Annotated in this window: 22 protein-coding genes and 1 pseudogene (1 of these 23 running past the window's edge); 16 read left to right on the top strand and 7 right to left on the bottom strand. The window is 74.0% G+C overall.

Annotation, left to right across the window (positions count from 1 at the left end; all coding sequences use genetic code 11):
- The 3 genes from ACZ5OX_RS27150 to ACZ5OX_RS27140 all read right to left on the bottom strand — a co-directional run.
- Positions 1-1240: the start of an SDR family NAD(P)-dependent oxidoreductase gene (locus ACZ5OX_RS27150; RefSeq protein WP_465633706.1), read on the bottom strand. It extends 15356 nt beyond the left edge of the window; 1240 of the gene's 16596 nt are visible here — the first part of the coding sequence; its start codon is at positions 1238-1240; its stop codon lies off the left edge, out of view.
- A 182-nt stretch (positions 1241-1422) separates the two neighbouring features.
- Positions 1423-2127: an SDR family oxidoreductase gene (locus ACZ5OX_RS27145; RefSeq protein ID WP_392882958.1), complete on the bottom strand. Its 705-nt coding sequence runs from the start codon at positions 2125-2127 to the stop codon at positions 1423-1425.
- An 81-nt stretch (positions 2128-2208) separates the two neighbouring features.
- Positions 2209-3258, bottom strand: coding sequence for a ketoacyl-ACP synthase III family protein (locus ACZ5OX_RS27140; RefSeq protein WP_465633705.1), 1050 nt, complete (start codon positions 3256-3258; stop codon positions 2209-2211).
- Between the two features lie 271 nt (positions 3259-3529).
- On the opposite strand from ACZ5OX_RS27140, the gene ACZ5OX_RS27135 reads away from it, so the two are divergent.
- The 8 genes from ACZ5OX_RS27135 to ACZ5OX_RS27100 all read left to right on the top strand — a co-directional run bounded on the left by ACZ5OX_RS27135 (position 3530) and on the right by ACZ5OX_RS27100 (position 10890).
- Positions 3530-3802: an acyl carrier protein gene (locus ACZ5OX_RS27135; protein ID WP_449793396.1), complete on the top strand. Its 273-nt coding sequence runs from the start codon at positions 3530-3532 to the stop codon at positions 3800-3802.
- Positions 3795-5018 carry a beta-ketoacyl-[acyl-carrier-protein] synthase family protein gene (locus tag ACZ5OX_RS27130; protein ID WP_465633703.1) on the top strand — a complete coding sequence of 408 codons (1224 nt, stop codon included), beginning with the start codon at positions 3795-3797 and terminating at the stop codon, positions 5016-5018. Before ACZ5OX_RS27135 ends, ACZ5OX_RS27130 begins: the two co-directional genes overlap by 8 nt.
- On the top strand, positions 5015-6181 hold the full coding sequence (locus tag ACZ5OX_RS27125) for a beta-ketoacyl synthase N-terminal-like domain-containing protein (protein WP_465633702.1): 1167 nt from the start codon (positions 5015-5017) through the stop codon (positions 6179-6181). The genes ACZ5OX_RS27130 and ACZ5OX_RS27125 overlap by 4 nt, the downstream gene beginning before the upstream one ends.
- 44 nt (positions 6182-6225) lie before the next feature.
- The gene (locus ACZ5OX_RS27120) at positions 6226-7206 is read left to right on the top strand and encodes an AfsA-related hotdog domain-containing protein (protein WP_465633701.1); all 981 of its coding nucleotides are present in this window, start codon (positions 6226-6228) and stop codon (positions 7204-7206) included.
- Between the two features lie 35 nt (positions 7207-7241).
- The gene (locus ACZ5OX_RS27115) at positions 7242-7910 is read left to right on the top strand and encodes an HAD family hydrolase (protein WP_392882972.1); all 669 of its coding nucleotides are present in this window, start codon (positions 7242-7244) and stop codon (positions 7908-7910) included.
- A 36-nt stretch (positions 7911-7946) separates the two neighbouring features.
- Positions 7947-9149 carry a cytochrome P450 gene (locus ACZ5OX_RS27110; protein ID WP_449793392.1) on the top strand — a complete coding sequence of 401 codons (1203 nt, stop codon included), beginning with the start codon at positions 7947-7949 and terminating at the stop codon, positions 9147-9149.
- 246 nt (positions 9150-9395) lie between these two features.
- Entirely contained in the window at positions 9396-10151 is a 756-nt protein-coding gene (locus ACZ5OX_RS27105) for an AfsR/SARP family transcriptional regulator (protein WP_465633841.1), read from the top strand.
- Between the two features lie 28 nt (positions 10152-10179).
- Positions 10180-10890 (top strand): 4'-phosphopantetheinyl transferase family protein, encoded by a 711-nt coding sequence (locus ACZ5OX_RS27100; RefSeq protein ID WP_465633699.1) that lies wholly within the window; start codon positions 10180-10182, stop codon positions 10888-10890.
- A 94-nt stretch (positions 10891-10984) separates the two neighbouring features.
- On the opposite strand, the pseudogene ACZ5OX_RS27095 reads toward ACZ5OX_RS27100, so the two are convergent.
- Positions 10985-11149: pseudogene (locus ACZ5OX_RS27095) on the bottom strand (ArsR/SmtB family transcription factor); the annotation flags it as partial.
- Between the two features lie 179 nt (positions 11150-11328).
- On the opposite strand from ACZ5OX_RS27095, the gene ACZ5OX_RS27090 reads away from it, so the two are divergent.
- From ACZ5OX_RS27090 to ACZ5OX_RS27075, 4 genes are all read left to right on the top strand, one after another.
- On the top strand, positions 11329-12909 hold the full coding sequence (locus ACZ5OX_RS27090) for an MFS transporter (protein WP_465633698.1): 1581 nt from the start codon (positions 11329-11331) through the stop codon (positions 12907-12909).
- 180 nt (positions 12910-13089) lie between these two features.
- Entirely contained in the window at positions 13090-14994 is a 1905-nt protein-coding gene (locus ACZ5OX_RS27085) for a 2-oxoacid:acceptor oxidoreductase subunit alpha (protein ID WP_465633697.1), read from the top strand.
- Complete coding sequence (locus tag ACZ5OX_RS27080) at positions 14991-16052, top strand: 2-oxoacid:ferredoxin oxidoreductase subunit beta (protein ID WP_465633695.1); 1062 nt, start codon at positions 14991-14993, stop codon at positions 16050-16052. Before ACZ5OX_RS27085 ends, ACZ5OX_RS27080 begins: the two co-directional genes overlap by 4 nt.
- A gap of 86 nt (positions 16053-16138) precedes the next feature.
- Positions 16139-17041 carry a UbiA family prenyltransferase gene (locus tag ACZ5OX_RS27075; RefSeq protein WP_465633694.1) on the top strand — a complete coding sequence of 301 codons (903 nt, stop codon included), beginning with the start codon at positions 16139-16141 and terminating at the stop codon, positions 17039-17041.
- A 14-nt stretch (positions 17042-17055) separates the two neighbouring features.
- Here the strand turns inward: ACZ5OX_RS27075 and ACZ5OX_RS27070 are convergent, their stop codons facing one another.
- The 3 genes from ACZ5OX_RS27070 to ACZ5OX_RS27060 form a co-directional block, all read right to left on the bottom strand.
- A complete protein-coding gene (locus ACZ5OX_RS27070; RefSeq protein ID WP_449793512.1) occupies positions 17056-17700 on the bottom strand; it encodes a response regulator in 645 nt (214 codons plus the stop codon).
- Positions 17697-18791 carry a sensor histidine kinase gene (locus ACZ5OX_RS27065; protein WP_465633693.1) on the bottom strand — a complete coding sequence of 365 codons (1095 nt, stop codon included), beginning with the start codon at positions 18789-18791 and terminating at the stop codon, positions 17697-17699. The genes ACZ5OX_RS27070 and ACZ5OX_RS27065 overlap by 4 nt, the downstream gene beginning before the upstream one ends.
- Before the next feature lie 236 nt (positions 18792-19027).
- Positions 19028-19804, bottom strand: a complete 777-nt coding sequence (locus ACZ5OX_RS27060) for an MBL fold metallo-hydrolase (protein ID WP_465633692.1) — start codon at positions 19802-19804, stop codon at positions 19028-19030.
- Positions 19805-20762: 958 nt separating this feature from the next.
- Here ACZ5OX_RS27060 and ACZ5OX_RS27055 point away from each other — a divergent pair.
- The 4 genes from ACZ5OX_RS27055 to ACZ5OX_RS27040 all read left to right on the top strand — a co-directional run.
- On the top strand, positions 20763-29231 hold the full coding sequence (locus ACZ5OX_RS27055) for a type I polyketide synthase (protein ID WP_465633690.1): 8469 nt from the start codon (positions 20763-20765) through the stop codon (positions 29229-29231).
- A 47-nt stretch (positions 29232-29278) separates the two neighbouring features.
- The gene (locus ACZ5OX_RS27050; RefSeq protein ID WP_465633689.1) at positions 29279-38833 is read left to right on the top strand and encodes a type I polyketide synthase; all 9555 of its coding nucleotides are present in this window, start codon (positions 29279-29281) and stop codon (positions 38831-38833) included.
- Between the two features lie 48 nt (positions 38834-38881).
- A complete protein-coding gene (locus ACZ5OX_RS27045) occupies positions 38882-43786 on the top strand; it encodes a type I polyketide synthase (protein WP_465633688.1) in 4905 nt (1634 codons plus the stop codon).
- Between the two features lie 59 nt (positions 43787-43845).
- Positions 43846-57671: type I polyketide synthase (locus ACZ5OX_RS27040; RefSeq protein WP_465633686.1), on the top strand; the 13826-nt coding region annotated here is incomplete at its 3' end.

Below are 57671 nucleotides of genomic sequence, written 5' to 3'. Positions count from 1 at the left end.
TCAGCTCGTCCAGCGGGATGTCCGGGTTGGGCTTGCGGTAGTTGAGGCTCGGCGGGACGAGTCCGTGCCGGATGCTCAGGGCGACCTTGAGGAAGCCGGCGATGCCGGCCGCGCCGTCGAGGTGACCGAGGTTGGTCTTGACCGACCCCACCCGCAGCGGGCCGCGGGCCCCTTCGTCGTGGGCCGCCCGGCGCGCGCGGCCCACGACGGCGCCCAGGGCGGCCGCCTCCACCGGGTCGCCCGCCCGGGTGCCGGTGCCGTGCAGCTCCACGTACTGGACGTCGGCCGGGTCGACCCCGGAGCGGCGGTAGGCCCGCCGGATCACGGCCTCCTGGGCCCGCGCGTCGGGCGCGGTCAGGCTGCCGGAGCCGCCGCCGTCGTTGTTCACCGCGCTGCCCCGGATCACGCAGAGGACGGGCGAGCCCTGGGCGAGCGCGTCGTCGAGCCGCTGCAGCACCACCAGGCCGCCGCCCTCGCCGCGGACGTAGCCGTTGGCGCGGGCGTCGAAGGTGTAGCAGCGGCCGTCCGGGGAGAGGCCGCCGAGCTTGGCGGCGGTGACCGCGTTCTCCACCGCGAGGTCCAGGTTCACCCCGCCGGCCAGGGCGAGCGTGCTCTCGCCGCGGCGCAGGCTCTCGCAGGCCAGGTGCAGGGCGACCAGGGAGGAGGACTGGGCGGTGTCCACCACCAGGCTCGGCCCGGCCAGCCCCAGGGCGTGGGAGAGCCGGTTGGCGATCACCCCGCGCTGCAGGCCCGCCGCCCAGTGCCGGGTGGTGGCGCCGGCGCCGTCGCGGTGCAGCAGGGCCGCGTAGTCGTCCCAGATCGCGCCGACGAAGACGCCGGTCGCGCTGCCGGCCAGCCGCTCGGGCAGCAGGCGGGCGTTCTCCAGCGCCTCCCAGCCGAGTTCCAGCATCAGGCGCTGCTGCGGGTCCATCGCGGCGGCCTCGCGCGGGCCGATGCCGAAGAACTCGGCGTCGAAGCCGGTGACGGTGGGCCAGTCCAGGAAGCCGCCGTGCCGCAGGTCCGCCCGCCCGGGGGCGTCGAGGTCGCCGTCGCCGTACCAGGCCTCGGCGTCCCAGCGCTCGGGCGGGGTCGGGCCGACGGCGCTGCGGCCCTCGCTCAGCAGCCGCCAGTACGCCTCGGGGGAGGACGCTCCGGGGAACCGGCAGGCCAGGCCGATCACCGCGACGGGGACGTCCGGCTCCTCGTCGCGGGCTGGTCCGGCGGCGGGCGGCTGGTCCATCGGTTCCGACTCCCTTGTGCCGTGTGGGGACGGCCGGTTCCGGGGAGCCGACCGGTGGGGCTGGTCGCACGAAGAATTGCCCGGTCCGGGCGGAGCGGGGGCATCGACACCGGGGCAGGCGGGTGCCTGACCCGGTCGGTGCCCGGACCGGGAGTTCGAGAGGGCGGGCCGAGGCCGTGGCGTCAGATGCCCATGCCGATGCCGCCGCCGACCGGGAGGACCGCGCCGGTGATGTAGCTGGCCTCCTCGCTGGCGAGGAAGCGCACGGCGGCGGCCACCTCGCGGTCGGTGCCGGGGCGGCCCAGCGGGGTCATCTTCATGGTGTCGCGCATCCGCCGGTCGGACAGCGACTTGGTCATGTCGGTCTCGATGATGCCCGGGGCCACCAGGTTGACGGTGATGCCCCGCGACCCCAACTCCCAGGCCAGCGACCGGGCGAAGCCCAGCAGCGCGGTCTTGGTGGCCGCGTAGTTGGTCTGGCCGGGCGAGCCGAGGAAGCCGAGCGCGGAGGAGAGCAGCACGATCCGGCCGCGCCGCTCGGCGAGCATGGTCGAGGCCGCGGCGCGCACCGTGCGGAACACGCCCCGCAGGTTGACGTCCAGCACCTCGTCGAAGGCCTTGTCGTCCATCCGCAGCAGCAGGGTGTCCCGGGTGATGCCGGCGTTGGCGACCAGCACCTCGACCGGGCCCTGCTCGCGGGCGACGGTCTCCAGCGCCTCCTCCACCGAGGCCTGGTCGGTGACCTCGCAGCGCACCCCGAGGAAGCCCTCCGGGACGTCACCGCCCCGGTGGCCGACCGCGACCCGGTCGCCGTCCGCCGCCATCGCACGGGCCACCGCCAGACCGATGCCGCGGTTGGCCCCGGTGATGAAGACTGATCGAGACATGGTTCGTGGGTCGCCTTTCGTGAGGTGGTCGTTCGGTGCGGCCCGCCGAACCGGCGGCGGGCGTGCGGCGCACTGGCGCGGTCAGCGCTCCGGGGCCTGGACCAGCAGGCAGGACCAGGTGAAGCCGGCGCCCGCGCTGAACACCAGGGCGGCCTCGCCGGGGGCGAGCACGTCCGCCTCCAGCAGGTCCGCGAGGCCGGCCACCGCGTCGCCCGCGCCCAGGTGGCCGGTGGCGCGGCCGAAGTCCAGCGGCTCGGCGGAGGTCTCCTCCGCGAGGATGGTGAGCCAGGAGTCCTGGAGGGTCTTGCGGCCGAAGCGGGGCAGGACCGCGTAGCGCAGCCGGGGGTCGCCAGGGTGCATGCCGGCGCCCTCCAGGGCGTCGGTGATGATCATGCGGATGCTGCGCCGGTTGACCTCGACGAACCGCTCGTTGCCGTGTTCCCGCAGGTAGGCGCGCTTGGTGATCCGCATGTCGACCCGGTCGCGCACGCCGCGCGAGACGGGGGCGAAGGGGTCGACGCCCCGGTGCATCGCCTCCAGCTCGGCGGCGGCGGTGCTCGCCGTCGAGCGCAGCAGCAGCCCGTCGTCGGCCTCCGCGCCGGGGCCGCTCAGCACGACCGCGGTGCCGCCGTCACCGTAGGCCACGCCGTAGTCGCTGGCCCAGCGGTCGAAGCCGGGCGCGGTGAAGCGGTCGGCGGTGGTGACCAGGGCGCGTCGGGGGGTGTCCCCGGCGCCGGCCGAGGTCAGGTAGGTCGAGGCGAGCTGGATGGCGGTGCTTCCACCGTTGCACACCTGCTGGATGCCGATGGGCAGGGCCCGGTCGGCGCCGATCCGGTGCGCGATGTAGTGGGCGGGCGACCACAGGTCGTGCCCCTGGTAGTACATGCTCGCGTGGAAGGTCAGGTCGAGTTCCTTGGGCGCGATGCCGACCGTGTCCATGGCCTTGCGGGCGGCGGCGACCGCCATGTCGGGTGCCGTCTCCTCGACGGCGGCGGGGACGTCCTCGTGACCGAGGTCCCGGGCGTGCCGGGGCGTCAGCCGGCCCTCCTGGACCGCGCACTCGACGCGGTCGCGTTCCTCGGGGAGCCACAGTGCCGCGGCCGTAATGGTCACCGGTTCCGCCAGCCTCATCCCCGACCTCCTTCCGGAATTCGCTCTGCGGGTACTTCCCGGCCGAGTCTGCGGCGCGCAGATAGAAACCGGTTAAAAAAACGGCACCGACGTCCGGTCGAACGGCCCGAATGTGTCGATTTGGGTCATGTCACCTTAGACACATGGCCGCCTGCAACTATCGACGGGTTGCCGCCCCCCCGGTCGCTGGATTCGAATTGCGGGGAACTCGCCGACCTGCCGGGAAAGATCTCCGGAGGGTCGGACGTGACCAATTGAGGGGAAGAGGAATATGGGCAACAGCCAGCTTCCGGGCGAAATTCGGGAGAAGATCCGCGAAATCGTCGCCGAGGTGCTCGAAGCGGACATTGCCGACCTCACCGACGAGCAGAGCTTCGTCGACGACCTCGAGGCCGACTCGCTCCTGGTGATCGAGATCATCTCGCGCTTCGAGCGCGACCTGCACATCAAGATCCCCAAGGACGACCTGTCCGAGCTGGACACCCTGCCCGAGGCCTACGAGCTCGTCGCCAAGCACTACGTGGGCGAGGCCGTAGGTGCGTAACAGGGCGTCCCGGCGGGTCGTCGTCACCGGGCTCGGGGCCGTCAGCGGCCTCGGGCTCGGGGCCGGGGAACTGATCGAGGGCATCCGGCACGGCCGCAGCGGCATCGGTCCGATCGAGCAGTTCGACCCGACCGGCTTCGAGCACACCCTGGCCGGTGAGGTCCGCGGCTTCGACCCGTCGGACCACCTGCGCCGCACCACCCCCGAGCGCTGGGGACGCAGCGGCCAACTCGCCGCCGCCGCAGGGAGGATGGCCGTCGAGGACGCCGGCCTGGACACCGCGGCCGGGCTCCCGGACGGGGGCGTCAGCTGCTTCGGCACCACCAACGGCGAGTCCCAGGCGGTCGAGCACGCGGTGGCCCGCTGGGTCGCCGACGGGCCCGCCGCCCTGCGGCCGGAGCAGATCGCCCGCACCGAGCCGGGCAACATCGCCGGCGCGGTCTCCGCCGAGCTGGGCCTCACCGGCGAGTCGCTCACCTTCGGCACGGCGTGCGCCGCCGGCAACTACGCCATCGGCTACGCCTACGACCTGATCCGCTCCGGCGAGGCCGACTTCGCCGTCTGCGGCGGCGCGGACGCCTCCAACCGGGCCACCCACGCGGGCTTCCACGCGCTCGGCGCCCTCGCCGAGACCGTGCCGCGCCCCTTCGACGAGCACCGCGACGGCATCGTCACCGCCGAGGGCGGCGCGGCGCTCGTCCTGGAGCCCCTCGACGAGGCGCTGCGCCGCGGCGCGCGGATCTACGCCGAGGTGCTCGGCTACGGCATGACCTGCGATGCCAAGCACATGACCAACCCCAACGCCGCGACCATCGCCGAGTGCGTGCGGATCGCGCACGCCAACGCCGGGGTCGAGCCGGGGGACGTCGACTACATCTGTGCGCACGGCACCGGAACCCGGGCCAACGACGTCACCGAGGTGAGCGCCGTGCGCGAGGTGTTCGGGGAGACCCTGCCCCCGATCAGCTCCGTCAAGTCGATGCTCGGGCACACCATGGGCGCGGCCGCGGCCTTCGGCGCGCTGGTGTCCTGCGCCGCCCTGCACGAGGGGTTCCTGCCGCCGAGCGCGACGCTGCGCACGGTGGACCCCGAACTCGGCGAGGTGGACGTCGTTCCCGGCACCGCCCGGGCCGCCGCCCCCCGCGTCGTGCAGAACCACGGCTTCGCCTTCGGCGGCAACAACGCGGTCCTCCTGCTAGGGAAGGTCGAGGCATGACCGGAACCACTCTGCTCGAAGCGGCGCCGTCCGCCCGCCCGGCCGACGAGCGGGAGCACACCGAGCCGTCCGTCCTGCCGATCGACATCCTCGGCCACGCCGTGTTCAGCGCCGCCGGCCACGGGGCGGCCCCGATCGCCGCCGCGCTGGCCCGGCCGGAGCCGCCGGCCGGCGCGCCCGGCGAGGACTGGCCGGAGCTGGCCGTGCGGCCGGTGGCGGACTTCGACCCGCAGGCCGTCCTCGGCCGCAAGGGGCTGTCCCGGCTGTCCCGCACCGACCAGCTGGTCATGGCGGCCTGCGTGCTCGCCGCGGACGGGACCGTCGCCGGGTCGACGGCCCGTACCGGCATCGTGCTGGGCACCACCGTGGGCAGCTCCGGCGCCCAGGAGGTGTTCTTCCGCGACACCTTCGTGCAGGAGCGCCCGTACCTGGTCAACCCGTCGGCCTTCCCCGGCACGCTGATGAACTCGGCGGCCGGCAAGACCGCGATCCGGCTCGGGTTCACCGGGATCAACGCGACCGTCTCCGGCGGCCCGCTGGCCGCCCTGCACGCCCTGCGCTACGCCCGGACCGCGCTGGTCAACGGCCACGCGGACCGGCTGCTCGCGGGCGGCGTGGAGGAGCTGTCCGCGGCCGCCGCCTGGTCCTGGCGGCAGAGCGGCGCGCTGCGCCCGGAGTCGGCCCTCGGCGAGGGCTGCGGCGTCTTCGTGCTGGAGCGCGAGGGGGCGCGGGGCGAGGACCGCGGCGTCCTCGGGCAGCTGCTGGCCTGCGAGAGCGGCCACGCCGACCCGGTCGTCGACGGCCCGCTCGGCGTGGCCGCCCGGCTCGCCGCCGTGGTGCGCCGCGCGCTGCGGCGCAGCGGACTGCCGGCCGACGAGCCGGTGGCCGTGGCCCCGGGCGCGGCGGCCCGGCGCGGCTGGTCCGCGGTCGAGCGGCGCGCCCTGTGCGAGGCCCTCGGCGCCGTCCCGGCGGAGCGGATCGTCCGCACCGACACCGCGCTCGGCGAGACGTACGGGGCCTCCGTCGCCCTGCAGCTGGCGGCCGTCCTGGGCCGCTGGCAGGCGGGGCAGGCCGCACCGGGGGAGCGGGCGGCCGTGCTCACCGCGGTCGGCCCTGACGGGTCCGTCGGCGCCGCGGTGATCGCCCGGCCCGACCCGCGCTGAACTCCCGTCCGCGCATGTCCACCGCACCGATCTGGAGAACTCTCATGGAAAGCACGTCTCTGCTCGACCCCTCGGACCGGACCGAGGAGGCCCCGGCCCCGCTGGCGTACGAGCAGACCGTCCCCCGCAGCCTGGTGCACCGCTGGTCGCTCTCCGAGGTGTTCCTGACCGGATCGCGTGCGGTGGACGGGCGGCGGTTCCAGGCCGCCGCCCAACTGCCGCTGTCCCACGGGTACTTCAGGGACCACCCGGGCCGTCTCGACCACCACGACGTGCTGCTCGTGCTGGAGGCGTGCCGACAGTCCGTCACCGCCGCGGCCCACCTCCACCAGGGCGTCCCGGCCGCCACCACCTTCATGGTGACCGCCTGGACCCTGGAGATCACCGACCCGGACGCGCTGGCGTGCGGAACCCGCCCGGGCGAGCTGGCCATCGACGGCGACGTCACCGGCCGGCACGAGCGCGGCGGGCGGCTGCGCCGGCTGGAGTTCGCGATGGACCTCAGCCTGGACGGCAAGCCGCTCGGGCACCTCACCATGGACGTCCGCTCGACCGCGACCGACCAGTACCACAACCTGCGCTACATGCAGCGCGGCAGCGAGGTGCCGACCGCCTTCGGCCTGTCCGCCGACCCGATCGGCGAGCCGGTCGACCCGGCCGCGGTGCGCCGCCTCGACCCGGTGAACGCCGTCCTCGACGACGTCCGCCGCGAGGACGGCGGGCTGTCCGCGGTGCTCAGCCCGCGCACCTTCCGCAACCGCAGCATGTACGACCACCCGTACGACCACGTCCCGGCGATGGTCTTCAGCGAGGCCGCCCGCCAGTGCGCGCTGCTCCTGGCCGACGGCGCGGAGGGCGCCGGCCGGGTGCTGCGACTGGACGGCTCGTTCGACCGCTTCGCCGAACTGGACCAGACCGTTCGGCTCACCGCCGCGCCGGATCCGGACCGCGGCGCCACCTCCTACCTGTTGCGGGCGGTGCAGGGCGAGCAGGCCGTGGCATCCGTCTCCGTCACGCTCGCCTGACCCGTTCACACCACCTCCTTTCGGAAGGCATCACCATGTCCCACCTGTCCATGGTCTGGTTCGACTTCGGCGGCGTCCTGTCCCCGCCGCTGGAGCGCATCTACGAGGCGTACGAGGTCAAGACCGGCATCAGCCCCCGCCAGCTCAAGGCCGCGATCAAGGGCGTCGCCGACGAGATGGGCCTGCCCACCATGGCGCCCGTCGAGGTCGGCGTGATCAGCGAGCCCGAGTGGGGCCGCCGGCTGGCCCGGGTGCTGGCCGAGCAGAACCCCGGCATCGACCTGTCCCGGGCCGAGCTGGAGACCTTCGGCCGGCAGTGGTTCGACGGCATCAAGGCCAACCCGGTCATGGTCCGGGCGTACCGGTACATCCAGGACAACGGCGTGCGCGTCGGCGTCCTGTCCAACAACGTCACCGAGTGGGGCCCGTACTGGAAGGCGATCATCGCCCCGGTCGGCGAGGTCGACGTCCTGATCGACTCCTCCGAGGTCGGCCACCGCAAGCCCGACCCGGAGATCTTCGAGATCGCCGCCAAGACCGCCGACGTCTCGCCCGCCGAGTGCCTGCTCATCGACGACGTCGAGGAGAACCTCGCCGCCGCCCGCGCCCAGGGCTGGAAGACGGTGCTCTACCAGAACGACGAGCAGACCCTCGCCGACCTGCACGCCGCGACCGGCCTCGCCGGTCTGACCGACCTGCTCTGAGCCCGCCCGGCCGGACACCCCGGAGGAGCCACCACCATGACCACCTCAGTCGACGCGTCCGTCTCGGTCACGGACATCCCGGGCCTGGACCCGACGCCGCTGTACACGCCGGTGCCCGAGCGCTCGGCCGGCGGCCTGCCGCAGATCGCGCTGCCCAGCGGCCACCACGCCGTGCACCTCACCCGCTACGCGGACGTGCACAAGGCGCTGACCGACCCGACCTACGGCCGGACCGAGACCAACGTCGAGGGCGGCCCGACCTTCTTCCCCACCACCCTGCCGCCCGAGATGCTGATCAACCTGGACGGCCAGGACCACTCCCGGCTGCGCCGGTTCGTCACCGCGGACTACAGCGCCAACGCGGTCGCCAAGCTGCGCCCGTACCTGGACGAGGCGATCACCCGCAGCTTCGCCGAGCTGCGCGCCCAGGAGCGGCCCGACCTGTACACCGCCGTCCTGGACCGGGTGCCGATCGAGCTGACCTGCCACTTCCTCGGCATCCCGGTGGAGGACGTGGCGTACTTCCGCCCGCACTCCCGCACCATCCAGATGGCGCTGCACGACGACGTGCCGCAGCTGGTGGAGGACTTCTTCACCGCGTACAACTACGTCGCCGACATGGTCGCCGGCAAGCGCCCCTACGTCCCGGGCGGCCTGATCGAGAAGTTCATCCAGGGCCGCGACGAGACCGAGCCGCCGCTGGAGGACAAGGAGCTCGTCGGCATCATCTTCACCGCCGTGGTGTCGGTGGACCAGAACGTGCTCTCGGTCCTGGCCAAGGCCGCCCACGTGCTGCTCAGCGCGCCGAGCCTGTGGCAGCGGGCCGTCGCCGATCCCGAGGTCATGCCGCAGCTGGTCGAGGAGATCATCCGACTGGTCCCGCTGGGCCGGATGTCCACCTTCCCGCGGGTCGCCCACCGGGAGGTGGTGACCTCCGAGGGAACCATCCACGTCGGCGACCTCGTCTACGCGGACGCCTTCCTCGGCAACCGTGACCCCGAGGTGTACGAGAACCCGCTGGTCATCGACCCGGACCGGAAGGGCAAGCGCCACCTGCAGTTCGGCTACGGCATGCACCACTGCCTCGGTGCGGCGCTGGCCCGCCTGGAGATCGCCGAGATCCTCGGCCGTCTGGTGCGCGAGTTCCCGACCCTGACGCTGGACGGCGACCCGGCCGACCTGGTCTGGGACGAGGGCGCGCTGCTGCGCCGTCCGACCGGGCTGCCGGTGCGCTGGTAGCCGCACGGTGCCGCGGGGGAAGCCCTCCCGCGAGGACGCACCCGGGCCCCGTCTGCTGGCAGGCGGGGCCCGGGTGCGTCACGTGTGTCACCCGGCATGTTCCTTTGGACGTACCCGGGGTGGCACCTGAGGAGCAGATCCATTGAGTCCCCCGGTGCGGGACCGATATTTTCTTGAAGCGTCGGCCGGGGGGCAGACGAGATCCCGCCATCGCGCGGGAACCACGGGGGATACATGTCGGACGTGATGCGTGTCGATGTGCTGGGCACACTGGAATTCCGTTTCACCGACCGGGTCTTCGCGCTTCGAGGGCCCAAACTGCGAAAAGTACTGGCCCTACTCGCACTGCGGGCGAACGAGGACGTGAACATCGACGTGATGGCGCATGAACTGTGGGGGGAGAATCAGCCCGCCACCGCCGTCATGACCGTCCGCACCCACATTTACCACCTGCGGAAGTGGTTCGCGGCCGTCCCGGTCGCGGAGGAATGCAAACCGCAGATCGCCAGCCAGCCGTACGGCTACCGGCTGGAGATATCCGAGGAGCACGTCGACGCCACGGAGTTCCGGCTCCGCTGCGCCTACGGGTCCAAGCTGCTGGACGCCGGCCGGGTGGACGCGGCCGCCGAGACCTTCGGCCAGGCGCTGGCACTGTGGCGCGGCCCGGTGCTCACCGATGTGCGGCACGGCGCCGTGATCGAGCAACTCGCCTCGGAACTGGGCGGGTTGCGCGAGCGGGCGATCGAGCAGCGGCTGGAGGCGGACCTCGACCGCGGGCGCCACCGGGACGTCGTCGAGGAGCTGCGGCTGCTGGTCGCGGCCCAGCCGTTCAACGAGTGGCGGCACGCCCAGCTCATCCGCGCCCTGCACGCCTCCGGCCGCCGGGTCGAGGCGCTCGGGGCCTACCAGTCGCTGCGCACCCTGCTCAACCGCGAGCTGGGCGTCGAGCCCTCCGGGGACGTCCAGCGGCTGCGCACCGAGATCCTCCGGGGCGTCGCATGAGATCCGGCCAGGAAGGACGTGACATCCCGTGATCGAGGAACTGCTGTCGGGGCCGGTCGTCGGCGCCGAATCGTTCGACACCGCGCAGGAGGCGGCCCTCTTCCCCGAGGAGGAGAGGTGGGCCGCCCCGATGGCCACCGCCCGGCGGGCCGGGTTCACCACGAGCCGCGACTGCGCCCGGCAGGCGATGGTCCGGCTCGGGCTGCCGCCGGCCCCGATCCTGCGCGGCCGCTCGGGCGAGCCGCTCTGGCCGAGCGGGCTCACCGGCAGCATGACCCGCACCCGCGGCTACCACGCCGCGGCCGTCGCCCCCTCCCTGGACATCCTGGCGATCGGCGTCGACGCGGAGCCGAACCAGCGGTTGGGCAACAGCGACGCGCTGCCGCTGCTGTCGCTCGCCACGGAGCGGGCGTGGGTCGGCACCCTGTTCGAGCGGCGGCCCGAAGTCAGCTGGGACCGGCTGCTGTTCAGCGCCAAGGAGTCCGTCTACAAGGCGTGCTTCCCGCTGGTCGGGCCGTTGGGCTTCGACGACGTGCTGATCACGGTCGACCCCCGGGACGGCACCTTCCGGGCCCGGGTCAGGCTTCCGGGGCCGGCTGGGCGGGACTCCCGCTCGACCCTGCTGACGGGCCGCTGGCTCGCCCGCGACGGCCTGATCGTGACCGCGATGGTGCTGCGGCGTCCGAGTCGTCGGCGGCGTCGTGCTCCGGATCTGGCCCGGGTGGCGGGTTTTGGCTGATCAGGTCCAGCAGCCCGGGGAAACGCGACTCCAGGTCCTCCCGTCGCAGGTGCGCCTTCCTGCTGTTGCCCCGGTTGATCTGCAGGACCAGCCCGGACTCGCGCAGGATTCGGAAGTGGTGGCTGAGCGTGGACTTCGAGACCCCGAGGTCGAAGGACAGACAGGTGCGCTCGGTGCCGTCCGGCAACCCCACGAACTCCTGGATGACCTTGTACCGCAAGGGATCTGACAGAGCGTTCAGGATTGTCGGAAGCTCCATCTCGTCTCGGCTCGGGTGACCCTCCGCGTCGACCATTCTCCTCCGCCTCCCTGTCGCTCGTGGCCTCAACTCGTAGGCCAGGTTTGACTTGCATCATACCTCCGCTCCGTGCAAGCCTTAGGTTCTATAAGAACCGAACCTAAGGTTCGGAGCCCTCCGGAACGGGAGCTTCCCCAACCATGGCTGCACAGACCGAATCCCCCCTCGTCGGGGAAGACGCCGGATCCCAGGCGTCAGGGCGCCAGCGGCAGACGCTGATCCTGGTCGCCGTCCTTCTGGCCGTCTTCGTCGTCCCCACGTCCATCTCCGGCACCGGTGTGGCGCTGCCGTACATCGGCTCCGACCTGGACGCCGACCTGGTGCCCCTCCAGTGGGTCGTCAACGCCTTCAACGTGGCGTTCGCCTGCTTCACCCTCGCCTGGGGTTCCATCGCCGACATCATCGGCCGCGTCCGCGCCTTCGCCCTCGGCGCCACGATCTACGCGGTCGCCTCGCTGGTCAGCGTCTTCGCCGGCAACGTGATCCTGCTGGACGCCGCCCGCGCCCTGGCCGGCATCGGTGGCGCCGCGATCTTCTCCTGCGGTGCGGCGATGCTCTCCACCGTCTTCGAGGGCCCCGCCCGTGGCCGGGCGTTCGCGCTCTTCGGCACCGTCGCCGGCATCGGCGTCTCCTTCGGCCCGTCGCTGTCCGGCGCGCTGATCGAGAACGCCGGCTGGCGCTGGGTGTTCGCCGTGCACGTGATCGTGCTGGCCCTGGTCCTGCTCGCCGTCCCGACCATGAGCCGCGCCGTCCAGGAGACCCGCACCGAGGGTGCGCGCATCGACGTCGTCGGCTCCGCCCTGTTCATCCTCGCCATGCTGCTGCTCACCACCGGCATCGCGCAGGGTTCGCAGTGGGGCTGGGCCAGCCCGGGCGTGCTCGGCCTGTTCGCCGGCACGATCGTCGCCCTCGCGGTCTTCGCCGCGGTGGAGAAGCGCAAGGACCACCCGATGCTCGACCTGAGCATCGTCACCAACCGCCGCTTCATGGCGCTCTGCCTGGTGCCGGTGGCCGGCTCCTTCGGCTTCGTCACCATGCTGACCTACCTGCCCAGCTACCTCACCGCCGCCGGTGGCTACTCCAGCGGCTCGGCCGGTGCGATCATGCTGATGCTCACCGTCCCGATGCTGATCCTCCCGCTGGTGGCCGCCAAGCTCGTCGCCAAGGGCGTCTCCGCGATGGGCATCATCTACCTGAGCCTGGTCTTCCTGGTGGTCGGCGCCGCCGGCCTGGAGCTCTACAAGCCCGACGTCAACCTCGGCCTGGTCGCCCTGCCGATGCTGATCGTGGGCGCCGGCTACGCCCTCGCCGCCGGCCTCGTCGACGGCAAGGCCCTGGAGCTCGTCGCCCCGGAGCGCGCCGGCATGGCCGCCGGTTTCCTCAACACCATGCGCCTCGGCAGCGAGGCCATCGCCGTGGCGATCTACGGCTCGCTGCTCGCCACCGTCATCAGCGGCAAGACCCAGGACAGCATCGCCAGCTACGCCGGCGCCGGTGACGCGACCACCGTCGCCGGGACCGTCGCGAGCGGCAACATCTCCGGCCCGGCCGGCGACGTGGCCGAGGCGCAGCGCGGCAGCTTCACCGACCTCCTGGTCAACGCCTACGACGGCGCCTTCCACACCGTCCTGTGGGTGCTCGGTGGCATCTGCCTGGTGCTGCTCGTGCTCATCGCGCTGCTGCTGAGCGGCCGCAAGACCGAGCAGGCGAACGCCAACTGACCCCGCGGCCGCTTCCGGAGCGGCCCGCGGCCCCCGACCCGGTCGGGAGGCGCCTACACCCCCGGGGCGCCTCCCGACCGGTCCCAGGGCCGGTCGTCGAACCCGCTTCGAGGCCCGACCACCGGGCCGGGGCACCCGTCGGATCCGTCCGACCCCCATCCGCTACGTCTGGAGAACAGCATGACTGGCACCGTGCAGCAGGCCTCGGCCGCTGCTTCGAGCGGGCCCAAGCCGATCCGCAGACTCGATCGGGTGATCATTCGTTTCGCCGGTGATTCCGGTGACGGTATGCAGCTGACCGGTGACCGTTTCACGTCGGAGACGGCGTCGTTCGGTAACGACCTGTCGACGTTGCCGAACTTCCCGGCGGAGATCCGGGCGCCTGCCGGGACTCTTCCGGGGGTGTCGTCGTTCCAGTTGCACTTCGCGGACCATGACATCCTGACGCCGGGTGACGCGCCGAACGTGCTGGTCGCGATGAACCCGGCGGCGTTGAAGGCGAACCTGCCGGACCTGCCGCGTGGCGCGGAGATCATCGTCAACACCGACGAGTTCACCAAGCGCGCGCTGGCGAAGGTCGGTTACGCGGCGGATCCGTTGGGCGACGGTTCGCTGGAGGGTTTCCACCTGCACAAGGTGCCGTTGACGACGCTGACGCTGGAGGCGCTGAAGGACAGCGGTCTGGCGCGCAAGGACGCGGAGCGGGCGAAGAACATGTTCGCCCTGGGCCTGCTGTCCTGGATGTACCACCGGCCCACCCACGGCACGGAGTCGTTCCTGCGGGCGAAGTTCGCGAAGAAGCCGCAGATCGCCGAAGCGAACATCAGCGCTTTCCGGGCGGGCTGGAACTTCGGCGAGACGACCGAGTCGTTCGCGGTGTCCTACGAGGTGCCGCCGGCGAGGCTGCCGGCCGGGCGCTACCGCAACATCTCCGGCAACCTCGCCCTGTCCTACGGGCTGGTCGCCGCCGCGCGGCGCTCGGGGCTGCCGCTGTATCTGGGCTCGTACCCGATCACTCCGGCGTCGGACATCCTGCACGAGCTGAGCCGGCACAAGAACTTCGGGGTGCGCACGTTCCAGGCGGAGGACGAGATCGCCGGCATCGGCGCCGCGCTCGGGGCCGCGTTCGGCGGCGCGCTGGGGGTGACGACGACGTCGGGGCCGGGTGTGGCGCTGAAGTCGGAGACGATCGGCCTGGCGGTGTCGCTGGAACTGCCGCTGCTGGTGGTGGACATCCAGCGCGGCGGCCCGTCCACCGGGTTGCCGACGAAGACGGAGCAGGCGGACCTGCTGCAGGCGATGTTCGGACGCAACGGTGAGGCACCGGTGCCGATCGTCGCCCCGGCCACACCCGCGGAGTGCTTCGACGCCGCGCTGGAAGCGGCCCGGATCGCGGTCACCTACCGCACCCCGGTCTTCCTCCTGTCCGACGGCTACCTCGCCAACGGCTCCGAGCCCTGGCGGATCCCGGACGTCGACGAACTCCCCGAGATCGACCCACGCTTCGCGACCGGGCCCAACCGTGAGGACGGCGCGTTCTGGCCCTACCTACGTGACCCCCACACCCTGGCCCGCCCCTGGGCCGTGCCCGGAACACCCGGCCTGGAACACCGCATCGGCGGCATCGAGAAACAGGACGGCACCGGCAACATCTCCTACGACCCCGCGAACCACGACTTCATGGTCCGCACCCGCCAGGCCAAGATCGACGGCATCACCGTCAAACCGGTCGAGGTCGACGACCCCAGCGGCGACGCGCGGGTCCTGGTCCTGGGCTGGGGCTCCACCTACGGACCGATCACCGCCGCGGTGCGCCGGGTTCGCGCCGACGGCGGCGAAATCGCCCAGGCCCACCTGCGCAACCTCAACCCCTTCCCCGCCAACCTCGGCACCGTCCTGCGCAGCTACGAGAAAGTCATCGTGCCCGAGATGAACCTCGGACAACTGGCCCTGCTGCTCCGCGCGAAGTACCTGGTCGACGCCGAGTCCTACAACCAGGTCCGCGGACTGCCCTTCAAGGCCGCCCAACTCGCGGACGTCCTGTGGGCCGCGATCGGCACCCTGGACGAGGAGGACCACCAGTGACCGACCATGCCTTCCCCTCCCTGCGCCTGGTCCCCAAGACCGAACAGCCGCAGAGCGCCCGGGACTTCAAGACCGACCAGGAAGTACGCTGGTGCCCCGGCTGCGGCGACTACGCCATCCTGGCGGCGGTGCAGTCCTTCATGCCCGAACTGGGCATCCGCCGCGAGAACACCGTGTTCGTGTCCGGCATCGGCTGCTCCTCACGCTTCCCGTACTACATGAACACCTACGGCGTGCACTCCATCCACGGCCGCGCGCCGGCGATCGCCACCGGACTGGCCACCTCACGCCAGGACCTCAGCGTCTGGGTGGTCACCGGCGACGGCGACGCCCTGTCCATCGGCGGCAATCACCTCATCCACGCGCTGCGCAGGAACGTGAATCTGAAGATCCTGTTGTTCAACAACCGGATCTACGGTCTTACCAAGGGTCAGTACTCGCCGACGAGTGAGCTGGGCAAGGTCACGAAGTCGACGCCGATGGGCTCGTTGGACGCGCCGTTCAACCCGTTGTCGTTGGCGATCGGTGCCGAGGCCACGTTCGTCGCCCGCACGATCGACTCGGACCGTCAGCACCTGCAGTCGGTGTTGCGGGAGGCCGCGTTGCACGAGGGCACCGCGCTGGTGGAGATCTACCAGAACTGCAACATCTTCAACGACGGCGCGTTCGAGGTGCTGAAGGATCCGGGCAGTCGGGACGAGGCGCTGATCCGCCTGGAACACGGCCGGCCGATCCGTTTCGGCACGGACCTGGCCAACGGCGTCTTCCGCGGCCGTGACGGCGAGCTGTTCACCGCCCCCGTCACGGCCGACAACGAGGCGCAGGTGCTGGTTCACGACGCGCACGCCGCGAACCCGGCCACGGCGTTCGCGCTGTCCCGGATCGCGGACGCGGACACCCTCCACCACACCCCGATCGGTGTCCTGCGCAGTGTCCAGCGGCCGGTCTACGACGAGTTGATGGCCGAACAGCTGGCCACCGCCACCACCCGGGGCGGCCCCGGTGACCTGGCCACACTCCTCACCGGCAACGACACCTGGACGGTGCAGGCTTCCTGATGAGACAAGCGACCAGGACGTACGAGCCGGTGACCGGCGCGGGTGAGGGCTCGGCCCCTCACCCCCACGACGCCGGGCTTGGTGTCATGACCGCGGAACCGCTCACGGCGGCTCCCCCCACCCGGTCCCCCCTGTCGGCGGCCCGGCACTGCCTGGTCGAGTCCCGACCGGTGGTGCAGATCGTCTTCCTGATGCGGTTCCTGGTGGGCGCCGTCTGCGGGGCGGTCGGCGGCGACGGCTGGTCGGCCGGCGGGGTGCTGCTCGGCGGGGTGGCCATGACCTGCGCGGTCATGGCGGCCTACCTGCTGAACGGCGTGATGGACATCGCCGAGGACCGGGCGAACGGCTCGCGGCGCCCGATCGCCCGCGGCGCCCTGCGCCTGCGGACGGCGGCCGCCGGGGTGCGGTTCCTGTCCGGCGCCGCCCTGGTGCTGTCGGTGTTCGTGCCGGGAGAGTTCTGGTTCATCGTGCTCTCCCTCTTCCTGGGTTACGCCTACTCGGTGCCGCCGCTGGCCGCCAAGCGGCGCACCGCGACCAGTGCCGCCGCGGTGATCGCGATGGGGGCCTCCAGCTACCTGGCCGGCGCGGTCTCCGCCGGCGGCGGCGGGATCTCGGAGGGGCCCCTGCTGTTCTGCGGGCTGCTGGCCCTGTGGATGGGCTTCGTGGGTGCCGTCACCAAGGACCTCGGCGACATCGCCGGCGACCGGGAGGCGGGCCGCCGCACCATCGCGGTGGTGTACGGCGAGCGGACGGCCAGGCTGTTCGCCGCGGTCTCGGCCATCGCCCTGGGGACGGCCGGGCTGCTGCTCGGGCTCCGCACCGAACTGCTGCTGGCGGGCGCGGTGCCGCTGGCCTCCGGGGCCGGCTGGGTCGCGGTGCGCTGCCTGTGGCCGGACAAGGAGCGGGCCCGCGGCCCGTACCGGGCGTTCATGGTCACCCAGTACGCGGCGAACGCGGGCCTGGCCCTCGGTCTGCTCGTCGGGAAGTGATCGCGATCCGCTGCTCACCGACCGATCAGTCGCGCGGACTGGGCCTTGTTGACGGCGTCGAGCCGGGTGGTCGCTTCCAGCTTGGTGAAGATGTTCCGCAGGTGCCGCTTGACCGTGCCCTCGGTGATGCCGAGCCGGCGCCCGATCTGCCGGTTGCTCATGGCCTCGGCCACGCAGGTGAGCACCTCCAGCTCGCGCGAGGTGAGGACGTTCTGCGGCTCGGGCCGCTCCGCCGGGCGCGGTGGTCGGGCGGTGGGCCGCTGCGGGGTGAACAGGATGGTGCCCCCGGCGACGGCGCTGCGCACCGCGGCGAGCAGTACCTCCCGGGTGGCCGACTTGTGGAGGTAGCCGAAGGCTCCCTCGGAGAGCAGGGAGTGGACGAGCTCGTCGTCGTCGTGCATGGTCAGGACGACGATGCGGGAGTCCGGGACGGCGGTCTTGAGCTGCCGTACGGTCTCGATCGGGCCCGGCCCGGGCATCTCCAGGTCGAGCAGGATGACGTCAGGCTGCAGTTGGACCGCCTGGTGGACGGCCATCGGGCCGTCGCCCGCCTCGCCGACCACGGTGATGTCGGGCTCCCTGGTCAGCAGGTTGCACAGGGCGGTGCGGAGCAGGACGTGGTCGTCGGCCGCGAGGACGCGGACCTGGGAATCGCTCATGAGACGTATTCACCGGAGCAGTCGACCGCCGGCAACGGTATTCGGAACTGGATCCGGGTGCCCTTTCCGTTGATGTTGGCGACCGACAGGGTGCCGCCCATGGCGGTGGTCCGCTCGCGCATGGAGACCATGCCGTTGCCGCTCTGGAACTTGGACGCGGACAGGTCGATGCCCTTGCCGTTGTCGGTGACCCGGGTCTCGAGCACGCCGTCGCCGAGGTTCACCTCGACCTGGATGCTGGTGGCACCCGAGTGCTGGTAGGCGTTGCGCAGGCACTCCCGGATGATCAGGAAGACCTCGTCGTGTTGGAGCGCGGTCATCTCGGTGGTGCCGCCCTCGACGTGGATGTCCACCACGGTGTCGGCCGGGCAGGACAGTTCGACGTAGTCGAGCAGCCGCTTGTGGAAGCTGGTGCGGCTGCGCGGTGCGCGCAGGCCGTTCACCAGCTCCCGGACGAACCCGAAGGTGTCCTGGAGCGCGGTCTTGGCCTCCTCGATCCGGGCGGAACCCGGTCCGGCATCGCCGGCCTCGGTCTCGGCCTCGTGGAGTTCGAGCAGACGCATGGCCAGGCCGAGGCTGCTGCCGATCCGGTCGTGGATCTCCCGGGCGAGCCGGGCCCGTTCGGCGGAGTTGATCCGGTTGACCCCGCGCATCAGGAAGGCGTCGTAGCCGATCAGCGCCGCCTGCACCCGGCTGTGGACGCTCTGGTGCAGGGCTCTCACCGCACGCCGCATCCGGACGAGTGCCACGTCGTCCGGCAGGCAGGCCATCATGTCCGGTAGTGCGTCGAGGACGATGTCGGTGAGGATCTGGGCGGCCCGGAGTGACTCCATGGCGGGGATGTGCTGGAGCGCCCGACGGGCGCCGAGCTCCAACGAGGAGAACTCCGCGTCGAATTGCTCGGGGAGTTCGGCACGGGGGCCGTGGATGGCTCTGATGCAGTCGGCCATGATCTCGCGGGCCTGCTGCTCGCACTCCGGCCACACCGTCTCCTCGAGGACCAGGAGACTGCCCGCGGAGCGCAGCGCCTCCGCGTAGGCCGAGATGGCCGAATCGACGACCTTCTCCAGCCCGCAGGGATCGGGTGTCAATACTTTGGCAACCACTCTGTTTCCCCCCATTCATCCATGGCCGACGTTCCCAGTGGCCCGGTCACGACCGTCCATGCAGCGTCGATCATATGCACAATGACGTCGCTGTCTGTCAACTGGATGTTACGGATAAGGGCGACGGCGAACCGGGGGCGTCCGGCTGGATCGTAGGCGAACCACATCTGGGGGGAACGGGTGCTTCCAGAGAGTGGTGTCGTGATGGCATTCCGTGGCCGTCACCCCTCGAGGTCGAGTGCCTCCCAGCGCCGGCGCGAACCGTCCGTGACCACCCGGCCGAACAGGACGTCGGCGAAGTGACCGCCGAAGCCCAGCGTGTCCGGGGCGGACAGCTCCCGGAGGATCCGCAGCCGGGAGTCCACCGAGACGTCCCGGGCGGAGTCCACCAGCACCCGCCACTCCGGCCGCTCCACCTGCACGGCACTGTGCAGGGCGTCACCGATGACGACGAGCCGCCGCCCGCCGGACGAGATGATGTACGAGGTGTGGCCGAGCGTGTGGCCGGGGGTGTTCCAGGCCGTGACGCCCGGGAAGATCTCCTGGCCGTCCGTCGCGCCGACCGCGTTCTCCTGGAGGTGCCGCGCGGCGGCGGCCGACGGCGCGCCGTGCCAGCCGCGCCACTCCGTCAACGAGGTGACGAACCGGGCGGAGCCGAAGAGCAGCCCCGATCCGTTGGCGTTCGGGGCGAAGGCCCAGCCCACGTGGTCCTCGTGGAGATGGGTGAAGGCCACGGTGTCGACGGCCTCGGGCGCCAGACCGTGCGCGGCCAGGCCCGCCGGCAGCCGCCCGCCCTCCTCCGCGCCGAGGAAGGGGTAGCTGTCGGCCGGTGACGTGCGGCGCGGCCCGTAGCCGGTGTCGATCAGCAGCGCCCGGCCCCGGTGCTCGACCAGCAGGCTGCCGACGGACGCGACCAGGTAGCCGCCCTCGTCGAGGTGGTCGGAGTGTCGCTGCCAGTCGCCGCCGCCGGTCTCGGGGAACCAGGCGCGCGGAATCAACTGGACGAATCCGTCCGGAAGGTAGGTCAGCCGGTGATCACCGAATTCCAGGGTACGGGTGGGGGAGATTCGGCGGAGCCGCTCGCCCCTCTCCGCTGCCGTCGGGGATTGGGCTGGCTGCTGCGGGTACGGCACGTCTTCGACCACGTGGATCACGGTAGACGGGTTGCTCCCCATCTTTCAACGTTCGCCGACTGCGGCGACGGTCACACGCCGATGGTGAACTGTCGGCCGTCCGACGGTTTTTGGCCATCCGGTGGGGGAAATGGGCGGCTTCGGTCGGTTCGTGCGGCTGATTCGACGGGTGTTCAATCCCGGCTGAAGGCGGTGCTGATGGCGTCGAGGCGGCTCCTGGATTTCAACAAAAAGCGTTCATGTGACATTAGTTGATGGACGGTCTGATCGAGAAGGATTGCCCGGTGGCACGCGTCGGCAGGGTCGGCGACGGGTTTGACCAGCGATTGACCCGAGGCCGTGGAGCGTCAGGAGGCGATGCCCGGACTTTACCGGCGCCCCGCCGGACCTTACCGGGGACGGCGCGGCGCCGCAGGCCGATCCGCGGGGCGGGCGGGGCGAGCAAGAGGCGAACAGGGGTCGATGGCGGGCCGCACCGGTCGCCGCCGGGGTCGAGGAGCGGCCCGCGCCGCGCCGGGCGAGGGACCCCGGCGGCGGGGCCGCGGCTGGGGGCGCGGCCGGTCGGGGCCGCGGTCGGGGTGGGGGACGTAGGGGGACTGCTAGGGGTTGGTGCGGATTCGGGGCGGCCGTAGCGTGCCGGTGATCGCGTGTGCCGGGGCTCGGGGCCGGCCGGCGGTCGAACCGGTGGCCCGCGGGCGCCGCAATCCTTCACCGAACCAGGAGGTCCGGCGCGATGACAACCGCAGCAGGTGTGAGTCGCGTGGTACCCGGCCGCGGGGCTCGCCCGGCCGGCGGTCCGGCGACCGGTGAAACGGGTGCGCCGGTGGAGGATGCCGTCGCCGTTGTCGGGGTGGCCTGCCGGCTCCCCGGGGCGGACGGACCCGACGCGTTCTGGGCGATGCTGAGGGAGGGCCGCAGCGCCGTCGCCGAGGCGACGGTCGAGCGCTGGGGCCGCGACCTCGGCGAGCACGCCGCCCGGCACGGAGCGTTCCTGGACCGGGTCGACCTCTTCGACGCCGGCCTGTTCGGCGTCTCGCCGCGCGAGGCCGCGGCCATGGACCCGCAGCAGCGGCTCGCCCTGGAACTCGGCTGGGAGGCCCTGGAGGACGCCGGGACCGCCCCCGACCGGCTGTCCGGCACGGCCACCGGCGTCTTCCTCGGCACCATGAACGCCGACTACGCGCTGCTCGCCGACCGCCTCGGCCCGGACGCCATCGGCCGGCACACCCTGACCGGCTCGCAGCGCTCCATCATGGCCAACCGGCTGTCCTACACCCTCGGCCTGCGGGGCCCCAGCCTGTGCGTCGACACCGGCCAGTCCTCCTCACTGGTGGCCGTGCACCTGGCCGCGGAGAGCCTGCGCCGGGGCGAGAGCGAGCTCGCGCTGGCCGGCGGCGTACAGCTCAACCTGGTGCCCGAGACGGCCCTGGTGGCCGAGGGCTTCGGCGGGCTCTCCCCGGACGGCCGCTGCTTCACCCTCGACGCCCGCGCCAACGGCTACGTCCGCGGCGAGGGCGGCGCCCTGGTCGTGCTCAAGCCGCTCGACCGCGCGCTGGCCGACGGCGACCGCGTCTACGCCGTCATCCGCGGCGGCGCCGTCAACAACGACGGCGCCACGCCCGGGCTGACCACGCCCGACCCGGCCTCGCAGCGCGAGGTCGTCGAACTGGCCTGGCGGCGGGCGGGGATCCCCACCGACGGCGTCCAGTACGTCGAACTCCACGGCACCGGCACCAGCGTCGGCGACCCCGTCGAGGCCACCGCGCTCGGCGCGGCCCTGGCCGCCGGGCGCGTCGACCGGCCGCTGCAGGTCGGCTCGGCCAAGACCAACGTCGGACACCTGGAGGGCGCCGCCGGAGCCGTCGGCCTGCTCAAGGCCGTCCTCAGCATCCACCACCGGGAACTGGTCGCCGGCCTCAACCACGAAACCCCCAACCCGGCCCTCGACCTGGCCGCCCTCGGCCTGAGCGTGCGGCGGCACACCGGCCCGTGGCCCGAGGCCGACCGCCCGCTGCTGGCCGGCGTGAGTTCCTTCGGCGTGGGCGGCACCAACTGCCACCTGGCGCTGTCCGAGACGCCCCGGCCGACCACCCCGGGCGGCGAGCACCCCGCGCCGGCCGGGCGGCAGCTCGCCTGGCCGGTGCACGGCCACGGCGAACCGGGCCTTCGGGCCCAGGCGCGGCGCCTGCACACCCACCTGGCGGAGCACCCGGACCTCGACCCGGCCGACGTCGCGCACACCCTCGCGGTCGGGCGGGCGGCGCTGCGCCACCGCGCCGTCGTGGTGGGCGCCGACCGGACCGGGCTGCTGGCCGGGCTGGCGGCGGTGGCCGCCGGCGAGGAGGCCGGCGGGGTCGTCCGGGGCGCGGCCGAGGCCGGGAAGCTGGCGTTCCTGTTCACCGGACAGGGAGACCAGCGGCTCGGCATGGGCCGGGAGCTGTACGAGGCCTTCCCGGTGTTCGCGGACGCCTTCGACGCGGTCTGCGCGCGGGTCGAACTGCCGCTGCGCGAAGCGGTGTTCGGGTCGGACGCGGAGCTGCTGGGGCGGACCGAGTACGGGCAGCCCGCGCTGTTCGCGCTCCAGGTGGCGCTGTTCCGGCTGTACGAGAGCTGGGGCGTGCGGCCGGACTTCCTGGCCGGGCACTCGCTCGGCGAGCTGGCGGCCGCGCACGTCGCGGGCGTGTTGTCGCTGGACGACGCCACCACCCTGGCGGCGGCGCGCGGACGGCTGACCCAGGAGCTGGCGGCGGGCGGTGCGATGGTGGCGGTCAAGGCCGCCGAGGCGGACGTCCTGCCGCTGCTGACCGACAACGTCAGCGTCGCCGTGATCAACGGCCCGACGTCGGTGGTGATTTCCGGCGACGAGTCCGAAGCCCTGGCCGTCGCCGGGAAGTTCGAGAAGTGGAAGCGGCTCAACATCCCGTTCTCGTCCCACTCGCCGCTGGTGGACGGGATGTTGGAGGAGTACCGCCGGGTCGCCCAGGGGCTGACGTACACCGCGCCGCGGATCCCGGTGGTGTCCACCGTGACGGGAACGGTCGTGGCGGCCGAGGAACTGTGCTCGCCCGAGTACTGGGTGCGGAACGTCCGCCAGTCCGTGCGCTTCCTCGACGCGATGCGCACCCTGGAGGCCCAGGGTGCCACCGCCTACCTGGAGTTGGGACCCGACGGCGTGCTCTCCGCCGCCGGCCCCGACTGCCTGACCGGCGCGGGCGGCGTGTTCGCGCCCTCTCTGCGGGAGGGACGGGACGAGCTCCGCACGGCGATGGGTGCCGCGGCGACCGCGTACGTCAACGGGGCCCCGGTGGACTGGGCGGCCCTCGGCGGCGGCCGCCGGGTGCCGCTGCCGACGTACGCCTTCCAGCGGGAGAGCTACTGGCTGTCCGGGGCGCAGGCCGCTCCGGGCGCGCTCGGCCAGGCCGTTCCGGGGGCGCCCGGCCAGGCCGGCCCGGCGGAGGCCCGGCAGGAGACGGCGGGCGCGGAGGACCGCCTGAGCATCTGGCGGGACCGCGTCGCGGGCACCTCCGAGTCCGAACGCGAGCGGCTGCTGGCCGAGTTGGTGCAGCGCCAGGTGGCCGTGGTGCTCGACTACCCGGGCGCCGGGGCGGTCGACGTCACCGCGTCCTTCAAGCAGCTCGGCTTCGACTCGCTGACCGCCGTGGAGCTGCGCACCCGGCTGGCCGCCGCCACCGGGCTCGACCTGCCCGCCAGCCTGCTCTTCGACTACCCGCGGCCCGCCGTCCTGGCGCGTGAGCTGGTGGACCGGCTCCTCGGCACCACGGAGGGGGCGGCGGCCGACGAGACCCCGGCCGGCGGACCGGAGCCGATCGCGATCGTCGGCATGGCCTGCCGCTACCCGGGCGGGGTCGCCTCGCCCGAGGACCTGTGGCGCCTGGTGACGGACGGCGCGGACGCCGTCGGTGGCTTCCCGGCCGACCGCGGCTGGGACCTCGCCTCGCTCTACGACCCCGATCCGGCCAACCCCGGCACCTCCTACACCCGCCAGGGCGGATTCCTGGACGGCGTCGGCGAGTTCGACGCCGGGTTCTTCGGGATCTCGCCGCGTGAGGCCCTCGCGATGGACCCGCAGCAGCGGCTGCTGCTGGAGACCTCCTGGGAGGCCTGCGAGCGCGCCGGCATCGACCCGTCGACGCTCCGGGGCAGCCGGACCGGCGTCTACGTCGGCGCGATGTCGCACGACTACGGGCCGCGGCTGCACGAGGGCGCCGACGGCCTCGACGGATACCTGCTGACCGGCACCACGGCGAGCGTGATGTCGGGCCGCGTCTCCTACACCCTCGGTCTTGAGGGCCCCGCGGTCACCGTGGACACCGCGTGCTCCTCCTCGCTCGTCGCCCTCCACCTGGCCGTCCGGGCGCTGCAGCGCGGCGAGTGCGGCACGGCGCTGGCCGGCGGCGTGGCGGTGATGTCCACCCCGGGCATGTTCGTGGAGTTCAGCCGCCAGCGCGGGCTCTCCGAGGACGGTCGCTGCAAGCCGTTCGCGGCCGCGGCGGACGGCACGGGCTGGGGCGAGGGCGCGGGCATGCTCGTACTGGAGCGCCTGTCGGACGCCGAGCGCCTCGGGCACCCGGTGCTCGCGGTGGTGCGCGGCAGCGCGATCAACCAGGACGGTGCCAGCAACGGCCTGACCGCCCCCAACGGGCCGTCGCAGCAGCGGGTGATCCGCGCGGCGCTGGCCGACGCCGGGCTGACGGCGGGCGATGTGGACGCGGTGGAGGCGCACGGGACGGGTACCCGGTTGGGTGACCCGATCGAGGCGCAGGCGCTGCTGGCGGCGTACGGGCAGGAGCGCGGCGGGGACCCGCTGTGGCTCGGTTCGTTGAAGTCGAACATCGGGCACACCCAGGCGGCGGCCGGTGTCGGTGGCGTGATCAAGATGGTGATGGCGATGCGGGCGGGCGTGCTGCCGAAGACCCTGCACGTGGACGAGCCCTCGCCGTTCGTGGACTGGTCGGCGGGCGCGGTCGAGCTGCTGACCGAGTCGCGGGGCTGGCCGGCGGGCGGACGGCCCCGTCGGGCCGCCGTGTCCTCCTTCGGGGTCAGCGGGACCAACGCCCATGTGGTGCTGGAGCAGGCGCCGGAGTCCGAGGCTTCCGCAGCGCCGACGGCCGACGGCGTGGTGCCGTGGGTGCTGTCGGCCCGGAGTGAGGCCGCGCTGCGGGAGCAGGCGCGGCGGCTCCGCGGGCGGATGTCCACGACGGAGGCCGACCCGGCCGACATCGGATACTCCCTCGCCGCCACCCGGACCGCGTTCGAGCACCGGGCCGTGGTGATCGGCGACGGGCGGGACGAGCTGCTGGCGGCGCTCGACGCCGTCGCCCGGGGCGAGGCCGCCGCCGGTGCGGTGTCCGGGCGGGTGCGTTCGGGGCGTCCGGTGTTCGTGTTCCCGGGGCAGGGCTCGCAGTGGCTGGGCATGGCGCAGGGGCTGCTGGCGGATGAGCCGGTGTTCCGTTCGCGGATGGAGGAGTGCGCCAAGGCGCTGTCCCTGTACGTGGATTGGGATCTTCTCGACGTCGTCGCGGGTGAGGACGGCGGGTGGATGGAGCGGGTGGACGTGGTCCAGCCGGTGCTGTTCGCCGTGATGGTCTCGCTCGCCGAGCTGTGGCGTTCGTACGGTGTGGAGCCGTCGGTGGTGGTGGGGCACTCGCAGGGCGAGATTGCCGCTGCTGCGGTGTCGGGTGCGCTGTCGCTGGAGGACGCGGCGCTGGTGGTGGCGCTGCGCAGCCAGGCGATCATCGAGCTCTCCGGGCTGGGTGGGATGGTGTCCGTCCCGCTGCCGGTAGATGAGGTTCGTGAGCTGCTGTCCGGCCGGGATGGAATCTCGATCGCTGCGGTCAACGGCCCCAGCTCGGTGGTCGTTTCGGGCGATGCCGGTGCCCTGGACGAGCTGATGGAGCACTGCGCCGGGCAGGAGATCCGGGCGCGTCGGATCGCGGTGGACTACGCCTCGCACTCGGCGCACGTCGAGCGCATCGAGGCCCGTCTCGCGGAGCTGCTGGCCCCGGTCGCCCCGCGCGTGCCGGAGGTGCCGTTCCACTCGACGGTCACCGGTGAACTGATCGACAGCGCTTCGCTGGACGGCGCGTACTGGTACCGCAACCTGCGCCAGACGGTGGAGTTCGGCAAGATCATCGAGGCCCTGCTGGCCTCGGGCCACTCGCAGTTCGTCGAGGTGAGCGCCCACCCGGTGCTGACCGTCGGCATCCAGGAGGCCGTCGACGCCGCCAACGCCGAGGCCACGGTCCAGGGCACCCTGCGCCGCGACCACGGCGGCCGGGAGCGCTTCCTGACCGCCCTCGCCGAGGCCTGGTCCAACGGCGCCACCGTCGACTGGACCACCCAGTTCCCCACGGCCCACCGCATCGACCTGCCCACCTACCCCTTCCAGCGCGACCGCTACTGGCTCGCCCCCGCCAAGCCGGGCGCCGGAGCCGTGAGCGAAGCGGGCCTGGCCCCCGCCGACCACCCGCTGCTGGGCGCTGCGGTGGCGCTGGCCGACCGCGACGGGCACGTCTTCACGGGCCGCCTGTCGGTGCAGACCCAGCCGTGGCTGGCCGATCACGCGGTGGCCGGCACGGTGATCCTGCCGGGTACGGCGTTCGTCGAGCTGGCCGTCCGCGCGGGTGACCAGGCCGGTTGTGACGTGCTGGAGGAGCTGACCCTGGAGGCGCCGCTGGTGCTGCCCTCCCAGGGTGGCGTGGCGGTGCAGGTGGTGGTCGGTTCGCCCGACGCCGACGGCCGCCGCGAGGTGGAGGTCTACTCCCGCCCCGACGACGCGCAGGGCACGGACGAGCCGTGGACCCGCCACGCCACCGGCACCCTCGGTCGGGCCCGCCAGGCCGCGGCCGGCTTCGCGGAGACCGAGTGGCCGCCCCGCGACGGCGTCGCGATCGACGTGGACGCCCTCTACGAGCGGCTGGACGCCGCCGGGTTCACCTACGGTCCGGCGTTCCGGGGCCTGCGGGCCGCCTGGCAGCGCGGGGACGAGATCTTCGCCGAGGTCGCCCTCGCATCGGAACAGCAGTCCGAGGCGGGCGGGTTCGGGTTGCACCCCGCGCTGCTCGACGCGGCCCTGCACGCCGCCGGGTTCGCGGTGCTGATCCAGGACGACGGCCCGGGCCGGCTGCCGTTCTCCTGGCGCGGTGTCCGGCTGCACTCGGTCGGTGCGTCCGTGCTGCGAGTGCGGCTGACCCTGGCCGGGCCCGAGGAACTGTCGCTGGCCGTCGCCGACGCGGCCGGGGCCCCGGTGCTCGACGCCCGGTCGCTGATGCTTCGTCAGATGCAGCCTGTGGCAGGGGAGAGCGAGTCCGGAAGCCTGTATCGGGTGGAGTGGTCGGCCCTCCCGTCCGGCTCCCCGGCCGAGCCCGCCTCCGCCGGCTGTGCCGTGCTCGGCGCCGACGGGCTCGGCGTCCGCAGCGCACTGGAGGCCGCGGGCCTGTCCGTGGCGCACTACCCGGAGCTTTCGGCGCTCACCGCAGAGGCGGGGGCCGGCCGCGCCGTGCCCGCCACGCTGTACGTGCCGATGACGGCCGGCGGCGAGGGCGGGGACGACCTGGCCGACGAGGCCCACCGTGCCACGCTGCGGGCACTGGATGTCCTCCAACACGTACTGGCGAACGGCGAGTTCGAGCGGACCACCGTCGTCGTGGTGACCCGCGGCGCGATCGCGGCGGGTGCCGGCGAGACGGTGTCGGACCTCTCGCACGCGCCGGTCTGGGGCCTGCTGCGCACCGCGCAGTCGGAGAGCCCCGGCCGCTTCGTCCTGGTGGACCTCGACGACGCCGACCGCTCGCGGCTGCTGCTGGCCGCCGCGGTGGCCACCGGTGAGGCCCAACTCGCCCTGCGGTCCGGGGAGATCCGCGTGCCCCGGCTCGCCCGCGCGCTGCCCGCCGGCGAGGCTGAGGCGTACGCCGCAGCTGTCCCGCGCCTCGACCCGAACGGCACCGTCCTGATCACCGGCGCGACCGGCGCCCTCGGCGGGCTGCTCGCCCGTCACCTGGTCGCCGCGCACGGCGCCCGCCACCTGCTGCTGCTCAGCCGCAGCGGCCGGGCGGCGGCGGGCGCGGCCGAGCTGGAGGCCGGGCTCCGGGAGCTGGGCGCCGAGGTGGAGCTGGTGGCCTGCGACGCGGCCGACCGCGCCGCGCTCGCCGCCCTGCTGGACACCGTCCCCGCCGACCACCCGCTCACCGCCGTCGTCCACACCGCCGGTGTGCTCGACGACGGTGTGATCCCCGCGCTCACGCCGCAGCGGGTCGCGGCCGTCCTGCGGCCCAAGGTCGACGCGGCGCTGGCCCTGCACGAGCTGACCGCCCACCTCGACCTGGACGCCTTCGTCTTCTTCTCCTCCGTCGCCGCCACCCTCGGCAACGGCGGCCAGGGCAGTTACGCCGCGGCCAACGCCCTGCTGGACGCCCTGGCCCACCGGCGGCAGGCGGACGGTCTGGCCGCCACCTCGCTGGCCTGGGGATTCTGGGCGCTCCGCAGCGGCATGACCGGCCACCTCGAAGGCGTCGACGTGGCCCGGATGGAGCGGTTCGGCCTGGGGGCCCTGCCCTCGGAGGCCGGGCTCGCCCTGTTCGACGCCGCGCTCGCGGGCGGGGCGGCGGCGTACGTTCCGGCCCGGCTGGAACTCGCCCCGATCCGCGGCAGGGCCCGCGCGCTCGGTGAGGTGCCGACGATGTTCCGCGGCCTGGTCCGGGTGCCGGAGCGCCGTGCCGCGGCCGCCGCCGACGGCGCGTCCGACGTCCGGTCCTTCGCCGACCGCCTGGCGGCGGCCCCGGCCGAGGAGCGGGCCGGGCTGGTGCTGGACCTGGTCCGGGCGCAGACCGCCGCCGTCCTCGGCCACGCCTCCCGCGAGGCCGTCGACGGGGGCAACGCGTTCAAGGAGCTCGGCTTCGACTCGCTGACCGCGGTCGAGCTGCGCAACCGGCTCAACGCCGCGACCGGGCTGCGGATGCCGGCCACCCTGATCTTCGACTACCCGACACCCACGGCCCTGGCCGGCTTCGTCCGGCGCGAACTCGCCCCTCGGGACGAGCCGGAGGAGGACCGCTCGCTGCTCGCGGAGCTCGACCGGCTGCGGTTCGCGATGTCCACGGCCGAACCGGACGAGCTCGAACGGGACCGGGTGACCGCGCGGTTGGAGTCGCTGCTGGCCGAGTGGACCGGCGGCGGGCGAGACGAGCGCGGCGGTTCCGACGAGGTCGACCTCGGGGCGGCCAGCGACGACGAGATGTTCGCCCTCCTCGACAACGAGCTCGGGCTTTCCTGAAGTGATCACGACCAGTTCCCGGCCTGATACGGCGGAGGTGATGGGCCATGTCCACTGAGGATCGGCTTCGCGACTATCTCAAGCGCGCCACGAACGACCTGATGAAGGCCAAGCAGCGGCTGCGCGAGGTGGAGGAGCGGGACAACGAGCCCGTGGCGATCGTCGGCATGGCCTGCCGCTACCCGGGCGGGGTCGCCTCGCCCGAGGACCTGTGGCGCCTGGTGGCCGACGGCGCGGACGCCGTCGGCGCCTTCCCCACCGACCGCGGCTGGGACCTCGACGCGCTCTACCACCCGGACCCGGACCACCCCGGCACCTTCTACGCGCGGGAAGCCGGATTCCTGCGCGACGCCACCGAGTTCGACGCGGGCTTCTTCGGCATCTCCCCGCGCGAGGCATCGGCGACGGACCCGCAGCAGCGGCTGCTGCTGGAGACCTCCTGGGAGGCCTTCGAGCGGGCGGGCATCGACCCGGCGACGGTGCGCGGTACCAAGGTGGGCGTGTTCACCGGCGTCATGTACCACGACTACGGCTCGCGCCTGTCACAGGTGCCCGCCGACGTCGAGGGCTACCTGGGCAACGGCAGCGCCGGCAGCGTGGCGTCCGGCCGCGTCGCCTTCTCCCTCGGGTTGGAGGGCCCGGCCGTCTCCGTCGACACCGCCTGCTCGTCCTCCCTGGTCGCCCTGCACCTCGCGGTGCAGTCGCTGCGGCAGGGCGAGTGCTCGCTGGCCCTCGCCGGCGGCGTGGCCGTCATGTCGACCCCGGCGACGTTCATCGAGTTCAGCCGCCAGCGCGGGCTCTCGGCGGACGGCCGCTGCAAGTCCTTCGCGGCCGCCGCCGACGGCACCGGCTGGGCCGAGGGCGCGGGCGTGCTGCTGGTGGAGAAGCTGTCGGACGCCCGGCGCCTCGGGCACCCGGTGCTCGCGGTGGTGCGCGGCAGCGCGATCAACCAGGACGGTGCCAGCAACGGCCTGACCGCCCCCAACGGCCCCGCGCAGCAGCGCGTCATCCGCCAGGCCCTGGAGAACGCCCGACTGTCGGCCGGTGAGGTCGACGTCGTGGAGGCGCACGGGACGGGTACCCGGTTGGGTGACCCGATCGAGGCGCAGGCGCTGCTGGCGACGTACGGGCAGGAGCGCGGCGGGGACCCGCTGTGGCTCGGTTCGTTGAAGTCGAACATCGGGCACACCCAGGCGGCGGCCGGTGTCGGTGGCGTGATCAAGATGGTCATGGCGATGCGGGCGGGCGTGCTGCCGAAGACCCTGCACGTGGACGAGCCCTCGCCGTTCGTGGACTGGTCGGCGGGCGCGGTCGAGCTGCTGACCGAGGCGCGGGGCTGGCCGGCGGGCGAGCGCCCGCGCCGGGCCGCCGTGTCCTCCTTCGGGGTCAGCGGGACCAACGCCCATGTGGTGCTGGAGCAGGCGCCGGAGTCCGAGGCTTCCGCGGCGGCCGATGAGGTGTCGCCGGCTGCCGGTGGTGTGGTGCCGTGGGTGCTGTCGGCCCGGAGTGAGGCGGCGCTGCGGGAGCAGGCGCGGCGGCTGCTGGCGGCGGTCGCGGAGGAGCGGCCGGCGGATGTCGGTTTCTCGCTGGTGTCCTCGCGGGCGGTGTTCGAGCACCGGGCCGTGGTGGTCGGCGAGGGCCGGGAGGCGCTGCTGGCGGGCCTGGGCGCGCTGGCGGACGGCCTGCCGGGCGCGGGCGTGGTCTCCGGGCGGGTGCGTTCGGGGCGCCCGGTGTTCGTGTTCCCGGGTCAGGGTTCGCAGTGGCTGGGCATGGCCCAGGGGCTGCTGGCGGATGAGCCGGTGTTCCGTTCCCGGATGGAGGAGTGCGCCAAGGCGCTTGCTCCGCATGTGGATTGGGAGCTGCTGGAGGTCGTCTCGGGTGAGGACGGCGGGTGGATGGAGCGGGTGGACGTGGTCCAGCCGGTGCTGTTCGCCGTGATGGTCTCCTTGGCGGCCCTCTGGCGTGCGAACGGTGTGGAGCCGTCGGTGGTGGTGGGGCACTCGCAGGGCGAGATCGCCGCCGCTGCCGTCTCCGGTGCGCTGTCGCTGGAGGACGCGGCGCTGGTGGTGGCGCTGCGCAGCCAGGCGATCATCGAACTGTCCGGTCTGGGCGGGATGGTGTCCGTGCCGCTGCCCGCCGAGCAGGTGCGTGAACTCCTTTCGGGCCGTGAGGGCTTGTCCGTCGCGGCGGTCAACGGCCCCAGCTCGGTGGTGGTTTCCGGTGACGCCGGTGCCCTGGACGAGCTGATGGAGTACTGCGCCGGGCAGGAGATCCGGGCGCGTCGGATCGCGGTGGACTACGCGTCGCACTCGGCGCACGTCGAGCGCATCGAGGCCCGTCTCGCGGAGTTGCTGGCCCCGGTCGCCCCGCGCGTTCCGGAGGTGCCGTTCCACTCCACCGTCACCGGTGAACTGATCGACTCGGCTGCGCTGGACGCCGGTTACTGGTACCGCAACCTCCGCCAGACGGTCGAGTTCGCCAACACGGTGGAGTCCCTCCTCGCGTCGGGTCACTCGCAGTTCGTCGAGGTGAGCGCCCACCCGGTGCTGACCGTCGGCATCCAGGAGGCCGTCGACGCCGCCGGTGCCGAGGCCACTGTCCAGGGCACCCTGCGCCGTGACCGCGGCGGCCGGGAGCGTTTCCTGACCGCCCTCGCCGAGGCCTGGTCCAACGGCGCCACCGTCGACTGGGCCGCCCAGTTCGAGGACACCGCAAGCCGCATTGACCTGCCGACCTACGCCTTCCAGTGCGACCGCTACTGGCTGGAGCCCGAGGCTGCCGCCGACACGCCGGCCGCCGTGGTCGACGCCGTCGAGGCCGGCTTCTGGGAGACCGTCGAGCGCGAGAGCCTCGACGAGCTGACCGCCACCCTTGCCCTGGACGCGCACGCCCCGCTGAGCACCGTGCTGCCCGCACTGGCCTCGTGGCGGCGCCGTCAGCGCGAGCGTTCGGCGCTGGACGCCTGGCGCTACCGGATCACCTGGCGCCCGGTCGGCCACTCCCCGGCCGGCCCCGCCGCCGCGACGCTCGCGGGCACCTGGCTGGTCGCCGTCCCGGAGACGGCCGACGAGGTCCTGGCCCGGGCTGTCGAGGAGGCGCTCACCGCGTGCGGCGCCGAGGTGGTCGCCCTGCCGTGGCGGGCGGCCGAGGACCGGGGTTCGCTGGCGTCGCGGCTGCGGGTCGTCGCCGCCGAACACGCTGATGTGGCAGGCGTGTTGGCGCTTCCCTTCGCCTCCGCTACGGCAGTGGGCGCGGAGGACGTTCCGGTGGCCGTGGTCGCGGCCACCGTTCTGGTCCAGGCGCTGGGCGACGCCGAGCTGGCCGCCCCGCTGTGGCTGGCCACCCGGGGCGCCGTCACCGTCGGCCGGGCGGATGCCGTCGAGGCTCCGGAGCAGGCGCTGCTCTGGGGCCTGGGACGGGTGGTCGCCCTGGAGCACCCGGACCGCTGGGGCGGCCTGGTGGACCTGCCCGCCGCGCCGGACGGGCGGGCGCTGGCCCGACTGGCCGGTGTGCTGGCCGGTGCGCCCGGGGAGGACCAGGTGGCGCTGCGTCCGGAGGGCGTGTTCGCCCGCCGGCTGGTGCGTCCGCGCTCCGACGCGGCCTCCGCCGAGCCCTGGCAGCCGCGCGGAACGATTCTCGTCACCGGCGGCACCGGGGCCCTCGGCGGGCACGTCGCCCGCTGGCTGGCCGCGAACGGCGCCGAGCGTCTGGTGCTGGTCGGCCGTCGGGGCCTGGAGGCGCCCGGCGCGGCCGAACTGGCCGCCGAACTGGCCGAGTCGGGTGTGGCGGTCGACCTCGCGGCGTGCGACGTGGCCGACGCCGAGGCGCTCGCCGCCCTGCTGGACACCGTCCCGGCCGACCAGCCGCTCACTGCCGTCGTGCACACCGCCGGCGTGCTGGAGGACGGGGTGGCGGACGCGCTGACGCCCGAGCGGTTCGCGGCCGTGCTGCGGCCCAAGCTCACCGCCGCGCGCCGGCTGCACGAGCTGACCGCCCACCTCGACCTGGACGCCTTCGTCCTCTTCTCCTCCTTCGCCGGCACCGTCGGCAACCCCGGTCAGGCCAACTACGCCGCCGCCAACGCCTACCTGGACGCGCTCGCCGAGCAGCGCCGGGCCGTCGGCCTGCCGGCCACCGCCGTCGCCTGGGGCCACTGGGCCGGCGGCGGGCTGGCCGACTCGGCCGCCCGGGACGCCCGGCTGCGCCGGGACGGGCTGGTCGCGATGGCGCCGGAGGCCGCCGTCGCCGCGATGGCCGCCGCGGTGGGACGGCCGGACGCGCTCACCGTGATCGCCGACGTGGAGTGGGAGCGCTTCGCCCGCAACTTCTGCGCCACCCGCCCGAGCCCGCTGCTGGCCGAACTGCCCGAGGTCCAGCGGGCGGTGGCCACCGCCGACCGGCCGGCGGACGGCGCGGAACGGACGGGCCTGGCCGAGCGGTTGGCCGCCCTGCCGGCCTCCGACCGGGAGCGCCACCTGCTGACGCTGGTGCGCGGCCAGGTCGCCGGGGTGCTCGGCCACGCCTCGCCGGAGGCCGTCGACCCGGTGCGCGCCTTCCGCGAGCTGGGCTTCGACTCGCTGACCGCCGTCGAGCTGCGCAACCGGCTCGCCGCCGTCACCGGCCTCACGCTGCCCGCCACCCTGGTGTTCGACCACCCGACGCCGTCCGCGCTGACCTCCCTGCTGCTCGGCCTGCTGGTCGGCGACCGGGAGGCCGACGCGGCCCCGGTGGCCGTACGGGCGGGTGCGACCACCCGGGTCGCCGACGAGGAGCCGATCGCGATCGTCGCGATGAGCTGCCGCTTCCCCGGCGGGGTCAGCAGCCCCGAGGAGCTGTGGGAGCTGCTCGCCGGCGGACGGGACGCGATGACGGGCTTCCCGGCCAACCGCGGCTGGGACCTCGACGCGCTCTACCACCCGGACCCGGACCGCAAGGGCACCTGCTACGCCCGTGAGGGCGGATTCCTGCACGAGGCGGGCGAGTTCGACGCCGCCTTCTTCGGCATCTCCCCGCGTGAGGCGCTAGCGATGGACCCGCAGCAGCGCCTGCTGCTGGAGACCTCCTGGGAGTTGTTCGAGCGTGCCGGCATCGATCCGGCCGCACTCAGGGGCAGCCAGGCGGGCGTGTTCGTCGGCACCAACGGCCAGGACTACGTGCCGCGCCTGCACGAGGGCCCGCAGGGCGTCGAGGGCTACCTGCTGACCGGCAGCGCCGCCGCCGTGGTCTGCGGGCGGATCGCCTACACCTTCGGCCTTGAGGGCCCGGCGGTCACCGTCGACACGGCCTGCTCGGCCTCCCTGGTCGCCCTGCACCTGGCCGCCCAGGCGCTGCGCAACGGCGAGTGCACGATGGCGCTGGCCGGCGGTGCCACCGTGATGTCCCAGCCGGGTTCCTTCATCGAGTTCAGCCGCCAGCGCGGCCTGGCCGCCGACGGCCGCTGCAAGGCGTTCGCCGCCGCGGCCGACGGGACGGGCTGGGGCGAGGGCGTCGGCCTGGTGCTGCTGGAGCGCCTCTCCGACGCCGAGCGCAACGGACACCGGGTCCTGGCCGTGGTGCGCGGCAGCGCCGTCAACCAGGACGGTGCCAGCAACGGCCTGACCGCCCCCAACGGTCCTTCCCAGCAGCGCGTCATCCGCCAGGCCCTGGCGGCCGCCCGGCTGTCGGCCGACGAGGTCGACGCCGTCGAGGCGCACGGCACCGGCACCACCCTCGGCGACCCGATCGAGGCCCAGGCCCTGCTCGCCACCTACGGCCAGGAGCGCACCGGCGAGCCGCTGTGGCTCGGCTCGGTGAAGTCCAACCTCGGCCACACCCAGGCCGCCGCCGGCATCGCGGGCGTCATCAAGATGGTCATGGCGATGCGGGAGGGCGTCCTGCCCAAGACCCTGCACGTGGACGAGCCGACCCCGCACGTCGACTGGACCTCCGGCGCCGTCGAACTGGTCACCGAGGCCCGCGCCTGGCCCGAGACCGGGCGCCCGCGCCGCTCGGGCGTCTCCTCCTTCGGCATCGGCGGCACCAACGCCCACGTCATCCTGGAGGCCGCGCCGCCCGTCGAGGAACAGCCGGTCGCACCGGTGACCGGACCGTTGCCGCTGGTGCTGTCCGGCCACTCGGGACCGGCCCTGCGCGACCAGGCCCGCCGGCTGCGGACCTGGCTCTCCCGCGAGTCCGACCCGGACCTCACCGCGCTGGCCATCGCACTGGCCGGCGAGCGCGCGGCCCTGGGCCACCGTGCCGTGCTGACGGCCTCCGACGTGACGGAGCTGGCGGCCGGGCTGGAGGCCCTCGCCGACCGGGAGGGCGCGGCCGGCCTGGCCATCGGCGCCGTGCGCGAACCCGGCCGCACCGCCTTCCTGTTCACCGGACAGGGCAGCCAACGGCCGGGCATGGGACGCGGGTTGTACGAGGCCAACCCGGTCTTCGCGGACGCCTTCGACGCGGTCTGCGCACGGGTCGAACTGCCGCTGCGCGACGCCGTGTTCGGCGATGACGCGGAGCTGCTGGACCGCACCGAGTACGCCCAGCCGGCGCTGTTCGCCGTCGAGGTGGCGCTGTTCCGCCTGTTCGAGAGCTGGGGGCTGCGCCCGGACGTCCTGGTCGGCCACTCGATCGGGGAGATCGCCGCCGCCCACGTCGCGGGAGTCCTGTCGCTGGACGACGCCGTCACCCTGGTCGCGGCCCGCGGCCGGCTGATGCAGGCGCTGCCCGAGGGCGGCGCGATGGTCGCGGTGGAGGCCACCGAGGAGGAGGTCCTGCCGCTGCTCACCGAGAACGTGAGCATCGCGGCGATCAACGGCCCGACCTCCGTGGTGGTCTCCGGCGACGAGTCCGGCGTCCTCGCGATTGCCGGCCGGTTCGCCGGGCAGGGCCGCCGGACCAAGCGGCTGAGCGTCTCGCACGCGTTCCACTCCCCGCTGATGGACGGCATGCTGGACGACTTCCGCCGGGTGGCGGAGGGCCTGACGTACGCGGCGCCGCGGATCACCGTGGTCTCCGACGTCACCGGTGCGGTCGCCACCGCCGAGGAGCTGTGCTCGCCCGAGTACTGGGTGCGCCACGTCCGCGAGGCCGTCCGCTTCCTCGACGGCATGCGGACCCTGGAAGCCGACGGCGTCACCACGTTCGTCGAACTCGGCCCCGACGCCGTGCTCACCGCCCTGGGCCGCGACTGCCTCGACGAGCGGACCGACGCCCTGCTGGTGCCGGCGCTGCGCCGGGACCGCGACGAGGCCGGCGCGGTGCTGTCCGCCCTCGCCGAACTCCACGTGCACGGGCACACGCCGCACTGGCAGGCCGTGCTCGGCGCCCCGCCCGTCCGCCGCCTCGACCTGCCCACCTACGCCTTCCAGCACGACTGGTACTGGCTCGACACCGACCCGGCGACCGCCCCCGCCGCCCCGGCCGCCGACGACCGGCACCCGGCCGGGACCGCCCGGGAGGCCGGCTTCTGGGCCGCCGTCGAGGACCAGGACCTGACCGCCCTCGCGGAGACCCTGCGGCTGCCCGACCCGGCGCCGCTCGGCGCGATCCTCCCGGAGCTCTCCTCCTGGCGGCGCCGCGCCCGGGAGCTGTCCGCCGTCGACGCCTGGTGCCACCGCTTCACCTGGCAGCAGCTGCCCGAACCCGCCCCGGCCGGTGCCGTCGGCGGCTGGCTGCTCGTCGTCCCCGAGCCGCAGGCCGGCCACGCGCTCGTCACCGGGGCCGTCGACGCCCTCACCGAGGCCGGCGCCGACGTGTTCACCCTCGAACTCGACACCGGCGACGCGGACCGCACCGTCCTGGCCAAGCGCCTGGCCGAACTCCTCGCCGACGGGACCGAGGTGACCGGCGTGCTGTCGCTCGCCGCCCTCGACGAGCGGCCCCACCCGGACCAGGAGGAACTCTCCACCGGCCTGGCCCTCACCCTGGCCCTGACCCAGGCACTCGGCGACGCACAGGTCCACGCACCGCTGTGGGCGGTCACCAGCGGTGCCGTCACCGTCGCCGCGACCGACCGACCGGACCACCCCGGGCAGGCCCAGGTCTGGGGCTTCGGACGGGTCGCCGCCCTGGAGCACCCGCTGCGCTGGGGCGGACTGGTCGACCTGCCCGCCACCCTGGCGGACCGCCGCACCCGCTCCCGCCTGCTCGGCGTGCTCACCGGCGGTTCGGGCGAGGACCAGGTGGCGGTGCGCCCCGGCGGGCTCTACGGACGCCGCCTGACCCCGGCCGAGCCCACCGGCCAGGCCGAACCCACCGGTTCGCACGGCGCCGGCTGGGTCGCCGGTGCCACCGTACTGATCACCGGCGGCACCGGCGCCGTCGGCGCCGAGGTGGCCCGCCACCTGGCGCGCGGCGGCGCCGCCCACCTCGTGCTGGCCGGCCGCCGGGGCGCCGACGCCCCGGGCGCCCCGCAGCTGCGGGACGAGCTGGTCGCCCTCGGCGCCCAGGTCACCCTCGCCGCCCGCGACCTCGCCGACCGCACGGCCGTGGCCGACCTGCTGGACCGGCACGCCGTCACCGCGGTCGTGCACGCCGCCGGCGTCGTCGACGACGGCACCGTCGAGCTGCTGACCCCGGAGCGCTTCGCCACCGTGCTGCGCCCCAAGGCGGTCGCCGCCCGGCACCTCGACGAGCTCACCCGCTCGCGCGACCTCGACGCCTTCGTCCTGTTCTCCGCCTTCGCCGGCGCCGTCGGCAACCCCGGGCAGAGCAACTACGCGGCCGCCAACGCCTATCTGGACGCGCTCGCCGAACAGCGCCGCGCCGACGGCCTGCCCGCCACCTCGCTGGTGTGGGGCGTCTGGGGCTGCGGCATGGCCGCCGAGGGCGACGTCACGGAGCAGTTGGAGCGGGCCGGGCTGCGGGTGATGGCCCCCGAGTCCGCGGCCGGCGCCGTCGACCGGGCCCTCCCGCCCGGCCAGGCGGTGCTCGCCGTCGCCGACGTCGACTGGCCGCGGTTCGTCGGCCGGCGCACCGCGCAGCGGCCGAGCCGGCTCTTCGACGAGCTGCCGGCCGTCCGGGGCGAGCGCGCCGGGCACACCGGGGCCCCGGCCGCCGGGGCCGAGCCCACCGCCGGCCTGGCCGAAAGGATCGCCACCGCGCCCGCGGCCGAGCGGGAACGCCTGCTGCTGGCCCTGGCCCGCGAGTCGGTGGCCGAGGTCCTGGGCCACCGCGGCACCGCCGCCGTCCACCCCGACCGGGCCTTCAAGGAGCTGGGCTTCACCTCGCTCGCCGCCGTCGAGCTGCGCAACCGGCTGGACGTCGCGACCGGGCTGCGGCTGCCCGCCTCCCTGGTCTTCGACCACCCCACTCCCGCCGCCCTGGCGGAGTACCTGCGCGTCCGGCTGGTCCCGGACGCGGCCCCGCAAGCCCCGGCCGTCCTCGCCGAACTCGACCGGCTGGAAGCCGCGTTGGCGGCGGCGACGGAGGGCGGACTGCTCGCCGTCCTGCCCGACGAAGCCGACCGGGACGCCGTCGGGAACCGGCTCAGGACACTGCTCTCCACCTGGACCGGGGCCCTGGGGGCCGACGAGCCGGAGACGGTCGCCGACCAACTCGACGCCGCCTCCGACGACGAGATCTTCGACTTCATCGACCGGAAGTTCGGGGCCTCATGACCAGCAACGCACGCGCACTCCAGACGACTCCGGCAGGTGGACTTCCCGATGGCGAATGAAGACAAGCTCCGCGAGTACCTCAAGCGGGTCACGGTCGAGCTGAGCGAGGCCCACGAGCGCCTGCGCGAGGCGGACGAGCGGGAGTCCGAGCCCATCGCGATCGTCGCCATGAGCTGCCGCTACGCGGGCGGGATCGACACCCCCGAGCAGCTGTGGGACCTGGTCGCGGACGAACGGGACGCCATCGCCGGCTTCCCGGCCGACCGCGGCTGGGACCTCGACGCGCTCTACCACCCGGACCCGGACCACCCCGGCACCAGCCACGTCCGCGAGGGCGCGTTCCTGGACGCCGCGGGCGGGTTCGACGCGGGCTTCTTCGGGATCTCGCCGCGCGAGGCCCTCGCGATGGACCCGCAGCAGCGGCTGCTGCTGGAGACCTCCTGGGAGGCCTTCGAACGCGCGGGCATCCCCCCGTCCTCGGTGCGCGGCACCCGGGTCGGCGTCTACGTCGGCACCAACGGTCAGGAGTACGCCAAGGGCGCGCGCAAGCTGCCCGAGGACGTCGAGGGCTACCTCGCCACCGGCAACGCCGCCAGCGTCGTCTCCGGCCGCATCTCCTACACCCTCGGTCTCGAGGGCCCGGCCGTCTCCGTCGACACCGCCTGCTCCGCCTCCCTGGTCGCCCTGCACCTCGCCGTGCGCGCCCTGCGGGCCGGCGAGTGCACCATGGCGCTCGCGGGCGGCGTCACCGTGATGGCCACCCCGCTGCCCTTCGTCGAGTTCAGCCGCCAGCGGGCGCTGGCCGAGAACGGCCGCTGCAAGCCGTTCGCCGCCGCCGCCGACGGCACCGGCTGGGGCGAGGGCGCGGGCGTGCTGCTGCTGGAGAAGCTGTCGGACGCCCGCCGCAACGGGCACCAGGTACTGGCGGTGGTGCGCGGCTCGGCGATCAACCAGGACGGTGCCAGCAACGGCCTCACCGCCCCCAACGGCCCCGCCCAGCAGCGCGTCATCCGCGCCGCGCTGGCCGCCGCCCGCCTGACGGCGGACCAGGTGGACGTGGTCGAGGCGCACGGCACCGGAACGGTGCTCGGCGACCCGATCGAGGCCCAGGCGCTGCTGGCCACGTACGGCCAGGAGCGCACCGGGGACCCGCTCTGGCTGGGCTCGGTGAAGTCCAACATCGGCCACACCCAGGCCGCCGCCGGTGTGGCGGGCGTCATCAAGATGGTGATGGCGATGCGGCACGGTGTGCTGCCGCGCACCCTGCACGTCGACCAGCCGTCGCCGCACGTGGACTGGGCCTCCGGCGCGGTCGAGCTGCTGACGGAGGCGCGGGACTGGCCGGCGGGCGGACGGCCCCGCCGGGCCGCCGTCTCGTCCTTCGGGGTCAGCGGCACCAACGCCCACGTGGTGCTGGAGGAGGAGCCCGCGGCGGAACCCGCGGAGGCCGACGAGGTCCCGGTGGCCGGCGGCGTGGTGCCGTGGCCGCTCTCGGCCCGCAGCGGGGCGGCGCTGCGGGAGCAGGCCCGACTGCTGCTGGCGGTGGCCGGGGGCGAGCGGCCGGCGGATGTCGGCTACACCCTGGCGACGGCCCGTTCGGTGTTTGAGCACCGCGCGGTGGTCGTCGGCGCGGGGAAGGCGGACCTGTTCGCCGGTCTCGCCGCGCTCGCCGATGGTGAGCAGGTGGCTCAGCTGGTCCAGGGCACGGCTCGGACGGCCGGTGGGCCGGTGTTCGTGTTCCCGGGTCAGGGTTCGCAGTGGCTGGGCATGGCGCAGGGGCTGCTGGCGGATGAGCCGGTGTTCCGTTCGCGGATGGAGGAGTGCGCCAAGGCGCTGTCCCTGTACGTGGATTGGGAGCTGCTGGAGGTCGTCGCGGGTGAGGACGGCGGGTGGATGGAGCGGGTGGACGTGGTCCAGCCGGTGCTGTTCGCCGTGATGGTCTCGCTCGCCGAGCTGTGGCGTTCGTACGGTGTGGAGCCGTCGGCGGTGGTGGGTCACTCGCAGGGCGAGATCGCCGCCGCGGCCGTCTCCGGTGCGCTGTCGCTGGAGGATGCGGCGCTGGTGGTGGCGCTGCGCAGCCAGGCGATCATCGAACTGTCCGGGCTGGGCGGCATGGTGTCCGTCCCGCTGCCCGCCGAGCAGGTGCGTGAACTCCTGTCGGGCCGTGAGGGCTTGTCCGTCGCGGCGGTCAACGGCCCCAGCTCGGTGGTGGCTTCCGGTGACGCCGGTGCCCTGGACGAGCTGATGGAGCACTGTGCCGGGCAGGAGATCCGGGCTCGTCGGATCGCGGTGGACTACGCGTCGCACTCGGCGCACGTCGAGCGCATCGGGGCCCGGCTGGCCGAGCTGCTGGCCCCGGTCACGCCCCGTGTGCCCGAGGTGCCGTTCCACTCGACGGTCACCGGTGAACTGATCGACAGTGCTTCGCTGGACGGCGCGTACTGGTACCGCAACCTCCGCCAGACGGTGGAGTTCGCGGCGACCGTCGAGGCCCTGCTGGCCTCGGGCCACTCGCAGTTCGTCGAGGTGAGCGCCCACCCGGTGCTGACCGTCGGCATTCAGGAGTCCATCGACGCAGCCGGCGCCGAGGCGACCGTCCAGGGCACCCTTCGCCGTGACCAGGGCGGCCGGGAGCGGTTCCTGACCGCCCTCGCCGAGGCCTGGAGCAACGGCGCCACCGTCGACTGGACCGCCCGGTTCCAGGGCGCCCGCCGCGTCGACCTGCCCACCTACCCCTTCCAGCGCGACCGCTACTGGCTCGTCCCGGACCAGGAGGACGAGCCGTTCCGCGCGGGCACCCCCGGCGAACAGCGCTTCTGGACCGCCGTCGACGACGCGGACGCCGCCGGGCTGGCCGGCGCCCTGGGGATCACCGGGGACGAGGCCGAGGAGTCCCTCCGGACGCTGCTGCCGCTGCTGACCTCCTGGCACCGCGCCGAGCAGGAGCGCTCGGTGGTCGACTCCTGGCGCTACCGGGCCGCCTGGCGGCAGCTGGACGGCGTTCCCGACGGGCGCCTGTCCGGCACCTGGCTGGTGGCCGTCCCCGAGCCGGCCGGTCCGCGGGCCGAGTCGGTGCTCGCCGCGCTGGCCGGATCGGACGCCGCCCTGCTCCGCTGCGCCCTGCCGGCCGGTGCGGACCGGGCGGCCGTCGCGGAGCGGCTGCGCGCGGCGCTCGCCGGTGCGCCGGAGGTCTCCGGTGTACTGTCGCTGCTCGCCCTGGACGAGCGGCCGCTGCCGGGCCACCCGGTGGTCCCGGCAGGCCTGGCGGGCAACCTCGCCCTGGTCCAGGCGCTCGGTGACGCGGACGTGGACGCGCCGCTGCGGCTGCTCACCGCGGGCGCCGTCGCCACCGGCCCGCAGGAGCGGCTGGCGAACCCCGCGCAGGCCCTGGTCTGGGGCTTCGGCCGGGTGGTGGCCCAGGAGCACCCGCAGCGCTGGGGCGGTCTGGTCGACGTCCCGGCCGACCCCGAGGGCGACGCCGCCCTGGCGGCCCGGCTGGCAGGGGCGCTCACCGGCGCCGGCACCGAGGACCAGCTGGCGGTCCGTCCGGAGGGCGTCTTCGGCCGCCGGCTGCTGCCCGCGCCGTTCGACCCGTCGGCGGTCACCGAGGCCTGGCGCCCCGAGGGCACCGTGCTGGTCACCGGCGGCACCGGCGCGCTCGGCGGGCACGTCGCCCGCTGGCTGGCCGCCAACGGCGCCCGGGACCTGCTGCTGGTCAGCCGCCGGGGCGCCGACGCCCCGGGCGCGGCCGAGCTGGTCGAGGAGCTTGCCGCCCTCGGCACCCGCGCCGAGGCGGTGGCCTGCGACGTCGCGGACCGCGACGACCTGGCCCGGCTGCTCGCCGGGATCCCGGCGCACGCCCCGCTCACGGCGGTGGTCCACACGGCCGCGATCGTCGACGACAACCTGCTCGACGCGCTCACCGTCGACCAGGTCGCCCGCGCGCTCGCCGTCAAGGTCACCGCCGCCCGCAACCTGGACGAGCTGACCCGCGGGCTGGACCTCTCGGCCTTCGTCCTGTTCTCCTCGTTCGCCGGCACCTTGGGCCTCGCCGGCCAGGGCAACTACGCCCCCGGCAACGCCTTCCTGGACGCGCTCGCCGAGCAGCGCCGCGCCGACGGGCTGCCCGCCACCTCGCTGGCCTGGGGCCACTGGGCCGGCGGCGGCATGGCCGAGGGCGCGGTCGAGTCCTCGCTGCGCCGGCGCGGCAGCGGCGAGCTGGTGCCCGAACTGGCCGTCACCGTGCTCCAGCAGGCGCTGGACGCCCGGGAGGTGTTCCTCGCCGTCGCCGACATCGCCTGGGACCGCTTCGTCCCGGCGTTCGGAGCCGGCCACGTCCGGCCGCTGATCAGCGAGGTGCCCGAGGTCGCCCGGATGCTCGACCGGCGTCCGGCCGAGTCGGCGCACACCGACGGTGCCGACCCGGCCTCCTTCGCCGCGCGGCTGGCGACGCTGCCCGCCGCCGACCGGTCCGGGGCGCTGCTCGACCTGGTCCGCACCCGCACCGCCGGCGTCCTGGGGCACGCCTCCGCCGAGGACGTCGACCCGACCCGGGCCTTCCGGGACCTCGGCTTCGACTCCCTCACCGCCGTCGAGATGCGCAACCGTCTGACCGCCGCGATCGGCGTCAAGCTCCCCGCCACCCTGGTCTTCGACCACCCGACGCCGGCCGTGCTGGCCGACCACCTGCTGACCGAACTCCTCGGCGCCCAGCCGGACCGGGAGACCGCGGCGCTCGCCGACCTCGAACGCCTGGACGCCGAACTCGGCGACCTCGCCGCCGACCGGGAGACCGCCGACGCGGTGACCGCCCGACTCCAGCGGATGCTCTCCCGCTGGACCGCCCGCTTCGCCGAGACCGACGCGGACGCCGAAACGAACGTGCTGGACACGGCCACCGCCACGGCCGACGAGCTCTTCGCCCTCCTCGACAACGAGCTGGGGATGTCGTGACGACCGAAGACGCCGTGAACCGCGCCGCAGGACCGCACAACCCGGAGGGTACGCCCACGATGGACGCTCAGGACAAGCTGCTCGGCTACCTCAGGAAGGCGACCGCCGACCTCCAGTCGACGCGCCGCCGCCTGCACGAGCTGGAGTCCGCGGCCGACGAGCCGATCGCGATCGTCGCCCTGGGCTGCCGCTACCCCGGCGACGTCCGCGCCCCCGAGGACCTGTGGGAGCTGGTCCGCGACGGGCGGGACGCCGTCGCCCGGATCCCCGCCGACCGCGGCTGGGACCTCGACGCCCTCCACCACCCCGACCCGGACCACCCCGGCACCAGCTACGTGGTGGACGGCGGATTCCTCGACGGCGCGGGCGAGTTCGACCCGGCGTTCTTCGGGATCAACCCGCGCGAGGCGCTCGCCATGGACCCGCAGCAGCGCCTGCTGCTGGAGACCTCCTGGGAGGCCTTCGAGCGGGCCGGCATCGACCCGCGGTCGCTGCGCGGCAGCCGGACCGGCGTCTTCGTCGGCATGACCTTCCACGACTACGCCACCGTGCTGCAGGAGTCCGGCGAGGACGTCGAGGGCTACGTCGGCACCGGCAACACCGCGAGCGTCGCCTCCGGCCGGCTCTCGTACGCCTTCGGTCTCGAGGGCCCGGCGGTCACCGTGGACACCGCCTGCTCCTCCTCGCTGGTCGCCCTGCACCTCGCCGCCCAGGCGCTGCGCAGCGGCGAGTGCACCATGGCCCTGGCCGGCGGCGTCGCGGTGATGTCCACCGCGCAGATGCTGGTCGAGTTCAGCCGCCAGCGCGGGCTGGCGGCGGACGGCCGCTGCAAGGCCTTCGCGGCCGCCGCCGACGGCTTCGGCGCCGGCGAGGGAGTCGGCGTGCTGCTGCTGGAGAAGCTGTCGGACGCCCGCCGCAACGGACACCCGGTGCTCGCGGTCGTCCGCGGCTCCGCCGTCAACCAGGACGGCGCCAGCAACGGCCTGACCGCTCCGAACGGCCCGTCCCAGCGACGGGTGATCCGTCAGGCCCTGGCCGCCGCCAACCTCGCGGCCCACCAGATCGACGCGGTCGACGCCCACGGCACCGGCACGGCGCTGGGCGACCCGATCGAGGCCCAGGCGCTGCTCGCCACCTACGGCCAGGAACGCGGCGAGGGCGGCGAGCCGCTCTGGCTCGGCTCGGTGAAGTCCAACATCGGCCACACCCAGGCCGCCGCTGGCGCCGCGAGCATCATCAAGATGGTCCACGCGATCCGGGCCGGCGTCCTGCCGAAGACCCTGCACGTGGACGAGCCGTCGCCGCACGTCGACTGGGCCTCCGGCGCCGTCGAGCTGCTGACCGAGAGCCGGCCGTGGCCGCAGACCGGTCGCCCGCGCCGGGCGGCGGTGTCGTCCTTCGGCATCAGCGGGACCAATGCGCACGTCATCATCGAGCAGGCCCCGGCCGAGGACGCCGCGGACACCGAGGAGACCGGGCAGGAGCCCCGGACGGACGGCGGGGCGCGGCCGTTCGTGCTCACCGCGAAGGACGCCCGCGGCCTGCGCGAGCAGGCGGGCCGGCTCCGGACCTTCCTCGCCCGCGGCCCGGAGGTCGAACTCCCGGACGTGGCACGCTCTTTGGCCGGTCGGACGGCCTTCGAGCAGCGCGCGGTGGTGCTGGCGGACGACCGGGCCGCTCTGGACGCGGGGCTGGAGGCGCTGGCCCGCGGGGGGTCCGCGCCGAACCTCGTCCAGGGCACGGTGCGCGGCGGGAAGCTGGCGTTCCTGTTCACGGGGCAGGGGAGCCAGCGTCCGGGGATGGGCCGGGAGCTGTACGAGGCGTTCCCGGTGTTCGCGGAGGCCTTCGACGCGGTGTGCGCGCAGGCGGAACTGCCGCTGAAGGAGGCGGTGTTCGGGGAGGACGCGGACGTTCTCGCCCGTACGGAGTTCACCCAGCTGGCGCTGTTCGCGGTGGAGACCGCGCTGTTCCGTCTGTTCGAGAGCTGGGGCGTGCGGCCGGACGTCCTGGCCGGTCACTCGATCGGCGAGCTGGTGGCCGCGCACGTCGCGGGTGTGCTGTCGCTGGACGACGCCGTCACCCTGGTTGCGGCGCGTGGCCGGCTGATGCAGGCGCTGCCGGAGGGCGGCGCGATGGTGGCGGTCAAGGCCGCCGAGGCCGAGGTGTTGCCGCTGCTGACCGCCCAGGTGAGCATCGCGGCGATCAACGGGCCGTCCTCGGTGGTGATTTCCGGGGACGAGTCCGAAGTGCTGGCGATCGCCGGGCAGTTCGAGAAGACCAAGCGGCTGAACGTCAGCCACGCGTTCCACTCCCCGCTGATGGACGGCATGCTGGCGGAGTTCCGGGCCGTTGCCGAGGGCCTGAGCTACGCCGAACCGACGATTCCGGTGGTCTCCAACGTCACCGGCTCCGTCGCGACGGCCGAGGAGCTGTGCTCGCCCGAGTACTGGGTGCGCCACGTCCGCGAGGCCGTCCGCTTCCTCGACGGCATGCGGGCCCTCGAAGCCGAGGGCGTCACCACCTTCGTCGAGCTGGGCCCCGACGGCGTGCTGTCGGCCATGGGCCAGGAGTGCGTCGAGCAGGGCGTGTTCGCGCCCGCTCTGCGCGCCGAGCGCCCGGAGACCGCGACCGCCCTGGCCGCGCCGGCCACCGCGTTCGTCGCCGGTCACAGCCTCGACTGGACGGCGCTGACCGGCGGCCGGACCATCGAGCTGCCGACCTACCCGTTCGACCGGCAGCGCTTCTGGCCGCGCCGCCGCACCGTCGCCCCCGCCGCGCCGGCGGCGGACCCGGCGGACACCGACTTCTGGCAGAGCGTCGAGGCCGGGGACGTGGCAGCCGTCGCGCGGACGCTCGCCGTCGACGCCGGCGCTTCTCTGGACTCCGTCCTGCCCGCGCTGTCGAACTGGCGCGCGGAGCGCCGGAAGCAGTCCCTGCTCGACGGCTGGTTCTACCGCGCCACCTGGCGCCCGCTCGGCCAGCTCGCCCCGGCCGCCCCGCTGGCCGGCTGCCTGGCCGTCGTTCCGGCCGGGCGCGAGCAGGACCCGGTCGTCACCGGGGTGCTCCGGGCGCTCGCCGACCACGGCACGGACGTCCGCACCCTGGTGGCCGACCCGGCCGCGAGCCGCGCCGACCTGGCCGAACTGCTGCGCGCCGCCTCGGCGGACGCTCCGGCGGCGGAGCTGGTCCTGTCGCTGCTCGCCCTCGCCGAGGGCACCCACCCCGAGCAGACGGTGGTGCCGCTGGGGACCGCCGCGACCGCGACGCTGCTGCAGGCGATGGCAGACGCCGAGCTGACCGCCACCCGGCTCTGGACGATTACCCGGGGTGCCGTCTGCGCCGGGCACGGCGACCGGCCGGCCGACCCGGCCCAGGCGATGGTCTGGGGTCTGGGGCGCAGTGCGGGGCTGGAGCTGCCGGGTCGTTGGGGTGGTCTGGTGGATCTGCCCGAGGTGGTGGATCGGCGTGCCGGTGAGCGTCTGGTGTCGGTGCTGGTGGGTGTCGGTGGCGAGGACCAGGTCGCGGTGCGGGCGAGTGGTGTGTTCGTGCGTCGTCTGGTGCGGGTGTCGGCTGCGGGTGTGGTGGGTGAGGTGTGGCGTCCGTCGGGCGTCGTGCTGGTCACCGGTGGTACCGGTGCGCTGGGTGGGCAGGTGGCTCGTTGGCTGGCGGTGAACGGTGCCGGTCATGTGGTGCTGACGAGCCGGCGCGGTCTGGAGGCGCCGGGCGCGGTCGAACTGCGGGACGAGCTGGTCGGCTTGGGTGCGCGGGTGAGTGTGGTGGCCTGTGACGTGAGCGACCGTGCGGCGGTGTCGGAGCTGCTGGCGGAGTTCCCGGTGTCGGCCGTGGTGCACACGGCGGGCGTGCTGGATGACGGTGTGGTGGAGTCGCTGACGCCGGAGCGGTTCGCGGCGGTGTTGCGGGCCAAGGCCGAATCGGCGCGTCTTCTGCACGAGTTGACGGCCGGGCTGGACCTGGACGCCTTCGTCCTGTTCTCCTCCACCGCCGGGACCTTCGGCGCCCCCGGTCAGGGCAACTACGCGGCGGCCAACGCCTACCTGGACGCGCTCGCCGAGCAGCGCCGGGCCGCCGGCCTGCCCGCCACCTCCATCGCCTGGGGCGCCTGGGACGGCGGCGGCATGGCCACCGACGACGCGGCGGTGCGGGCCCGGCTGGCCCGCACCGGAGTCCCGGCGATGCCGCCGGCGCAGGCGCTCGCCGCGCTGGAGCGCTGCCTGGCGCAGGACCACGGCGCGGTCTCGGTGGTCGACGTCGACTGGGAGCGCTTCGTCCCCGGCTTCACCGCGACCCGGCCCAGCCCGCTGCTCGCGGACCTTCCGGAGGCCGCCCCGGCCACCCCGGCCCGGGGCACCGCGACCGCCGCCGGGGGCGAGGACGCATCGGTCCTGCACCGGATGCGCGGGCTCTCCCGGCCCGAGGCCCGGACGGCGACCCTGGAACTGGTCCGGGAACACGTCGCGGCCGTGCTCGGCCACGCGGGCGCCGACGCCGTCGGCGAGACCAGAGCCTTCAAGGAACTGGGCTTCGACTCGCTGACCGCCGTCGAACTGCGCAACCGCCTGAGCACCGCCACCGGCCTCAAGCTGCCCGCCAGCCTGGTCTACGACCACCCGACCCCGGCGGCGCTCGCCGACCGGCTCACCGACGAACTCCTCCCCGACACCGCCGATTCCGGCACGGCCGGGCAGCTCCCCGCGACGGCGGCGGACGAGGACCCCGTCGCGATCGTGGCCATGTCCTGCCGCTTCCCCGGCGGCGTGGACAGCCCCGAGGCCCTGTGGCGGCTGATCGCCGCCGAGGGTGACGTCGTCACCGGCCTGCCCACCGGCCGTGGCTGGGACCTCGACGCGCTCTACCACCCGGACCCGGACCGCAAGGGCACCTTCTACGCCCGCGAGGGCGGATTCCTGCACGAGGCGGGCGAGTTCGATGCCGCGTTCTTCGGTATCCCGCCGCGTGAGGCACTGGCGATGGACCCGCAGCAGCGGCTGCTGCTGGAGACCTCCTGGGAGGCGTTCGAGCGGGCCGGCCTCGACCCGCGGTCCCTGCGCGGCAGCCGGACCGGCGTCTTCGTCGGTACCAACAGCAACGACTACGTGACCCTCCTCCAACAGTCCGACGAGGACCTGGAGGGCTACCTGATGACCGGCAACGCCGGAAGCGTGCTGTCCGGCCGCCTCTCCTACTCCTTCGGCCTTGAGGGCCCGGCGGTGACGGTGGACACCGCGTGCTCCTCCTCGCTGGTCGCGCTCCACCTGGCCGCGCAGGCGCTGCGCAACGGCGAGTGCTCGCTCGCCCTGGCCGGCGGTGTGGCCGTCATGTCGACGCCGGCCGCCTTCATCGAGTTCAGCCGCCAGCGCGGCCTCGCCGAGGACGGCCGCTGCAAGGCCTTCGCCGCCTCGGCCGACGGGACGGGCTGGGGCGAGGGCGTCGGCATGCTGGTGCTGGAACGCCTCTCCGACGCCGAGCGCAACGGGCACCGGGTGCTCGCGGTGGTGCGCGGCAGCGCCGTCAACCAGGACGGTGCCAGCAACGGCCTGACCGCCCCCAACGGGCCGTCGCAGCAGCGGGTGATCCGCGCGGCGCTGGCCGGCGCCGGGCTGTCGGCCGCCGAGGTCGACGCCGTCGAGGCGCACGGCACCGGCACGGTGCTGGGCGACCCGATCGAGGCGCAGGCGCTGCTGGCCACCTACGGGCAGGAGCGCACCGGGGAGCCGCTGTGGCTCGGTTCGGTGAAGTCCAACCTGGGGCACACCCAGGCCGCCGCCGGTGTCGCGGGCGTCATCAAGATGGTCATGGCGATGCGGGAGGGCGTGCTGCCGCGCACCCTGCACGTGGACGAACCGACCCCCGAGGTCGACTGGACCTCCGGCGCCGTCGAGCTGCTGACCGAGGCGCGGCCCTGGCCGGAGCCCGGCCGGCCCCGACGGTTCGGCGTGTCAGCCTTCGGCGTCAGCGGGACCAACGCGCACGTGATCGTCGAACAGGCCCCGGCCAGCCTGCCGGGCGCCGGACAGGCGGTGCACGAGGACTCCGGCGAGGACGGCCGGGCGGTGCCCGTCGTGCTGTCGGCCCGGACCGGCGCCGCGCTGCGCGCCCAGGCCCGCCGACTGCTCGACCACCTGGACGCCGACCCCGGGCTGAGCCTGACCGACACCGCGCGGGCGCTGTCCACCGGGCGGAGCGCCTTCGAGCACCGCGCCGCCGTGGTGGCGGACAGCCGCGACGCGCTCGGATCCGCCCTGCGGGCGCTGGCCGAGGGCGGTGCGGCCGCCGGGCTGGTGACGGGTGACGCCTCGGGCGGGAAGCTGGCGTTCCTGTTCACGGGGCAGGGGAGCCAGCGGCCGGGGATGGGCGGGGAGCTGTACGAGGCGTACCCGGTGTTCGCGGACGCCTTCGACGCCGTCTGCGCGCGGGTCGAACTGCCCCTGCGGGAAGCCGTGTTCGGGGAGGACGCGGACGTTCTGGCCCGTACGGAGTTCACCCAGCTGGCGCTGTTCGCAGTGGAGACCGCGCTGTTCCGGCTCTTCGAGAGCTGGGGGGTCCGTCCGGACTTCCTGGTTGGCCACTCGATCGGTGAGATCGCGGCCGCCCACGTGGCCGGTGTCCTGTCGCTGGACGACGCGGTCACGCTGGTCGCCGCTCGTGGCCGGCTGATGCAGGCGCTGCCGGAGGGCGGCGCGATGGTCGCGGTCAAGGCCGCCGAGGCCGAGATCCTGCCGCTGCTCACGGACAACGTCAGCATCGCCGCCATCAACGGGCCGACCTCGGTGGTGATTTCCGGCGACGAGGCCGAAGTGCTGGCGATCGCCGGGCAGTTCGATAAGACCAAGCGTCTCAATGTCTCGCACGCCTTCCACTCGCCGCTGATGGACGGCATGGTGGCGGACTTCCGCCGGGTGGCGGAGGGTCTGACCTACGCGACGCCGCAGATCGCCGTGGTCTCCAACGTCACCGGTGCCCTGGCCACCGCCGAGGAGCTGTGCTCGCCCGAGTACTGGGTGCGCCACGTCCGCGAGGCCGTCCGCTTCGCCGACGGCATGCGCGCCCTCGAAGCCCAGGGCGTCAGCGTCTTCGTCGAGCTGGGCCCCGACGGCGTGCTGTCGGCCATGGGCCAGGAGTGCGTCGAGCAGGGCGTGTTCACCCCGGCTCTGCGCGCCGAGCGCCCGGAGCCTGCGACCGCCCTCGCCGCGCTCACCGAGCTGTACGTCGCCGGCCGGACCCCCGACTGGACGGCGCTGTTCGCACCGGCGCCGTCGGTGGCGGCCGCGCTCCCGACCTACGCCTTCCAGCGCGAGCTGTACTGGCCCCGGCTGCCCGAGCCCCTGGTCGACGACCGGCTGAGCTACGGCATCGGCTGGGAGCGCGCCGCCGACCGGTCCGCCGGTGCGGTGTCCGGCCGCTGGCTCGTCGTCTCCCCGGCCGACTGCGTGAACGGGAGCCTGGTCGCGGACTCGGTCGCGGCGCTGACGGAGCACGGTCTCGACGTACGGCACGTCACGCTGTCCGGTGAGGACACCGACCGGCAGGCGCTGGCGGAGTTGCTGCGCGCCGAGGCCGACGGCGGTCTCGACGGTGTGCTCTCGCTGCTGGCGCTCGCCGACGAGGACGAGGCCGTTGTCGGGGCGACCCGTGGCCTCGGCGGCACCCTCGGCCTGCTCCAGGCCCTGGGCGACACCGGCCTCGAAGCGCCGCTGTGGGCGGCGACCTCCGGGGCGGTCACGGTCGACGGGACGGGTGACCGGCTGCGTTCGGCCGCCCAGGCGATGGTCTGGGGGCTGGGTCGGAGTGCGGGGCTGGAGCTGCCGGGTCGTTGGGGTGGTCTGGTGGATCTGCCCGAGGTGGTGGATCGGCGTGCCGGTGAGCGTCTGGTGTCGGTGCTGGTGGGTGTCGGTGGCGAGGACCAGGTCGCGGTGCGGGCGAGTGGTGTGTTCGTGCGTCGTCTGGTGCGGGTGTCGGCTGCGGGTGTGGTGGGTGAGGTGTGGCGTCCGTCGGGTGCCGTGCTGGTCACCGGTGGTACCGGTGCGCTGGGTGGGCAGGTGGCTCGTTGGCTGGCGGTGAACGGTGCCGGTCATGTGGTGCTGACGAGCCGGCGCGGTCTGGAGGCGCCGGGCGCGGTCGAACTGCGGGACGAGCTGGTCGGCTTGGGTGCGCGGGTGAGTGTGGTGGCCTGTGACGTGAGCGACCGTGCGGCGGTGTCGGAGCTGCTGGCGGAGTTCCCGGTGTCGGCCGTGGTGCACACGGCGGGCGTGCTGGATGACGGTGTGGTGGAGTCGCTGACGCCGGAGCGGTTCGCGGCGGTGTTGCGGGCCAAGGCCGAATCGGCGCGTCTTCTGCACGAGTTGACGGCCGGGCTGGACCTGGACGCCTTCGTCCTCTTCTCCTCCGTCGCCGGCGCCCTCGGGTCCGCCGGTCAGGGCAACTACGCGGCGGCCAACGCCTACCTGGACGCGCTCGCCGAGCAGCGCCGGGCCGCCGGCCTGCCCGCCACCTCCATCGCCTGGGGCCCCTGGGCGGGCTCCGGCATGGCCGCCGACGGCGGTGCCGTCGAGCAGCGCCTGCGCACCGCCGGTATCGCGCCGCTGGCCCCCGAGCGCGCCGTCGAGGCGCTGGCCCGGGCCGTCGCCCGGCCGGCCGCCGTCCGGGTCGTGCTCGACGTCGACTGGGAGCGCTACGTCGCGGCCGCCCCGACCGGCGCCCTGCTGTCCGGCCTGCCCGAGGTGCGCCGGGCGTTGTCCTCGGCGACCGCCCCGGCGGACGACTCCTCCTTCGCCGCCCGCCTGGCGGGCCTCGGCGAGGCGGAGCGGGCCCGGGTGCTGATCGACCTGGTCCGCGCCGAGGCGGCCACCGTTCTCGGCCACGACGGCTCGGGCGCGGTCGGTGCGGACCGCGCCTTCCGCGACCTCGGCTTCGGCTCGCTCACCTCGGTGGAACTGCGCAACCGGCTCGCCGCGGCGACCGGCCTGAAGCTGCCCGCGACCCTGGTCTTCGATCACCCGACCCCGCAGGCCCTCGCCCGTCACCTTGGCGACGAACTGCTCGGCAGCGGCGCCGCGGCGCCGCTGCCGGCGGTCCGTACCGGCGCCGCGGACGAGCCCATCGCGATCGTCGCCATGGCCTGCCGCTTCCCCGGCGGGGTCGAATCCCCGGAGGACCTCTGGCAGTTGGTGACGGACGGCCGGGACGGCATGACCGCCTTCCCGACCGACCGCGGCTGGGACCTCGACGCGCTCTACGACCCGGATCCCGAGCAGCCCGGCACCCACTACGCCCTGCGGGCCGGATTCCTCTCCGGCGCCACCGAGTTCGACGCCGACTTCTTCGGCATCAGCCCGCGCGAGGCGCTGGCGATGGACCCGCAGCAGCGCGTCCTGCTGGAGACCTCCTGGGAGGCCTTCGAGCGGGCCGGCCTCGACCCGGCCTCGGTGCGCGGCAGCCGGACCGGCGTCTTCATCGGCTCCAACGGCCAGGACTACGCGGCGCTGCTGCTCCAGGACCCGCAGAGCGTCGAGGGGTACATCGGCACCGGCAACGCCGGCAGTGTCGTGTCGGGCCGCATCGCCTACACCTTCGGTCTTGAGGGCCCGGCGGTGACGGTGGACACGGCCTGCTCGGCCTCGTTGGTCGCGCTCCACCTGGCCGCGCAGTCGCTGCGCAGCGGCGAGTGCTCGCTCGCCCTGGCCGGTGGCGCCACCGTGATGGCCACCCCGACCGCCTTCATCGAGTTCAGCCGCCAGCGCGGCCTGGCCGCCGACGGCCTGTGCAAGGCCTTCGCGGCCTCGGCCGACGGCACGGGCTGGGGCGAGGGCGTCGGCATGCTGGTGCTGGAGCGGCTGTCCGACGCGCAGCGCAACGGCCACCAGGTGCTGGCCGTCGTGCGCGGCAGTGCCGTCAACCAGGACGGTGCCAGCAACGGGCTCACCGCTCCGAACGGGCCGTCGCAGCAGCGCGTCATCCGCGCGGCGCTGGCCGATGCCCGACTGTCGGCCGCCGAGGTCGACGCCGTCGAGGCGCACGGCACCGGCACGGTGCTGGGCGACCCGATCGAGGCGCAGGCGCTGCTGGCCACCTACGGGCAGGAGCGCACCGGGGAGCCGCTGTGGCTGGGCTCGGTGAAGTCCAACCTGGGGCACACCCAGGCCGCCGCCGGTGTGGCAGGCCTCATCAAGATGGTCATGGCGATGCGGGAGGGTGTGCTGCCGCAGACCCTGCACGTGGACGAGCCTTCGCCGCACATCGACTGGGCCTCCGGTGAGGTCCGGCTGCTGACCGAGGCCCGGCCCTGGCCGGAGACCGGACGCCCGCGCCGCGCGGCCGTGTCCTCCTTCGGCATCAGCGGGACCAACGCCCACACGGTCATCGAGCAGGCCCCGACGGTCGAGCCGGCCGGGACCGAGGCGGAGCGGCCGGCCGGACCGGCCGTGCGACCGCTGCTGCTGTCCGGTGCCACGGAGCGGGCACTGCGCGACCAGGCGTCCCGGCTGCTGGAGCACGCCGACGCCCACCTGGACCAGGAGTCGGACCTCGGCGACCTCGCCCACGCGCTCGGTACGACGCGGGCCGGCATGGCCCACCGGGCCGCGGTGGTCGCGGAGGACCTCGCCTCGTTCCGGGGTGGTCTGGCGGCGCTGGCCGAGGGCGGTACCGCCGCCGGGCTGGTGCAGGGTGTCGCGGGTGCCGGGCGGACGGCGTTCCTGTTCACGGGGCAGGGGAGCCAGCGTCCTGGCATGGGGCGTGAGCTGTACGAGGCCTTCCCGGTGTTCGCCGAGGCCTTCGATGCCGTCTGCGCGCGGGTCGAACTCCCGCTGATGGAAGCGGTGTTCGGTGAGGATGCGAACGTTCTGGCCCGTACGGAGTTCACCCAGCTGGCGCTGTTCGCGGTGGAGACCGCGCTGTTCCGGCTCTTCGAGAGCTGGGGGGTGCGTCCGGACTTCCTGGTTGGCCACTCGATCGGTGAGATCGCGGCCGCGCATGTCGCGGGTGTGCTGTCGCTGGACGACGCGGTGGCGCTGGTGTCCGCTCGTGGGCGGCTGATGCAGGCGCTGCCGGAGGGTGGCGCGATGGTCGCGGTCAAGGCCACCGAGGCCGAGATCCTGTCGCTGCTGACCGCCCAGGTGAGCATCGCGGCGATCAACGGGCCGTCCTCGGTGGTGATTTCCGGGGACGAGGCCGAAGTGCTGGCGATCGCCGGGAAGTTCGAGAAGACCAAGCGGCTGAGCGTCTCGCACGCGTTCCACTCGCCGCTGATGGACGGCATGGTGGCGGACTTCCGCCGGGTGGCGGAGGGTCTGACCTATTCGGCGCCGCAGATCGCCGTGGTCTCCAACGTGACCGGTGCCCTGGCCACCGCCGAGGAGCTGTGCTCGCCCGAGTACTGGGTGCGCCACGTCCGCCAGGCCGTCCGCTTCGCCGACGGCATGCGCGCCCTGGAGGCCGAGGGCGTCAGCGTCTTCGTCGAGCTGGGCCCCGACGGTGTGCTCTCGGCCATGGGCCAGGAGTGCGTCGAGCAGGGCGTGTTCACCCCGGCTCTGCGTGCCGAGCGCCCGGAGGCGCAGACCGCGCTGACGGCCCTCGCGACCGTTCACGTCCACGGGGTCGCCGTGGACTGGCACGGTGTGTTCGCCGGTGCGGCTGCGCGCCGGGTCGAACTGCCGACCTACGCCTTCCAGCGGCAGCGCTACTGGCCGCAGGCGCCGACCGGCGCCCGGGCGGACGTCACCTCGGCCGGGCTGGTCTCGGCCGGGCACCCGCTGCTCGGTGCCGCCGTCGCCCTGGCCGACACCGACGGCTACCTGTTCACCAGTCGTCTCTCGCTGGCGACCCACCCGTGGCTGGCGGACCACGCCATCATGGGCACGGTCCTGCTGCCGGGCACGGCGTTCGTCGAGCTCGCCCTGCACGCCGGTGACCAGCTCGGCTGCGGCCGGCTGGACGAGCTGACGTTGGAGGCGCCGCTGGTGCTTCCCGCCCGGGGCGGTGTCGTCCTCCAGCTCACGGTGGAGGCCCAGGATGAGTCCGGGCGGCGGCAGTTGGCCGTGCACTCGCGTGCCGGGGACGCCTCCGACGAGCAGCCGTGGACCAGGAACGCGACCGGCGCGCTGTCGGCGCAGGAGCCGACCGCTGGTGTCGAGCTGACGGAGTGGCCGCCGCAGGGTGCCGAGCGGGCCGAACTGGGCGACCTCTACGAGCGGTTCGCCACGCGCGGCTTCGCCTACGGTGCGGTCTTCCAGGGCCTGCGGTCCGCTTGGGTGCGCGGCGAGGAGGTGTTCGCTGAGGTGTCGCTGCCCGGCGAGCCGGCCGGGGACGGGTCGGCCTTCGGTCTGCACCCGGCGGTGCTGGACGCCGCGCTGCACGGAGCCTTCCTGCGGCACGCGGACGACACCGAGGGGCGGCTGCCGTTCTCGTGGACCGGCGTCTCGCTCCACGCGACCGGTGCGTCGAGCGTCCGGGTGCACCTGGCCCCGGCCGGTGCGGACGGTACGGCCATCACGGTGGCGGACGCCGCCGGGCGGCCGGTCGCCACGGTGGAGTCGCTGGTGGCGCGTCCGGTCTCGGCCGACGCCATCGCCGAGGCGAACGACGCGTTCCGGGATTCGCTGTTCCGACTGGAGTGGACCCCGGTCGCCGTCACCGGTGCGCCGGAGACGAGTGGTTGGGCCGTGCTCGGCGCGACCGATCTGCCGGTGCTGGGCGGTCTGCGGCAGGTGGCGGATGTGGCCGCGCTGGCGGCGGTGGTGGACCAGGGTGCCGTGGTGCCCGAGGTCGTGGTCGCGGTCGTGGACGGCGGCGATGAGGTCGAGGCCGTTGACGGCGGGGTCGCGGTGGTGGCCCGGTCGGTGGTGGCGCGGGTGCTGGAGCTGGTGCGTGGCTGGCTGGCGGAGGAGCGGTTCGCCGCTTCGCGGCTGGTCGTGGTGACGCGTGGTGCGGTGGCCGTGGGTGTGGGGGAGAGCCCGGACCTGGCGGTGGCGGCGGTGTGGGGTCTGGTGCGTTCGGCGCAGAGCGAGAACCCGGGCCGGCTGGTGCTGGTGGACGTGGACGGTGCGGCGGAGTCGCTCGCGGCTCTGGGTGCCGCCCTGGCCACCGGCGAGCCCCAACTCGCCCTGCGCGAAGGTGCGGTGCTCGCTCCGAGGCTCGCCCGCGGCGCCACCGGTGGCGCGCTGGCGGTGCCCGCGGGCGCCCCGGCCTGGCGGCTGGACGCGATCGAGCGCGGCACCCTGGAGCACCTGGTGCTCCGGCCGGCCGACGACGCCACGGCGCCGCTGGCCGCCCACGAGGTCCGGGTCGCGGTCCGCGCCGCCGGCCTCAACTTCCGTGACGTCCTGATCCCGCTGGGCATGTACCCCGACAGCACGGCCCGGATGGGCAGCGAGGGTGCGGGCGTCGTCCTGGAGGTCGGTGCCGACGTGACCGGCCTGGCCCCGGGCGACCGGGTGATGGGCCTGCTGACCGGCTGCTTCGGACCGGTGGCCGTGACGGACCACCGCATGCTCACCCGGATCCCCGAGGGCTGGTCGTACGTCCAGGCCGCCTCCGTCCCGATGGTGTTCCTGACGGCGTACTACGCGTTGGTGGATCTGGGTGGTCTGCGGGCGGGTGAGCGGGTGCTGGTGCATGCCGCCGCCGGTGGTGTCGGGATGGCGGCGGTGCAGTTGGCGCGGCATCTGGGTGCCGAGGTGTTCGGTACGGCGAGCCCGGGCAAGTGGGAGACGCTGCGGGCCTCGGGTCTGGATGACGCGCACATCGCGAACTCGCGGACGCTGGAGTTCGAGGGTGCGTTCCTGGCGGCCACGGGTGGTGCCGGGGTGGATGTGGTGCTGGACGCGTTGGCGGGTGAGTTCGTGGACGCCTCGCTGCGGCTGTTGCCGCG

The organism is Kitasatospora sp. NPDC032121, assembly GCF_055580145.1.
Note: the sequence above shows the minus strand (reverse complement) of the source record. Positions and strands in the feature narration are given on the sequence as shown.

Excerpts from the sequence above, each read along its gene's own strand:
- ACZ5OX_RS27110 (WP_449793392.1), top strand. The coding sequence starts at position 7,947 with ATGACCACCTCAGTCGACGCGTCCGTCTCGGTCACGGACATCCCGGGC.
- ACZ5OX_RS27070 (WP_449793512.1), bottom strand. The coding sequence starts at position 17,700 with ATGAGCGATTCCCAGGTCCGCGTCCTCGCGGCCGACGACCACGTCCTG.
- ACZ5OX_RS27105 (WP_465633841.1), top strand. The coding sequence starts at position 9,396 with ATGCGTGTCGATGTGCTGGGCACACTGGAATTCCGTTTCACCGACCGG.
- ACZ5OX_RS27140 (WP_465633705.1), bottom strand. The coding sequence starts at position 3,258 with ATGAGGCTGGCGGAACCGGTGACCATTACGGCCGCGGCACTGTGGCTC.
- ACZ5OX_RS27050 (WP_465633689.1), top strand. The coding sequence starts at position 29,279 with ATGTCCACTGAGGATCGGCTTCGCGACTATCTCAAGCGCGCCACGAAC.
- ACZ5OX_RS27075 (WP_465633694.1), top strand. The coding sequence starts at position 16,139 with ATGACCGCGGAACCGCTCACGGCGGCTCCCCCCACCCGGTCCCCCCTG.
- ACZ5OX_RS27145 (WP_392882958.1), bottom strand. The coding sequence starts at position 2,127 with ATGTCTCGATCAGTCTTCATCACCGGGGCCAACCGCGGCATCGGTCTG.
- ACZ5OX_RS27045 (WP_465633688.1), top strand. The coding sequence starts at position 38,882 with ATGGCGAATGAAGACAAGCTCCGCGAGTACCTCAAGCGGGTCACGGTC.
- ACZ5OX_RS27090 (WP_465633698.1), top strand. The coding sequence starts at position 11,329 with ATGGCTGCACAGACCGAATCCCCCCTCGTCGGGGAAGACGCCGGATCC.
- ACZ5OX_RS27085 (WP_465633697.1), top strand. The coding sequence starts at position 13,090 with ATGACTGGCACCGTGCAGCAGGCCTCGGCCGCTGCTTCGAGCGGGCCC.
- ACZ5OX_RS27115 (WP_392882972.1), top strand. The coding sequence starts at position 7,242 with ATGTCCCACCTGTCCATGGTCTGGTTCGACTTCGGCGGCGTCCTGTCC.
- ACZ5OX_RS27120 (WP_465633701.1), top strand. The coding sequence starts at position 6,226 with ATGGAAAGCACGTCTCTGCTCGACCCCTCGGACCGGACCGAGGAGGCC.
- ACZ5OX_RS27125 (WP_465633702.1), top strand. The coding sequence starts at position 5,015 with ATGACCGGAACCACTCTGCTCGAAGCGGCGCCGTCCGCCCGCCCGGCC.
- ACZ5OX_RS27135 (WP_449793396.1), top strand. The coding sequence starts at position 3,530 with ATGGGCAACAGCCAGCTTCCGGGCGAAATTCGGGAGAAGATCCGCGAA.